Annotated in this window: 34 protein-coding genes and 1 tRNA gene; 15 read left to right on the forward strand and 20 right to left on the reverse strand. The window is 46.2% G+C overall.

What is annotated here, in order from left to right; genetic code table 11:
- Both MKMG_RS03425 and MKMG_RS03430 read left to right on the forward strand, forming a co-directional pair.
- The coding region (locus tag MKMG_RS03425; protein WP_165075618.1) for a triphosphoribosyl-dephospho-CoA synthase at nt 1-594 on the forward strand (594 nt) is incomplete at its 5' end.
- The gene (locus MKMG_RS03430; protein WP_371415195.1) at nt 564-1,205 is read left to right on the forward strand and encodes a DUF447 domain-containing protein; all 642 of its coding nucleotides are present in this window, start codon (nt 564-566) and stop codon (nt 1,203-1,205) included. The genes MKMG_RS03425 and MKMG_RS03430, both read left to right, overlap by 31 nt.
- Before the next feature lie 236 nt (nt 1,206-1,441).
- On the opposite strand, the gene MKMG_RS03435 is transcribed toward MKMG_RS03430, so the two are convergent.
- The 5 genes from MKMG_RS03435 to thiD form a co-directional block, all read right to left on the reverse strand.
- Nucleotides 1,442-1,840 (reverse strand): type IV pilin, encoded by a 399-nt coding sequence (locus tag MKMG_RS03435; RefSeq protein ID WP_165075624.1) that lies wholly within the window; start codon nt 1,838-1,840, stop codon nt 1,442-1,444.
- Between the two features lie 324 nt (nt 1,841-2,164).
- Nucleotides 2,165-2,596 carry a hypothetical protein gene (locus MKMG_RS03440; RefSeq protein WP_165075627.1) on the reverse strand — a complete coding sequence of 144 codons (432 nt, stop codon included), beginning with the start codon at nt 2,594-2,596 and terminating at the stop codon, nt 2,165-2,167.
- Between the two features lie 7 nt (nt 2,597-2,603).
- Nucleotides 2,604-2,891, reverse strand: a complete 288-nt coding sequence (locus tag MKMG_RS03445) for a hypothetical protein (RefSeq protein ID WP_165075630.1) — start codon at nt 2,889-2,891, stop codon at nt 2,604-2,606.
- Nucleotides 2,884-3,336, reverse strand: a complete 453-nt coding sequence (locus tag MKMG_RS03450; RefSeq protein WP_165075632.1) for an Lrp/AsnC family transcriptional regulator — start codon at nt 3,334-3,336, stop codon at nt 2,884-2,886. Before MKMG_RS03450 ends, MKMG_RS03445 begins: the two co-directional genes overlap by 8 nt.
- A gap of 122 nt (nt 3,337-3,458) precedes the next feature.
- Nucleotides 3,459-4,271: a bifunctional hydroxymethylpyrimidine kinase/phosphomethylpyrimidine kinase gene (gene thiD / locus MKMG_RS03455; RefSeq protein ID WP_165075634.1), complete on the reverse strand. Its 813-nt coding sequence runs from the start codon at nt 4,269-4,271 to the stop codon at nt 3,459-3,461.
- Nucleotides 4,272-4,345: 74 nt separating this feature from the next.
- Here thiD and MKMG_RS03460 point away from each other — a divergent pair, with 74 nt between their 5' ends.
- Nucleotides 4,346-5,674 (forward strand): AIR synthase-related protein, encoded by a 1,329-nt coding sequence (locus MKMG_RS03460; protein WP_165075636.1) that lies wholly within the window; start codon nt 4,346-4,348, stop codon nt 5,672-5,674.
- Between the two features lies 1 nt (nt 5,675).
- On the opposite strand, the gene MKMG_RS03465 is transcribed toward MKMG_RS03460, so the two are convergent.
- The 11 genes from MKMG_RS03465 to MKMG_RS03515 all read right to left on the reverse strand — a co-directional run bounded on the left by MKMG_RS03465 (nt 5,676) and on the right by MKMG_RS03515 (nt 16,017).
- Nucleotides 5,676-6,680, reverse strand: a complete 1,005-nt coding sequence (locus MKMG_RS03465) for an AAA family ATPase (RefSeq protein ID WP_165075638.1) — start codon at nt 6,678-6,680, stop codon at nt 5,676-5,678.
- Entirely contained in the window at nt 6,667-7,398 is a 732-nt protein-coding gene (locus tag MKMG_RS03470) for a 4-phosphopantoate--beta-alanine ligase (RefSeq protein ID WP_165075640.1), read from the reverse strand. Before MKMG_RS03470 ends, MKMG_RS03465 begins: the two co-directional genes overlap by 14 nt.
- A complete protein-coding gene (locus tag MKMG_RS03475) occupies nt 7,395-8,258 on the reverse strand; it encodes a pantoate kinase (RefSeq protein WP_165075642.1) in 864 nt (287 codons plus the stop codon). Before MKMG_RS03475 ends, MKMG_RS03470 begins: the two co-directional genes overlap by 4 nt.
- Complete coding sequence (gene coaBC, locus MKMG_RS03480) at nt 8,240-9,394, reverse strand: bifunctional phosphopantothenoylcysteine decarboxylase/phosphopantothenate--cysteine ligase CoaBC (RefSeq protein WP_165075644.1); 1,155 nt, start codon at nt 9,392-9,394, stop codon at nt 8,240-8,242. Before coaBC ends, MKMG_RS03475 begins: the two co-directional genes overlap by 19 nt.
- Nucleotides 9,391-10,275 carry a class I SAM-dependent methyltransferase family protein gene (locus MKMG_RS03485; RefSeq protein WP_165075647.1) on the reverse strand — a complete coding sequence of 295 codons (885 nt, stop codon included), beginning with the start codon at nt 10,273-10,275 and terminating at the stop codon, nt 9,391-9,393. Before MKMG_RS03485 ends, coaBC begins: the two co-directional genes overlap by 4 nt.
- A 2-nt stretch (nt 10,276-10,277) precedes the next feature.
- The gene (locus MKMG_RS03490; protein ID WP_165075649.1) at nt 10,278-11,327 is read right to left on the reverse strand and encodes a 60S ribosomal export protein NMD3; all 1,050 of its coding nucleotides are present in this window, start codon (nt 11,325-11,327) and stop codon (nt 10,278-10,280) included.
- Between the two features lie 18 nt (nt 11,328-11,345).
- Entirely contained in the window at nt 11,346-11,639 is a 294-nt protein-coding gene (locus MKMG_RS03495; protein ID WP_165075652.1) for a DUF424 domain-containing protein, read from the reverse strand.
- Between the two features lie 47 nt (nt 11,640-11,686).
- A complete protein-coding gene (locus tag MKMG_RS03500) occupies nt 11,687-12,517 on the reverse strand; it encodes a TatD family hydrolase (protein ID WP_165075655.1) in 831 nt (276 codons plus the stop codon).
- Nucleotides 12,514-12,843, reverse strand: a complete 330-nt coding sequence (locus tag MKMG_RS03505; protein ID WP_165075658.1) for a dihydroneopterin aldolase family protein — start codon at nt 12,841-12,843, stop codon at nt 12,514-12,516. Before MKMG_RS03505 ends, MKMG_RS03500 begins: the two co-directional genes overlap by 4 nt.
- Before the next feature lie 61 nt (nt 12,844-12,904).
- Complete coding sequence (locus tag MKMG_RS03510) at nt 12,905-15,034, reverse strand: minichromosome maintenance protein MCM (protein ID WP_216842869.1); 2,130 nt, start codon at nt 15,032-15,034, stop codon at nt 12,905-12,907.
- 14 nt (nt 15,035-15,048) lie between these two features.
- Complete coding sequence (locus MKMG_RS03515) at nt 15,049-16,017, reverse strand: replication factor C small subunit (protein WP_165075661.1); 969 nt, start codon at nt 16,015-16,017, stop codon at nt 15,049-15,051.
- Between the two features lie 181 nt (nt 16,018-16,198).
- Here MKMG_RS03515 and MKMG_RS03520 point away from each other — a divergent pair, with 181 nt between their 5' ends.
- The 11 genes from MKMG_RS03520 (at nt 16,199) to MKMG_RS03570 (ending at nt 37,529) form a co-directional block, all read left to right on the forward strand.
- Nucleotides 16,199-16,888, forward strand: coding sequence for a hypothetical protein (locus MKMG_RS03520; protein WP_165075664.1), 690 nt, complete (start codon nt 16,199-16,201; stop codon nt 16,886-16,888).
- 155 nt (nt 16,889-17,043) lie between these two features.
- A complete protein-coding gene (locus tag MKMG_RS03525) occupies nt 17,044-18,708 on the forward strand; it encodes an AMP-binding protein (protein WP_165075667.1) in 1,665 nt (554 codons plus the stop codon).
- A gap of 64 nt (nt 18,709-18,772) precedes the next feature.
- Nucleotides 18,773-20,638, forward strand: a complete 1,866-nt coding sequence (locus MKMG_RS03530) for an AMP-binding protein (protein WP_165075670.1) — start codon at nt 18,773-18,775, stop codon at nt 20,636-20,638.
- A 163-nt stretch (nt 20,639-20,801) separates the two neighbouring features.
- Nucleotides 20,802-20,886: transfer RNA gene (locus tag MKMG_RS03535), tRNA-Leu, on the forward strand.
- Nucleotides 20,887-20,980: 94 nt separating this feature from the next.
- The gene (locus MKMG_RS03540) at nt 20,981-22,660 is read left to right on the forward strand and encodes an AIPR family protein (RefSeq protein ID WP_254059073.1); all 1,680 of its coding nucleotides are present in this window, start codon (nt 20,981-20,983) and stop codon (nt 22,658-22,660) included.
- A gap of 832 nt (nt 22,661-23,492) precedes the next feature.
- Nucleotides 23,493-25,532 carry a hypothetical protein gene (locus tag MKMG_RS03545; protein ID WP_165075672.1) on the forward strand — a complete coding sequence of 680 codons (2,040 nt, stop codon included), beginning with the start codon at nt 23,493-23,495 and terminating at the stop codon, nt 25,530-25,532.
- Complete coding sequence (locus tag MKMG_RS03550; RefSeq protein ID WP_165075675.1) at nt 25,533-27,905, forward strand: phosphoadenosine phosphosulfate reductase family protein; 2,373 nt, start codon at nt 25,533-25,535, stop codon at nt 27,903-27,905. It abuts the gene before it with no gap.
- Nucleotides 27,905-32,095 (forward strand): hypothetical protein, encoded by a 4,191-nt coding sequence (locus MKMG_RS03555; protein WP_165075678.1) that lies wholly within the window; start codon nt 27,905-27,907, stop codon nt 32,093-32,095. The genes MKMG_RS03550 and MKMG_RS03555 overlap by 1 nt, the downstream gene beginning before the upstream one ends.
- Nucleotides 32,096-32,119: 24 nt before the next feature.
- Entirely contained in the window at nt 32,120-34,465 is a 2,346-nt protein-coding gene (gene pglZ / locus MKMG_RS03560; RefSeq protein ID WP_165075680.1) for a BREX-4 system phosphatase PglZ, read from the forward strand.
- A 13-nt stretch (nt 34,466-34,478) separates the two neighbouring features.
- Complete coding sequence (brxL, locus tag MKMG_RS03565) at nt 34,479-35,915, forward strand: BREX system Lon protease-like protein BrxL (protein WP_165075683.1); 1,437 nt, start codon at nt 34,479-34,481, stop codon at nt 35,913-35,915.
- 456 nt (nt 35,916-36,371) lie between these two features.
- Nucleotides 36,372-37,529: an HNH endonuclease domain-containing protein gene (locus MKMG_RS03570; RefSeq protein WP_165075685.1), complete on the forward strand. Its 1,158-nt coding sequence runs from the start codon at nt 36,372-36,374 to the stop codon at nt 37,527-37,529.
- A 49-nt stretch (nt 37,530-37,578) separates the two neighbouring features.
- Here the strand turns inward: MKMG_RS03570 and MKMG_RS03575 are convergent, their stop codons facing one another.
- Together MKMG_RS03575 and MKMG_RS03580 are read right to left on the reverse strand one after the other, a co-directional pair.
- Complete coding sequence (locus tag MKMG_RS03575) at nt 37,579-38,274, reverse strand: uracil-DNA glycosylase family protein (protein WP_165075687.1); 696 nt, start codon at nt 38,272-38,274, stop codon at nt 37,579-37,581.
- 628 nt (nt 38,275-38,902) lie between these two features.
- Entirely contained in the window at nt 38,903-39,148 is a 246-nt protein-coding gene (locus MKMG_RS03580; RefSeq protein ID WP_165075690.1) for a hypothetical protein, read from the reverse strand.
- Between the two features lie 158 nt (nt 39,149-39,306).
- On the opposite strand from MKMG_RS03580, the gene MKMG_RS03585 reads away from it, so the two are divergent.
- The gene (locus tag MKMG_RS03585) at nt 39,307-39,639 is read left to right on the forward strand and encodes a DUF6398 domain-containing protein (protein WP_165075692.1); all 333 of its coding nucleotides are present in this window, start codon (nt 39,307-39,309) and stop codon (nt 39,637-39,639) included.
- A 221-nt stretch (nt 39,640-39,860) separates the two neighbouring features.
- On the opposite strand, the gene MKMG_RS03590 is transcribed toward MKMG_RS03585, so the two are convergent.
- Complete coding sequence (locus tag MKMG_RS03590; protein ID WP_165075694.1) at nt 39,861-40,241, reverse strand: hypothetical protein; 381 nt, start codon at nt 40,239-40,241, stop codon at nt 39,861-39,863.
- Between the two features lie 133 nt (nt 40,242-40,374).
- The coding region (locus tag MKMG_RS11710) for a PKD domain-containing protein (RefSeq protein ID WP_165075697.1) at nt 40,375-43,951 on the reverse strand (3,577 nt) is incomplete at its 5' end.

The following is a 43,951-nucleotide window of genomic DNA, read 5'->3' on the forward strand; positions in this document are numbered from 1 at the left end:
GGCAATACCCATTTTGGCGCATATATTCTTCTTTTTCCGCTTATTATGGGGGACGGCATCGCCGGTGCACAGGGAGTCATTGCAGAGACTACGGTTGATGATGCCCTTAAATTTTATGAGGCCTTTGCTCTCACGGAAGTACGGATGAATGAGACCGATGATCTGGATGTCAATGATCCGGAATCTGCACAGCACATTCGTGACGAGGGGCTGACCCTCAGAGATATTATCGCCTACTCTGCACCGGGGGACATGGTCTGCCGGGAGTGGTCGAACGGGTTTCTTCTCAGCCGTCGGGTGGCAGATTACCTGCTGGCGGCACCGGACGGGAAACAGGCAGTTGTCCGGGCATTCTTCTCGCTTCTCGAAACAGAACCGGACACCTTCATCATCAAGAAGCTTGGCAGGGAAGCGGCCGAATGGACGATGGCCCGCGCAAAAGAGGTATGTCGCGGCACATACGCAGCAGATGACTTTGATGAGGAATGCCTCGCACGCGGTATCAATCCGGGATCGATTGCGGATATCACGATTGCAGGCATTTATCTTGCATTAAGAGAGGGATGGGATTGGGAATCCTGCAGGCAGGCATAAACGAAGTCATCGCGACGACAACAGATCCCGCGACAGGGAGGAGCAACGCCGCACCGATGGGTATCATCTGCCGCAACGGTCGTATCATGCTGCGGCTCTTTCACGGCACCCATACGGAAGCAAACATCCGGGAGTCCGGCTGGGTGGTGGCCAACCTCACGTATGACCCGATGGTGTATGTGGAGACTGCGTTTGGAGATCTTTCAGAAGACGCGTTCACTGAAATCACGGAGACCAAAGAGAGTGCGGAGTGCACAAAGACTGCGGCAGGCGGCAGCAACATATCGGTGCAGATGCCAACGTCGATGCAGCGGTTACGCAGCTGCGAGGCATGGGAGGCGTTCACCACCACCATTGTGAGCGACAATCCGGAGACGCTCGTCGTGGAACTGACACCGGTGGCGTCAGGGATTCTCAACCTCCGGCCCCACCCGCCCAGCCGGGCCTTTGCAAATATCATCGAGGCGACGGTGCATGCGACGCGGTATGTCGTGACCCGTGACCCGGCGTTATGGGCCCTGATTGAGCAGTCGGCAGAGCTCGTCAGGAAATGCGGCGGTAAAGAGCATGTTGACGCGCTTGATCTCTTGCTGACGTTTTGCCACAAATAAAAAAGAGACTCTCCCATTTTTCTGCTCTCTGAATTACACCTGTTTTGTTGCAATAACTGCAACCGGAGCAAGGGGGGATGCCTGCTCCTCCCTTGCTATTAATTGTATGATCGGATGTTGAAATACGGGTAACTTTACGACGATGATTGAGCACTCAGCAAAGCTTGTCAGAAAGTGCGGCAGAAAAGAGCATGCTGACGCACGTAATGTCGTAATTAAGTTTGGAAAAAAAAAGATTAGAGCAGTTTGTCAAGCAGCACCTGGGTGGCACCGTCATCAAACTTAGCAGTGATGACCACACGTTCCTGACCAGCAGTACCATTACCAACAAACAGTTTTGCATATCCTACAGCCGGATTTTGCTCACTATCATTGCCATCCTGTGAACCATCTACTTTGTATACAGTTGAATTTAAGAATGTAACCTTGGATGCATCCGGTCCGCCCTGGTATGTGATCAGGATATCTGAACCAGACTGCTTTGCAGTTGCGGCCACACTCTTTGTCGTCTCAATATCGCTTGCCATACCGAATACAAAGACAGCGATGACTGCTGCCAGAATCACGGTGATGGCGACCATAAGGATAACACCGATGACAGGTGATACCGCTTCTTCATCTTTATTAAATCTCATTTCAATTCACCTCTCCCAAGCAGGGCGATACTTCACCCCCCCCGTGGGTGAGTATACATAATATTCATCTATATAAATGATTTGCGGATGTGTCTCCAATGGAACGATTATCTAATGAAATTGCGACACATTTGGAAATATTTCCTGTATTTTTTACAAATAATGAAATGTTATTTCCCTGTTTTTGACCCTACTTGAGTCTATTGATTGTCGATAGTTACTTTTATTAAGGCAGACGAGGTGAATATTATTTCTTCTGGTAGAAATTCAACACGTTTTTATATCCGTAGCAAAAAATGGACTCATTTCCTGTTGTTTTCAGCGTCAAAAAAGGATCTGGAGATGGTTTCCTGCACGTGTTACTGCGGCACCTTCAGTCACAGCCCGGACAAATCCGGTCACATATGCTGCGGCAGGTTCTGCCATACTGAACGGATAGCCAAAGAGGCCGTGTGCATCCAGATTCACCGTGATCGTGAGTCCGTCCTCTCCGTCCTGCCGTTCAGTCTCCACACCGGCCACGAGAAGGGTGCTCTCAATAATCTCCGACGGCTGCATGAAAGGGGGCATCCGCTCCTTTGCCTTCTGCCCGTCTTCAAAACCGATATCACCGATGACGTGGAGGATACTCATCACCGCTTCCGGTCTGCCTTCCTGCATGACCCGTTCAATCACCTCACCGCCGATGTCACGCGGTTCCCAGGTGCGGGCGAGTTTCAGGAGGGACCAGTCACGTGAGAACTGCCCTTTCTTCATCCGGCAATCATCCCCGCAGCACAGCGAAATTCATCACGCCAATACCTATAATCTCGATAATTCTGGATGCCACTTCACCCCAGTATATGACAGATAATTCAGGCCCGAACAATTGTACAAGGTCAGGAAGGACGATGCCTATCACAAGAGTAAAGAGACCGAGGGTAAAGTAGAGCAGAGTCGGCTGTCTGATGACCTTGTATGCATCATAGACAAAGATAATCAGGGCGCCACCTAAAATCAGGGTGACGACAGCGAGAATCTGCTGAATGAGGATAAACTGTGACTCAATCATAGCGGCGGACACTCCAGTTCTGTTCTTTTATTCGTTTCACCGTAATAAAGGGTTTAATCTCTTTCACCCCCGCGTAGCGTGAAAGAGGGGTAAGAATATCTTTTTTCAGGTTCGTGATTGACGACACGACCACCTTTGCCATGAAATCACTCGGTTCCAGTGTCTCATACAGTTCAAGGACACAGTCATGGCCTGCAAGGAAGGACGCAACTTCTTCCTTGTCATCCGGTGAGACGGTGATTGTCAGAAATGAAATGAGGCTTTCTGCAAAGTAATCCGGGTTAATTGAAATGGTAAAGCCTTCGATAACCCCGGCACTTTTCAGTTTTTCAATCCGTTTGAATACGGTTGAAGGAGCAATATCAAGCTGCTTCCCCAGTTCTGCCATTGAAATTCTGCCGTCCCGGGCAAGTTCACGTAAAATGGCGTGGTCAATATTATCCATACAATCCCCAATCCCTCTCTGATGACTATTCATTCATAAAGCAGATATATGTGATGCATGTATTTCCGAAAAATGAAGAAAAAAGTGAATATTTTTCATTTATCTGAATATTTTCCGTTCATTTACCTGTTTTGATATGCCGTTGAAACCATACCACCGGGATTTACCATCCGTCTGCCGGAGAGGGCAGGCACCGCATCCCGGATGGCGTCGGAGACAAACATTTTTCCCTGCCGGCATGCCTCCGGCAGCGTCTCACCCCGCACCAGATACGCGGTGATTGCAGCAGCAAGAGAGCACCCGGAGCCGTGCACCTCATAGGGGTATCGGGGGCCGTCAAGGATGACGTGTTCATCCGGGCTGATATACACGTCCGGTGAACTGGCTGTTGTCAGGTGCCCGCCTTTGATGAGCACCGCCTCTGCCCCCATGTCAAGAATTTCTCTTCCCGCGGCGGCCATCTCATCAATCGTTGTGATTGCTTTCCTTTCGGTCAGGACACAGAGCTCCGGGATGTTCGGTGTGACCAGTGCGGCGCGTGGTATGAGCCGGTCACACAGGGCAGAGAGGCTTTCAGGAGAAGTGAGGCGCTTACCGGAGGTGGCAATCATCACCGGATCGAGAACCAGCGAGATGTCCCAGGGAAGATTGTCTGCAACTGCTGCGATCGTTGTTGCATCCGGCAGCATACCGGTTTTCACCGCAGTGATAGGAAAATCCTGAAACACCGCTTCCATCTGGCAGGTGAGCGTATGCGTATCCACAGTCCTGCTGGAGAGGACTGCACGGGTGTTCTGGGCGGTCACTGCGGTGACAACCGTACATCCCCACACACCAAGGGCTGAAAATGTCTTGAGATCTGCCTGAATCCCGGCTCCTCCGCCGGAATCAGATCCCGCAATCGTGCAGGCACAGGGTATCTGCGGTCGTTCCATCGCTGTAGTATTGAACCCTTATCCGATTGAAACGTTATGCCGGTTTTATGAGGCGTGGTGGACAACACTTATTTATGGATATTGAAGAGCTGACACGGCGGTGCCTGTCGGCAGGAACGGATGAAGAGACCTGTGCCGATCATCTCAAAGAACAGATCCTCACGATGAAGCCGGGCGTATCATCTGACTATGCCCTCTCAATGGCCCGTGCAGTTGTTAAAGAAGTGCAGAACAGCAACCTGGCCGCATCAGACCTGATTGCCTACACCAAAGCTGATGTGACCATGGGTGAATTTGGTGTCGGTTCCCGTGGTGCCGGAGATTTCTTTGCACACCGGCAGTTCCCGAAAATAATCGGCGGCACCGATGCTTCGGTGGGTGTCGATGAGATGGACGATGCGGGCGCCGTAGAGGCCGGCGGGAAATATATCATCACCACGGTGGACGGCATGCACTCACGCCTCTCGGATTATCCCTTCCTTGCAGGCTTTCATGTAACCCGGGCCACGCTGCGTGACGTATATGTCATGGGTGCCACACCGGTGGCCCTGCTCTCTGATATTCACGTCGGAGACGACGGCGATGTGGCAAAAATATTTGATTATACCGCAGGCATCGCGGTTGTCAGCGAAGCCATGGGCATCCCGCTCGTCACCGGCTCAACGCTGAGAATCGGCGGCGACATGGTTTTGGGCAGCAGGATGACCGGATGTGTGGGCGCTGTCGGCATTGCCGATCATCTCACGGCACGCACGGCGACACAGCCCGGTGACTGTATCCTGATGACGGAAGGGGCAGGTGGCGGCACCATTGCAACCGCGGCCATCTATTCCGGCTTTCCCGATGTGGTGGATAAGACCATCAACCTCCAGTTCCTGCGTGCATGTGAAGCACTGCTGAAAAGTGACGTGCTCACCCGTATTCACACCATGACCGATGTCACCAACGGCGGCCTGCGGGGAGACGCGTATGAGATGGCAGAGACTGCCGGGTGCCGGATTGTCATTGAAGAAGAGGATCTGCGTTCCCTTGTGGATTCCGATGTGCTCGGCATGCTTGACGCACTTGAAATTGATTATCTGGGCGTCTCTCTGGATGCCCTCCTCGTGGTGACACGGCCCGAGGATGCAGACGCGGTCATTGAGGTGGTGCAGTCCACCGGTGTGACCATGAAGAGGATCGGGTATGTCACCGAAGGGCCGGGAGATGCCAAACTGGTCACCGGCGGTGAGATGACAGACTTTATACCACGCTTCCGTGAATCAGCATATACACCGGTGAAGAAAGTCGTGGACACCGCACCCCATGACTTTGAAGAGATGAAAAAACGGGTGGCACAGGCAGCAGATGCCGCACTGGATAAAAAGAAGAGAGTGCTTGCAGCTCTCCGACAGGCAGAATAACTTATTCTGCCGAAAATATTTCTTTTACGATGCCTGAGAGAAAGGCATCCATCTGGATATATTCATTGCCCGCGTCCCGCATCATCAGATCCGCATCAGCAATAGCCACCGTAACGCGGGGGTCGTTGTACTCCTGTTTTCTGGCCCTTGAGAGTTCTTCAAGCACTTCAGGACCGGAGAGGCCATACTCCAGCATCAGAATTTCAATGACAGATTTGGCCTTTTCCATGTCACCGTTCCGGAGAATGCGGAAGACCGACCGTGCGATATTGCCGGTCTCTGATTCAAGATACTCTTCAAACCCGCCTTCAATCCTGTCGTCGCAGTTCATCTGGCAGAAGAGAATGGCCTTTCTGGCGTCTCCCCGTGATGCGGCGGCGATTAGCTCCATCTCTTCTTTTTCATACGCCGTCTTTGGCACCTCTTCTTTTGCGAGGATCTCTGTCATCAGTTCAAGTATGGTATCATCTGATAACGGCCGGAAGAAGAGGGGCAGGGCACGTGAGGTGATCGCAGGAATGATTGCACTCTGTGTTCTCGTGATGAAGATGAACCGGCATGTCCCTGAAAACCGTTCCATCATTCTGCGCAGTGCCTGCTGCGCCTCGAACGTCAGGGATTCGGCTTCGTCAAACACCATCAGCTTAAACTCTGCATCAAGCGGTTTCACCGAGGCAAACCAGCGCACGATATACTTGAAATTCGTGATGACGCTGGCCTCTTTTTTGTAGAGATGTGAGAATTTCTCCTCATGTTCCAGATAGGTCCTGCCGCCGCGGAAGAGCGCTCCCGTCTGGATGACCGTCGTATTCTCCTTCCAGAACTCCCCGTAGAGTGTTTTTGCGATGCATTCAACAGCCGCGCTCTTTCCGGTACCGTGACGGCCGCTTATCAGCAGGTGCGGCAGCATGGAATCTTTAGAAAAGGCCTTCACCATCGCAATGACCGCATCCTGTCCGCGGATGTCTTCAAACGTTTCGGGCCGGTACTTTTCAATCCATAGCATCGGTGAGCGTCTCCTGCATTCTCTGCAATGCGGCATAGAGAAGGCGCTGATTGTCATGGTCTGCCATCAGCTGTTCTCCTGTCTCATGGGTCATGTCCCCGCATGCCTGCGTAATGTTTGGCAGTGCCCGTGTGAGTTCATCGACAATGGTCAGTGTTGCAGTCTGTGCGGTGCGGGAGAGGGGATTTAAGTCAATGGTGATGACGGTCTTGCCCATGTTGACAAGGGCTTCACACCGGTCCCCGTCTTCCAGCGGCACGAGCACTACATCAGCCGCATAGATGCCGTCCCGCAGGCAGAGTGCCCGGTCGTGTGACAGGGGCAGGAGGCGTTCGGCGGTGCCTTCGAGAACAGGCACTCCCGCTGCTTTCAGGTGTGCGGTGATGGCCGTCATCCGCGCTTCGGTGCGGTGAAACAGGTTGACTTCCACCGCGGCGCCGGAAGCCTCTGCAAGTTCCCGGATCTCTGCTGCTGCAAGGGCTGCGGTGTTCCCGTTAACTGATATAACCGGGCGGGAGCCTGCCATAAGAAATGCTGCAGCGGTCTTTTCAGCACGTTTCGCAGATGCTGATGTATCTTCCCCCAGGAGATAGTCAAATGCCTCCCCTCTGCCATGCGCACTGGCTCCCTCGACAACTACAATGCCTGAACGAACGGCGTCTGCAATCCGTTCCCGTGCCACCAGCGACCGGTAGCGGGGATGATCTTTGGGTATCATGTGATCACTTCAATAAGCCTGAACCCCTCTGCTGCCACATGGAGTTCCAGTGGTATTCCGAATTCAGATAGTACAGAGAAGGCTTTGTTTCCAAGGGCAAAAACACCCTTCCCCAGCATGGTCATGGACGCAGGAATGCCGTTGTCATCACATGCCTGTAATACCGGCCGTATTTCATCCGGTACAAGGCCGCTTCTCTCTGCAAACAGTCTTGATATACGGAATAAATCCTCCGGGCTCCCGGCGCATTCTGCCGTGTATGCCTCTGTGACGCGGGCCATATCTGCCGGAGATGTGATGACGTCAGCGGTATGCAGTTCTCCAAAACTCAGTGCCGAGATGCAGACCCCGTCACCATTCATACGGGTGATGTCAGGGGTGATGCCGGGCTGCATCCGGCAGACGATGCCGCCCCCGGTGCATGCGGCCACATCGCCCAGTCCGGTCTGATACTGCAGCTCGGACAGATGGGCCAGCCGGGCAATGGCATCGTCGGTAAGATGGGTGTCAAAGAGTGCATTGGCAGCGGCGAGCGTTGCCAGCAGTGCTGCTGCTGACAGACCAAAACCGGCACCCGGCGGCAGGGACGTCACGGTCTTCACCGCTGCCGTCACTCCCAGTCTCTTCAGTGCATACTCGATGGGCGGGGACGTATGGGCAATACAGGTCTCATCACCCGGACTGCGCTCAAGACAGACGGAGACCGAGGTTCTGTCTGAGGGAGTGACCGTGGCATATACCCCTTTGTCGATGACAATGCCCCCGCCGCAGCTTCCGGTGGAATCCGGACTGTCCCCGTCAACTCTCCGGAAATACCCGGATATGTGGCCGGGTGAAAAGCCTATAGCAGATGCTGCCATAGATGTTCTGCCACCTCTGCCTTTGTCCCTTCCGCATGCACGCAACTGTCTCTTGTAATGAGTTCGTATGCACCACAATCCGCTCCCAGTGTATCCGGGGTGTTGGCCGCCACCATGTCAGCACCTGCATCAAGCAGGTGTTGGGCTTCTTCTCTGCTCTTCCAGCCCAGTTTAAACCCGACAATAATTTTAGGGCGGTTCTCTGCCTGCATCACTTCCTGAATGATTTTGGGCTGTGGTAAGAGGTCAACAGATATGTTCTGCCCGCTGGGAATCTTCCCCTCGTGTACTGCCGGTGCGAAATCGGAGATGGCAGCCGCACTGATATAATAGTCAAATGTATGTTCCGCACACAAGCGTAAGATACTGTTCAGCATGTCACCGGCAGACTCCGCATATACATTGCGTACATGAGGCACGGACAGAATGTCCCCGTGCACCACCCAGACCTCTGCACCGAGGCGGGAGGCCTCGCGTGCCAGTTCTCTGCCCATTTTGCCGGTGGAACGTGTGGTCACGACCCGCACGTCATCCAGACGTTCGCGGCAGGGCCCGCTGGTGATGAGCACCGTCTTTCCCAGAAGAGGCATGCCGGACAGGGCCCGTTCCGTTTCATGCACAATTTGGTCGGTATCGGCAATCTTTGCCTTCCCCTCTTCGATGCGAGGGTCAACGATGGTGATTCCCCATTCTTTGAGGGTCTCAAGGCAGGCGCGGACACCGGGGTGGCGGTACATACTCTCGTGCATCGCAGGCACCAGAATGACAGGCGTCGTGCTTCCGATGGCCGTGGTGGCAAAGGTGGTCACCGGTGTGTCGTCGATGCCGTGGGCAATCTTGCAGATGGTGTTCGCCGTTGCAGGTGCGATTAACAGCAGGTCGGCACTCCCGCCATCACCGCAGTATGTGACATGCTCGACCAGTCCCCCGCACCGGGTCAGTGTCTCATGGCCGGTGGCATAGGTGATGGCATCCGGGTGCAGTATGCCGCATGCCGCACTCGTCATCACACCCTGCACGTCAGCACCGCAGCGCCGGAGTGCATGTGCCAGTTTTACACCATCAACCGCTGCAATGCTGCCGGTGATGCCCAAAACAATCTCTTTTCCTGCGAGTGTTGTGCGTATCGTATTCATTGTATCACCACATCATGCACCATGTGCCAGACGCCTGGTGCATACTTTTTGACCCGGTATGGTATAATCTCTGTGGAATAGCCTGCTTCAGCGCATATACGGGATATTTCTTCTGACTGCTCCCCCAGCGTGTGGACATGCAGCACGGTCCCCGGCCGTACATGCGCACAGGCATCGGAAAGAAACACGGGTGCATCAAAATGGCCCATCAGGATGTGGTCATAGACGCCTCTCAGGCAGTCCCTGCAGTCTCCCCATTCCGGAGTGACTCCTGACGAAACGCCATTGGCAGCGGTATTTTTTTCAAGATAATAAAATGAATCGGGATTTATCTCCATCGCATGGACCGTTGCACCGTTCATTGCGGCAGGTATGGTGAAGTATCCGATGCCGGCAAACATATCCGCACAGCGTATCGCACGATTCTCTCCGGATTCCCTGATCAATCGGGAGATCCGTTGTTTTTCCTCACGGTTTCCCATGGCAAACATCACTTTGAGGGGATCTAAATAAAAAATAAAACCCGCTTCATGGTGGCAGACTTCACCGCATTCTCCGTAGACAAGCGTTGCCGCGGGGACTCGTTTCTCTCCGTGGTATCCGGATATATACACAATGCCGCGCGGATGCAGCCAGTCGCAGATATTGTTGATCTCCTGTTCTGTGGGGGGGATGCCATGCAGGATGACAACGTCACCGAGCATCTGGTATCCTCTCCCGGCATACGGTCTCTTCTCTGTGAGCACCTGATCTGCATCATACGTCTCTTTGACAGGAATGAATGCATCATTGCCTTTGACATACGGGCGGCGGGACGTATCCACCCATTCAGCATTCTTCAGGAGAGAAAGCATATCACGTGGATATTTCCGCACCCTCATTGTTATCCGACCAGAATGATCTCTTCTTCTTCGCGGTCACGAAGAAATTTTACCCGTTCATGTGGAGCAAGTCTCAGCCATGCATGTGCCTTTACTTCCTTTATATCGTACGAGACAGGATCAAGGATGCCTGCAATATCATTGTCGGTATAGGTGACATCAGCTCTTTCAGCATCCCCCACATTGCCAATCAGGCGGAATCCCTCATCATTTTCATGCAGGACATTTGATCTGCCTTCACTCAGATCAAATACCCTGAGAAGGCCGGAATCGGTGCCTTTGACCTCGTAGTGTCTTTTATTAAAGACAATGACATCGCCTTTCCGGAACTGTGGAAGACGGAGGAGAACGTTGATGCGGTATACTTTTTTACCATCCTGCTCACCGATAAGTTTGGGATGCCGGGTGGATTTCCCGCCCATCTCGGTGATAATCTGCCGTACAATGAGATCACTCATACTGTGGCTTGAGACAACGATGTCCACACCATCACGCGTATCATCAATCCGCGTGATAAACGAGAGACGCTCCCCTAATTGCTGCACACTCTCCTCAATATCATAGGCTATTTTTTCAGCCCGTTCCCGTTCAAAGGCATCAGGTCTCCGGCCGGTTGCGCGCACCTGAATGGTTGATGCATAATACCCGCCGGAGAACCGGCTGCACCTGTCGCAGTTCTCTTTCATCCAGACAATTAACGTCTCACAGGTTTTGTGCACCGGTTCGCCATACAGCATCCCTCTGACATAGATGGTGCATTGTGTGCGGTTGGGATTGGGGTCTCTGGTGCTGATAGCCAGTTCAATATCCTGCACATCAGCATGAACGGACACCGCCCCGAATGCAAGTTCTTCGGCGAGTTTTTGGCGGTCATATGGCACATCAGTCCAGGTATTTACCTTTTTAATCGAACCGCAGGTGGGGCAGATGACGCAGGGCAGCCGTTTTTCACAGGTAACCCATTCAACAGCTGTTCTCAGGCATTTATTGCAAAAGCCTTCATTTTCGGTTTTGCCCCCGCATTTCGGGCAGAAATTTTCCTGTATTGTCATATTTATCTGTATCTCTCTTTAGGTACGGTAGATTTGGGCATGTGGGACATCCCCTATTCTCATATATCCGTTGTTATCAAGAATGCCACATTTTATTGCTGTCCTGACTGCTCTTTCTCCGATCAGGTTGCAGTTCGCCGCATGCTCAATTGCAACTGTTACCTCATCTTCTGTGCGGGGAGTATTGCCGTAGAATGCCTCAGTTACGTGTATGGTAAGATCCCCGTCTGTAAGGGTGGTGTTCAGAAGTTCTCTGTCGCATACCGCAACAATGCCACTTACCCCTGAGTAGCGGTGTATCTTCATATACATGATGTATAGTATTTCGCAGGAATGATTAAAAATATGGGGAAAATAGCCTATGGGAGTGTTATCTCCACACCGTATACCCTGGCGGGAGTTTTTGCATGTATGTTCCATGCGTCATCCTCACTGAATATGCCCTGTTCAAGATATTTCCGGGTATATCGTGGTACTGATTTCGGGCCGATGACTGCTCCCGGACGGGAGTTGTCATCCATATAGTCACTCTCCATCGTGAACTCAATATGGCTCTCTACCGCTGATGGTATACTGTCAAGGCGGGCAAGAAGGGAGGGCATCAGGGGTGTATCCGGCATGCCAAAATGTTTGACCACGCGTTTTGGTGACATGCCAATACGTTTTGCCATATCAGCCACATCGCTGCATGGCCCGGTCTCCGCATGTATCTGAAGAGCGCAGTCTGTGTCATGCGCAAGAGAGAGGGCGTGCTGTAAAATACGGTTCGATGTCTCCCATACATCCGGTTCGACCGGGTAATGCGGGCGCCCGGATTTAAGTGCGACTGCCGTATGTTCCTCCACATATTCCGCTGCAATGTCAAGGCCGCGTTTCATCACCTCTTCTGCATCAGATACAGACATCCGTTCGGTCAGTCTGCCGATCTCCGCCGGGTGAACGCCGAATATGGGAAAGACCACCACGCCAATTTCCCGTATGGCTGCGGCTGTCTCAAGGGTGATATCATATACCTCCCTGAACTCGTCTCCGGTTACCGGGTGTATATTGTGAGACCAGGATGGTTTGGTGACGAGGAACATGTGGGTGCCGCCCGCCCTGAAAAAATCCTTGGCAGCCTCCGTTCCCCTACCATTCTCCCGGTCAATGTGAATATGGTCGTCAGTTACCGGGATGCCCAGTCCGGTCATCTGATATCAAGAATTTCCATGAGGGGATATTCACCGTCATATTTCAGGGCTGCGGTGCATGTCGCGTCCCCTGCGGTGGTCTGAATCTCAACCTCAAGCATCTTTCCTGCCAGTTCACTGTAGCCGAAGGGATTTATTTCCATCATTTCGGTATTGATGGTGACAGAAACAGCATCCACACAGGGCTGCAGGGCGACGGCATTGGCAATGGCCGTCTCAACTGATTTGGCGGTGTCGGGCGATATCGGTGTGCCCACCCACTGGTGGTAGAGGGCACCAAGTTTAATTCCTGCCTCAAAGGCAGCCTGAATATCATCTCTTGTCATTACAGATGGTTTCTCCGTTGAATCAATTAAATCAGTGGTTCCGGCTCATTGTGTTGTCTCTTTAATTGATGAGCCGTATGACCCCGTGACGGGGTTCAAGCGCTTCGCCCGATTTTGTCAGCTGGTCCACCATTTTTTCGATATCATCCTTTTTGTATCCGGACGAGATCAGATGGCTGGTGATATCGGATATCTGTGCGAAGCCTTTGTCATCCGCCAGTTCACGGATGGTCTCTTTGAGAATTCGCGCAATGTCACGGCGTTTCTTTGAGACACCGGTGACCAGTTTGTCAATATCGTAGGTGCCGGTTTCAGCGTCGTAGGCCACTTTCTTGAGGCACCGGTCGGCAATCTCTATGACCCTGTCCGCGTCAGAAAATTCAATCTCATTACTGAGGCGTATGCGTGCACTCGCCTCCGAGAGACGCACCAGTCCCTCCAGCTGCCGCGCGGTGACCGGCACCGGTTTGGTGTTATCATCCGCGAGACTTCTCAGGTTCAGATAATAACCGATGAGGTGTTCGCGGGCTTCATCAGAGAGTATTGGGAAACAATTCCGTTTTGCATAGGCAATGTATTTCCGGAAAATTGTAGGGTCTATCTCTGGTGTGACTGGTGCCAGCTGTCGTGTGATGTAATCTTCATCGATGCCTTCCATCGGGAATTTTTTATTGTGCTGGATCAGTTCACCGACACTGTGGGATTTCAGGATATGTTCACCAATGGCACGGTCCAGTTTCTCTTCCGGTTTGTCCTCCATGATAAAGATGAGGTCAAAACGTGACAGGAGCGATGGTGGCATATTGATCTGCTCTGCAATAGGTGCATACTCGTCAAACCGCCCCATCTTCGGGTTTGCCGCCCCCAGAAGAGAACACCGTGACCTGAGAGTGGCGGTGATGCCTGCCTTTGCGATGGATATGGTCTGTTGTTCCATCGCTTCGTGCAGTGCACTGCGGTCTTCTTTTGCCATCTTGTCCATTTCATCAACCGCAGCGATACCCATGTCCGCAAGGACCAGCGCACCTGCCTCAAGTGTCCACCTGCCGTCACCGAATTCATCCTTAACAGCAGTTGCGGTCAGCCCGGCGGAGGTGGATGATTTTCCACTGGTATAGATGCCGCGGGGAGATAACTTGATGACATACCTGAGCACCTGGGATTTTGCAATACCCGGGTCTCCGACAAGGAGCATATGGATGTCCCCGCGAAGACGACTGCCATCCGGCATCTCTTTGGAAATGCCCCCGAAGAGCACGAGTGAGATTGCAGTTTTTACATCCTGCATGCCAAAGATGGAGGGTGCAATGGAGCGGGATATTTTTTCATAAATTTCGGGGTCTTTGCTCAGATTCAGTATTATTTCTTCATCCTGTTCTGAGATGGCAACCTCTTCGAACTCTTTTTCACCGATCTCAATTGAATTGGCTTCGATGTATATGTCAAAGAGTGTGCTTTTGTTGCCGTGATTCATCCGCTGGACAGAGCGGAGAATGCCGTTGATGATGACCCGGTCGCCCGGAGCAACGGTTCCGGTCAGGTCGTCTGTTACGTCAACGTCAAGGGTCTGCGGCTGTTCACCGCCTCTCAGTCCTTCTGGTGATTCCTGTATGCGTAATTTCTGTGCATCGACAAAGGTGGACATGCCTGGCACGAGTTCCATTTTTGTTGCCCGTTCACACTGGGCGCACGGCCGGTAGGGTTCCTGAAACCGGGAATATTCCTGCCGGTAGGGTGCACTCATTGTACCGCACTGCAGGCACCGGAAGACTGCCTCGGTCAGTCGCGGACGCACTTCCGTTGTCTTCCTGAGAATTCCTTCAACCGAGATGAAGGAATTGATATGGTGGGCGCGTATGTCACGGACATCTATTTTCCGGGGGAGGCAACGAAAGCGGACATTAATATTGTCAGCTTTTTCACTCTCATCCTTGGTAAAGATCAGATTGTGGTTTCTGATGGCGTCCTTTACATCCCCGATGACCTTTCCTGGGTTGTGCAGGACTTCATCTGCAATTTCAAGGCCGGTTTTCCCCCACAGGGAGAGTTCGCGGTAATCAATCTCAAGGGATTTCAGATGCGGATACTGCGCACTGATCTCCCCCAGCTCTTTCCGGTAATGCTTCTTTAAAAAACTGTTCCAGTCGGCTGCACGGTCGGTAATCTCCAGATCATCAATATCTTCTTCCACCCGGATGTGCCTCCTCACTGTCTCGTGGCGTCAGCACTCAGTACAATATTTGCAATCAGTGCTTCCATCTGTATCTCGCTGTTTGCCCCTTCACTGAGACGAAAGTCTGTTTCGCCAAGATGTGATATTAATTGTGTTTTTAGCCGGCGTTCAAGTGGAATACTGATAATTGATCGGTACATCTGGTTGATCAGTTCGTTTGGCGCAATGCCCCGTGAATAGAGGAGTTCATGCACCAGCGCTTCCGCCCCTTCATAGTCACCGGCAACAGATGTCTGCATCAGCCCGACGATCTCTTCGGGACGTGCCGTCGATGTGATCTCATAGATCATATCTTCGTTTATCTGTTTGCTGACAATGGCAGCGCCCTGCAATGCATTGATGGCCTTTCTCATATCACCCTGTGCAACATAGACGATGGCATCCTCCGCTTCCGGGCTGCACACCAGTCCTTCCGTCTCTGTAATACGGGATATTTCCGTCTGTATTGCCTCTTTTGAGAGAGGTCTGAACCGGTATATGGCACATCTGCTCTGAATGGGATCGATTATTTTTGACGAATAATTACAGGAGAGAATGAATCTGCAGTTTGGTGCGTAATTTTCCATCGTACGGCGAAGTGCTGCCTGTGCATCAGGTGTCAGCGCGTCTGCCTCGTCAAGGAAAAGAATCTTAAATTCAGCTCCTCCAAGAGGTGCTGTACGCGCAAACTGTTTAATCTGGTTTCGTACGACATCGATGCCCCGTTCGTCAGATGCATTCAGTTCCCGGAAATTCATCTGCCAGGTATCCCCGAAAAATTCCCGTGCAAGAGCAATTGCCGATGTTGTCTTGCCGATACCGGCATTCCCGGTAAACATGAGATGCGGGAGGTTTCCTGATATAACATATGATTTCAGGCGGGAGACGATCTCGTCCTGCCCGACAACATCATCCAGCACCAACGGGCGGTATTTTTCAATCCAGATTGTATTTGCAGTCATTTGTTTTCCCCAACCCTGTAATCATATACCGGGAGACAGTGTGCACCTGTTGTTATCATATTCTGTACATAAAGAGTATTAGCTGATCGGTTGATGTCTGTGATCTGTAGTGGTGATCTATTATGCGCTTAACAGATAGAATATAGACTGTCCGGACAAAATGATACGATAAGGATAGTGTATGGAACCGTACCTGAAAATATTTGCCGATGACCTGAATTCCGGGAGAAATGATGCACAGAGTAATGGAATTCGGACTCTTTCCGAAAGAAAGATTTCAAAATGCCTTTTTTGCGGTGCACTCACTGAGATTCCGGATACCAATAAACCGGTTCTGAACCTTACTCTCTATGACCCGACGGGAATGCTGGTTGTGGGCTGCCATACCGGCAATCCGGATATATCCTCATTTCTGAACGAGACTGCCCTTCCGGTTTTTGTTCTCTGTGCGGCAGGGATTCGCTGCACTGCAGACGAGTGCATGCCGGTGCTGGAATCAATTGTTCCGGTCTCAAGAACGCTGCGTGACGGCTTTGTCGTCGCTGCGGCAGCAGACCTCATCGGACATCTTGAACATGCGGATACCTCTCCTGACAAAAAAGAGCGCATATGTGGTATGGCAGAGAAGGCACTGTCCACTCTTCTCACCAAAACGGAGGTCCCTGCGACACCGGACACCGCTGTATTTTTTCAGGTGAAAAAAGAGATTCGGGATATTTCTGATGATAAAAAGACCGTCGGTATTGAGGTATTGATTGAGGCAATGGGTTTGAAAGGGATTCCACGGGAGACAACCCTTGCCGTTCTGAAAACAATGATCGATGACGGCGACTGCTATCAGCCAAAACCGGATGTCGTCAGACTGTTGTAGAGAGATGACCCAATAATTTTTCGGTGGGCCCTGGGCCTCTTATGTGAGACACATGCAGGATACGGGTTATTGCTGATGTGCATTTTTCTGTAATGCGAGCCTGAGCTTAAAGAAGGAAATACTATACCCATCTACATCAAAGCATTATTGATTCTATGGCGGATGCAGAGTATAATATGGTGGATTACGATGAGACCTATCGTACATTCTCCATTGATGTACCTGAATTTTTCAATTTTGGGTATGATGTCATTGACGACTGGGCACAGCGTGACAGAAACAAACTGGCGATGATCTGGGCGAATCAGGACGGGGATGAGAAGAAATACACATTCCGGGACCTGAAGAACCTCTCCAATATGGCAGCAAATATTCTGCTAAAGTTTGGCATTAACAAAGGGGACCGGGTCATGATCATGCTGCCGCGGGTTCCGGAGTGGTGGATATTTGTCATCGCAATAATCAAACTGGGTGCAGTGGTCTGTCCTGTACCCTCGTTACTTACACCAAAAGATCTCCATTACAGAATTAACGCAGGAAATTTCCGGCTTGTCATAACTGATTTTGAAAATTCTGAAAAAATTGACGAGATATACGAGGAATGTCCGTCGCTGCAGACGAAACTCATTGTTGATGGTGAAAAGGACGGCTGGGTGAGTTATCAGGAGGAACTGGTATACCCTGCACCGGTATCGCACCGGAAGGTCAGTATGCCGTATACAAACCGAACCCGCTCAACAGATCCCATGCTTATATATTTCACATCCGGTACAACAGGTGAAGCAAAGATGGTGCTGCATAACAATGCATATCCGCTGGGCCATATTGTGACAGCGAAGTTATGGCAGGATGTCCGGGAAAATGACGTGCATTTTACCTATTCTGATACCGGATGGGCCAAATGTGGCTGGGGGAAGATCTTTGGACAGTGGATTCAGGGCACATGCCTGCTCATTTATGATGTCTGGGGAAAATTCAAGGCGACAGAACTGCTCCCGCTCATTGAAAAGTATGAAGTGACGACATTCTGCTGCCCGCCGACAGTCTTCCGGATGCTGATTATTGCGGACCTTGCAAAATACGATCTCACTGAACTGCGTCACTGCTGCAGTGCTGGTGAACCGCTCAACCCTGAAGTCATCAAAGTATGGGAAGAGGGGACAGGCCAAAAAATCTATGAAGGGTATGGGCAGACGGAGACCTGCTGTGCCATTGCATCTTTTGCATGCATTGAAAACAAACCTGGTTCAATGGGGAAACCATCGCCCGGGTGGCATATTGAACTTCATGACGAGGATGGACATCCTGTTGCCGATTATGAAGAAGGACGTATCTCCATTTCGTTAAATCCCCGTCCGGTTGGCCTTATTGTGGAATATCTGGATAATGAAGAGGCAAACAACGAGTCCTTTGTCGACGGGTATTATTATACCGGGGACAAGGCCTACCGTGATGAAGACGGGTATTTCTGGTTTGTCGGCCGGGATGATGATGTCATAAAGAGTTCAGGATACCGCATCGGCCCGTTTGAGGTTGAAAGTGCCCTGCTTGAACACCCTGCCGTTCAGGAATCTGCCGTTGTCGGTTCGCCGGACAGAATCCGTGGTCTGGTTGTAAAGGCATTTGTTATCCTTAATCAGGGATTTGAGGGTTCTGAACCATTAATAAAAGAACTGCAGAATCATGTGAAGCAGGTGACCGCCCCCTATAAATATCCGCGGGTAATTGAATTTGTTGACGTGCTTCCAAAGACCATATCCGGCAAAATTAAACGAAATGTGCTGCGGGAAGATGAACTGAAAAAATATTCAGACGACTGATCTGTTCTCTGGTGGTGCAGTGCACCACAATTTTTTATTATTATGTGCACCAACATATGTAGTAATGGTGCGTTATTCTGTTACAATGGACGATGAGCTCGTCCGGAAAATAGACCGTGACTCAAAGGATCGGGGAATATCCCGTTCTGACTGGATATCTGAGGTGTGCACCACACATTTTCCCGAACTTGACGGAAGTGGCATCTCTCAGATGAACCGTGAGGATTCAGTTCATTTTCGGCATAATATAACCGATTATGATGAGACCTACAATTCATTCTCCATTGATGTACCGGAATATTATAATTTCAGCTTTGATGTCGTTGATGCCTGGGCAAAGCGTGACCGGAACAAACTTGCCATGATATGGGCCAACCAGCAGGGCGAAGAGAGGAAATATACATTCCGCGATCTCTCACGGCTTTCAAACCAGGTGGCAAATATGCTCATCAAATATGGGCCGGGAAAGGGGGAACGTGTCCTTATTATGCTCCCGCGTGTCCCGGAATGGTGGTTCTTTGTGCTGGGCATGATCAAGATGGGTGTGGTCTACTGCCCGGCACCGACCATGCTCACAGAACAGGACCTGAAGTACCGGATTAATGTCGCTGACGTAAAGATGGTCATCACAAATGAAGAGAATGCCCATAAGGTGGATGCCATCTTTGATGAGTGCCCGTCTCTGGTGTCAAAGTTTATTGTTGACGGCGAACGTGAGGGCTGGATCAGTTATCCGGTTGAACTGGCGTATCCGGCCCCTGTCTCCAGTAAACTGGTGCCGTTCCATGGTCTGAAGGGTACAAAAGCAACGGACCCGATGCTTATCTTCTTTACCTCAGGGACAACCGGAGAGCCGAAGATGGTGCTCCATGACCATAGTTATGCACTCGGCCATATCGTAACCGGGCGGTTCTGGCACGATGTCAGAAGTACTGATCTTCATTTTACGGTAGCGGATACGGGATGGGGAAAGAGTACATGGGGAAAACTCTTTGGCCAGTGGAATGAGGGTGCGGCTATCATGGTCTATGACATCCGCGGTAAATTCAATGCGACCGGTCTTCTTCCGGTTATTGAGAAGTATGGTGTGACCACATTCTGCGTGCCCCCCACCATTTACCGGATGCTGATCCTTGCAGAACTGGAAAAGTATGATTTCAGTGAACTGCGCCATTGCTGCAGCGCGGGCGAGCCGCTCAACCCGGAGGTTATTAAGGTCTGGAAAAAAGCCACCGGCCTTACCATTTATGAGGGATATGGCCAGACAGAGACGGTATTGTGTATCGGGACGTTCCCATGTATGGAATCAAAACCCGGATCCATGGGCAAACCAGCACCGGGATGGCATATTGAAATCCATAATGATGAGGGGAAACCCGCTCCACCGCATGAAGAAGGGCATATTGCCATAAAAACAGATCCACGGCCTGTTGGCCTCTTTCAGGAATATATTGGTAATGCCGGGGAGAATGCCAAGTCCTTCAGTGACGGCTATTACTATACCGGTGATAAGGCGTACAAGGATGAGGACGGGTATTTCTGGTTTGTCGGCCGGGATGATGATGTGATAAAAGCATCAGGATATCGTATCGGGCCCTTTGAGGTGGAGAGTGCTCTGATTGAACATCCTGCCGTTCAGGAAGCAGCGGTGGTCGGAACACCGGATGTCATCCGGGGTCAGATTGTGAAGGCCTTTGTTGTGCTCTCTCCCGGATACACGCCGTCAGAAGCCCTGATACATGATATTCAGAACCATGTCAAACAGGTAACGGCTCCGTATAAGTATCCGCGTGCCATTGAGTTCGTTGAGGGTCTGCCGAAGACCATCTCGGGGAAGATCAGGAGAAAGGAGCTCAAGCAGAGGGAGATGGAAAAAGCCGAGAGAAAGAACAAGGATATTCAGGAGACAAATCCTGATAAAAAGCAGTGAACGTCGGCAGACCGATCGACAAACCGATCGGCAATACTAAATATTCGTAAATTAATCCATAAAATGTTCATCAAAAAGAACAACAAAAATCCGCAGACAGACCAACAAAAATCAAAAACCAAATACACATCTTTATTTTGTTTAAGCACGAATTGAGTTAGGCGCGAGGGTTGCCGAGCTTGGTCAAAGGCGCTAGGTTCAGGGCCTAGTCCTGTAGAGGTTCGAGGGTTCGAATCCCTTCCCTCGCATTGGTTCTTTTTTGGGTTCTTGTTTGTTTTTGAAAAAATACCTGAACGCGGACTGGTAGGGATTAAAGATGAATAAGGTTATACACTTACATTAGTGGCAGTTGTTATGGACATCAACGCAAGTATTATTGATCAAAGAATTACTGGTATCGTTGAGGACCACCCTGATTGGCTGCCCGATGGTGCTGACATCAATAAAAAGAAATCGGCTGCATTTGTAATTTTATGTATGGCCACCTGCCTTGATATCTCTATGGAGGAAGCGGCCGATCTTCTAACTGATGGAGGGAATGATGCCGGTGTTGATGGTCTCCATATTGGGGAGGTTGATGACGGAGAATTTTTGGTCACGATTTTTCAGGGAAAGTACAAGACCAAAAACCTGAATGGAGATGCAAATTTCCCGGAAAATGGTGTTGAAAAAACAGTCAACACTGTTCAGGTTCTTTTTGACCCTTATCGCAAAGTAACATTAAATGAGAAAATTGCTCCAAAAATCGAAGATATCCGCTCACTGATTCGGGATGCATACATTCCGAATGTGCGGGTGATTCTGTGCAACAATGGAGCAACCTGGACAAAGCAGGCAGACAACTGGATAAACGAAGCCAAAAAAGATTATGGTGACAGGGTTGATTTCGTCCATTTCAATCATGATTCAATCGTAAATATTCTCCAACGCAGTAAGAAGGTGGATGCCACCGTAACGATGAGTGGCCAGGCAATTGTAGAGGATATGAACTATATGCGTGTTCTTGTCGGACGTGTCTCGGTTCAGGAGATTCAGCGACTGTTCAATGACAACGGCGATAAATTGTTGGAGCGCAATATCCGCCGTTATCTCGGGCTTCACTCCAACCGTGTAAACACAGCTATTCATGAAACTCTTTGCAATGCAGATAAATCTGACAAATTTTATTTCTACAATAATGGTATTACAGTGGTTTGTGACAAATTTGATTACAATGCATTTCAGAAATCCGATTATAAGGTACAAATCAAAAACATGCAGGTGATTAATGGAGGACAAACCTGTAAAACCATTCAGGAAACACTGAATAATGCGTTACCGAATGGAATAAGTGAGTCCGCGTATGTAATGATCAGGGTTTACCAACTGGCAGAAACGCATAAAGAGTTTGTCCGGGATATCACCTACGCAACAAATAGTCAAAATCCAGTAGATCTTCGAGATTTGCATTCCAACGATGAAATGCAGAAACAGCTTGAGATCGGAATTTCCGACCTTGGATACGCATACAAACGACAGCGGGAAGAAGGCAGCGGCGGGTCCAATATTATTACCAGTTCAATTGTGGCAGAATCTGTATTGGCAATCTGGAGGAAAAGACCTCATCAAGCCAAATTCCGTCGGAAAGAACACTTTGGAAAACTCTATATTGATATTTTCAAAGATCTGAATGCTGCTCAGGCTTTGTTGGCAGTCCTGATTTTCAGAACCGTTGAAAATCAAAGAAAGCGGCCGGCAGATCCAAATCCTCCTGAATTTCTCCCATATGCATCGCATTACATATCAATGTTGATTGGTCGTGCCCTGTTAAACGATCAGGATACAAACTTTGGAGACGTTTCTCACCGCAATTTTAAATCCCTGGTTCAGGCATTTGAGGATGGGCAGGCCAAATATCAAAAGGAGGCTGTTGAACAAATAGCTGAAGCACTGAAAGATTGCTATGGTGACAGGGATATTTCCCTCCAGCAATTGTCTGCCACATTCCGCCGTGGCGATCTCCTGGAAATGTTGGGGGTTTAGAACCTGAAATTAAAATATATGTGCCGGAAATTCTCGTGCAGTCGAATAGAGAGAAGATGTTACCACGTCACCCTTATTCGAATATAGGGTAATTTTGGATTCTGTAGAAATACTACGAAGCAAAAGAAAACATCCGCACATGAGTAAATCATCGGATGAATATCGGAAACCGGATTAATGCTGCATCATCCCTGTTTCTCTCCCTTTTTGACCCCCTCCGTTTGGGAATCAAAGGGTAAAACGGGCGTATTTTTCCACTCATTTTTCCTGCGGGGAAAATACCGCTGTAATGTCTTTTATTTGCGAAAATCACGATTTACCGGAGACTATTAAGGAGTTCCTATTGTCAGATATTTTGGGGAGGACATATGGACTGTCTCAACTGAGATCTGCTCTCTCAGGGCTTCTGTGTGGACACAATATTTCCAGGAGCAAGCCTGTTTTGGGGTTATTTGATCGTTTCTTAATCAGATAATGGGATTTTTACCCAGAGTAATCGAATTGTACACCGTAGCTTGCAGGAGGGAACAAAGAACCCATCCGGGTGATTGCCTCCTGGAAAAAATCTGTATTCTGTGGTTTAGAACCTGCGATGAAATTCTGGTTTCTTAGAGGAATTTTCTGGGGGCGTTTTTTGTTATATTTTAGGAATCTAACAGAGTCAAAATATGGGCATATAAACAAACCAATATGACAGTGTTGTTGATTATAATATATGGGATGAACTTAAGGAGGAAATCTAATTACGTTTATCAATGAGCATGAGGAATTTGAGATTCGGGAGGCAGTTAATTCCTGGAACCGTTTATCGGAGACTCAGGTCAATAAACATGTGGATAAATCCGTCCTAAGCTACAACGGTTTGGGGCTGCCAGTTAGGATGCGTCCTTTTTTTAATGCAGAATTTTTGAATCCGGGTGAAAAAATGTGGATTACATTGATTCACAAGGATAATGGGATAAAATATAGTTCTTGTATCCGAATGGGGAATCATCTGGATGAAAATCGGCTCTCACCCACGCGCATATATTGGGATGAAACCCTTGGCGATCTGATTGATGATCTGATTTCTGATGCCAATGATGGGTTAATATTGATTTTTGTTAAATCTACGTTGGAAAAAAATAAGTATTACATTAAAATTGAAAAGAGTGAATCACAATCTGAAAATGAACAGTTAAAACGTCCAATTCCAAAGCCTGATAGTCCTGTGCTGCCAGAGATTATCTCTGAAAAATCTCCGGAAAATATTTTTGATGATTCATTCACAAAACTCAAAGAGGAGGAAGGAACTCATTTCAAGCAGACACATGTAAGAGGATGGGAACCTTTAAAAAATGAAAATTTGATGAAATCAGGGCATGGAATAATCTTTACGCGAAATAAATTATCTCGTGAACAGGAATTATATACAGAAGTTCTCACGAATCAATTTCCATCTGGAATTAATCTCAATAATCAGCTTCAGGTCTTCAGGTGCATGGTTGCATTCAAGAAGGCCTTTTCTGAAAATTATAACGAAGAATGGATTGGCGATTACGATCAATTTATCAAAGGGATTATAGAGATAACTGTTGCATGTGATGAAACGACACGGTTGTCGATCACATCATTGGATGCTTCAGATTCCTTACTGAATGAGATACTTGTTCAGGTAAATACTCTTTTTGAGTCAGGAGAAGTGATTGTTTCTTCTGATGAACTTTATATCAAGTTTAAGCAAAGGTTACTCCAAACAAATATTTACAACTCCACTACATTAGAGAATGTTGTTAGATACTATATGAGGGGTAAATACAATTTCACTGATGGTTATATCTGTTCCCAAAAATTGTCAAACCTGGATAGTTATATTTTTGACAGGGTATTAGCAACACTTCGGAAATTTTCCGGCCAAATGTCTCATAAGGAACTCATACATACACTCCCCCATTTTCCTGATGAAAAAATTAGAGACTGCCTTAATAGTTCCTCTAAAGTTATCCGAGGAAAAAAAGGATATTATACCCATATCGATTGCTTTGATATTACGTTGCAAGATAAGGAGTTACTCCTTACAACTATTACTGAAAATATGCAAGATAATGTGATAACCACTGCAGGTCTCTTCGATGCATATATGGCAATTAACCCTGATTTCTTTGATCGAAACCTCATAACAGATATTGTAACACTTGGTGACATTTTCAAGTATTGTTATCCATCAAAATATATCTATAAACGTGGCCAGATAATTTTTGGTGGTGGATCAATTCTCAGTTCAACCGAGAAGGTGATACGTCATCTCATGTCGATGAGATCTTTCACATACCGAGATATGGAGGAATTCGAAGATTCAAATCATTACAATGTTGCTTGTCGGGGAGTTCTCAAACCAATCTTAAAAAAATATTTCCGTCTTGATGAAAATCGGTTTATTTCAATCGATCAGCTAGATATTTCCGAAAACGTATTAAACGAAATTGAAAATTTGCTCATGGATGAACTGCAAACAGGGTATGTCTGTTCTGCGAATATCAAAAATTATCTATCATATCCGTATGTCGAATCCAATCCATGTACCCCATATCTTCTTGAGAGTATTATTAGGATTTACGGCAGCAAATTCAGATGCCCATTGAAGCTCATCGAATATTATACTGGCTGCAAAAAACCCAGAGGGATTATTGTTATTGCGGACTCGGATTTTAAAAATTATACGGATATCCTGATAGATGTTCTAAAAAAGCAGAACAACCGGGAACCATTCAAGAATCAAATGGAAGCAATAGAATATCTTAAAGAAATAAATTATATGCAAACTGCCCCACGAGATGGATTATCAGGGATCTACTCCAAAGCGATTGCTAAATACGAATATTTTGGTATATAAATGTACAAATATGAATGGGATCCAGAAACAGGTGGATATCTACTTACAACAACTTCTGAGAGTACTGTTGGAAAAGAACTCAGGCCGGTATATTCTTCTGAATTGGATTTACTTGGATTTGATGAATATTGGACTTATCCAAGAGATGATACAAAACCTTTGCTCTGGGCAGAAAATAACCTCTATTATTATTTAGGAAGAGTCGTTGGTAAAACGAGTGGTGGAAGCCTCTATAATCGACCCACACTAAAAATTATCGAGGATGGATTGGAATTAACCTTTGTAGATATACCGCTAATGGTGAAGAAAAATCGTGTCATAATGGATGCTCTTGTTCATGACACACTTCTCACGATTTATACTACATATCATCAGTTCAAAAATAGAATTGATATTTTTTACGTTGCATTCAGTGGAGGAAAAGATTCAATCGTCGCACTTGATTTAGTACATCGAACTCTTCCAAAAAATGAATTTCTGGCCTTGTTTGGAGATACAGACATGGAACTTCCAGATACCTATTTGTTTATGGAAGTTATCCGGAAGTATTACAGCGACATCTCATTTCATGTGGCTCGTGCTGAAATATCCTCTGTTGAGTCTTGGAAGATCTTTGGTCCACCAGCACGTGGAATCCGCTGGTGTTGCAGTGTGCATAAGACAGCTCCACAAATCCGGTATTTACGTAATTTATTCCAAAAACCAAACGTTAGAGGGATGGCTTTTACGGGAATTCGGGCAGAAGAAAGTAATGCCCGTTCCTCATATGATATGGTGAGTGTCAGTAAGAAGCACCCTGGACAGGCAAGTTGCCATCCAATTCTTCAATGGAATTCTGCAGAACTTTACCTATATATCTATGGAAATAATCTCCCTCTCAATGAAGCATATAAAAAAGGGAATTCGCGTGTAGGTTGTCTATTATGTCCAATGTCAGGAGGGAAACATGAGTTCATCAAAATGTCTTGTTATCCCGGCGTGATGACAAAGTACCTGGACATAATCAAGAATACCAGTTCAAAAACCTTTGATCGATTATCTGATATGGATCACTTCATAGAAGATGGAGGATGGAAAGTACGTCGTTCTGGACGTGAACTAAAAATTGGTACAAACCTCGTTGAAGTGGTAAATACTAAAAAAGAACTACGAATCACCACCAAAGGACCGGCAGATGACTGGAAGGAATGGATAAAAACACTTGGGGAGTTCTGTCAGATAGAAGAGAATTGCTATCTTGTAACATATAATGGTGCAACATATCGCTTTACTGTTACCGAAAATGAGAATCAGTCCCTGGAAGTGGTTTTACCACTAATTGGGGGAGGAAAAAGTGAGATATATTTTGTATCACTGTTCAAAAATGTCTTTCGCAAAGCTGCCTATTGCAGAAGATGCGGAGTATGTGTTGCAGAATGCAAGTTTGGGTGTATCACCATGGGCCCAGACTCAACAAAAATTGAAAGCAGTGAATGCAAGCACTGTTGTCAATGCCTTAAGATAGATTACGGATGCTTATTATGCTCCTCAATTAAATTACCTCTAAGCAAAGGAAATGAAAAAATGGCTGGAATGGATAGATACATGACATTTGGATTCCGGAAAGAATGGCTTGATTCATATTTCAAAGATCCTGATCAATTCTGGGATCATAATGATTTAGGAAGTAAGATGGTTCCGGTATTCAAAAAATTTTTACGGGATGCGGGTATTGTCTCTGAGAAAAGAGATCTTACAATTACCAGGACAGGACAACTGCTCAGGACTATTGGTTCTGATTCTGAGGCCACATGGGCAATTATTCTGATTAATCTCTCATATACTCCTCAAATAGGGTGGTATGTAAAAAATATTATTCCTGGTACCATTTATACAATGCAAGATCTCAAGGCGCTCCTTCCCGAAGATATCAAAGACACAGTGAAACGTAATATTGTGAGTGCTTACCGTAATATTATGGTACAGACACCGCTTGGAAGCCAGATTGGACTTGGTCACCCCCAAAAATCCGGTTCAAACGTAAAATCTGTGGAGAGAATAAAATGGGAACATCCAATTCCTGAAGTAATATTATATGCCTTCTACAGATATGCAGAAGAAAATATTCAGGAAGATAATAGTATTCATGACAATGATAACTACCGGTTTACGTTAACTGAGATCTTATCAGAAGATCCAGACATTTCCGGATTGAGTCCCTCACAGATTTTTGATATCGATAGAGATACATTCAGGCATATTCTGGAAGGATTGTCTATAGAGTATTCAGAGTATATTTCAACTTCGTTTACCCATGATTTAGACAATATTGTCCTTTCTCCAAATAAAACATCAGCAGAGGTACTTGAACTCGTAATGACGGAGATAATATAATGGGCAATGATATGACCAACATTTTATATGATAATTTTTTTGATATTGACCCAAATTATTTCCCCATGATGACAGAAGAGCTCATCAAATCTGAAGATGGGAAATGGAAAGGATTCTATCCACATGAAAAATTTGTCGAATTAATTAAACATACCGTAAATACACTCAATCGTCACGAAAAACAATCCCTCTGGGTCACAGGGTCATATGGGACAGGAAAATCACATGCAGTTTTAACGATAAAATGTATGCTTGAAGCGAAAAAAGAGGATGTAACCGAGTATTTTGAGAAGAATGATCTCGATATGGACCTCTGCAGTCGTCTTAACAACCTAAAAGGACAAGGGCATATTCTCACCGTGTACCGGAATGGATCGGAAAGTATTGACTCAACAGCAGCTCTTACTCTTGCAATTCAGAGCAGTATCAAAAAGGCACTGAAAGAGCAGGGTATTAAAAATAACTCAAATATTACATTAAAAGAAACAATTGTCAATAGATTAACTACAAAAGAAATTTATTCAAATTATATCGACAAATTGATGCAGGAAAAATACAATTATCTCTTTTCACCCTATTCTGATGTTACAAGTTTTCTTGAGGCAATTAAAAACCCTGATGATGAAAAATCAAATCAGCTCATCAATAAATATCTCGATATGCTCAATATGGAGGGGATAAGCGGACATCCAATCGAACCAAATGACTTAGTTCGGTGGATTGATGAAGTTATCAAGGCAAATAATTTAACTTCTATTTTCTTTATCTGGGATGAATTTACTGAATTTTTCAAGATTAATCAAAATAAACTCACAGGTCTTCAGGAAATTGCGGAATCTACACAACATATGCCATTTGTTCTGATGCTGGTTACCCATATTTCCGGAAAACAATTGCCATTAGGTGATTCCAAAAAAATTTCAGATCGCTTTGCTCCCCCAATTGAGATAAGTCTCCCAGATAATACCGCGTTTAAACTCATGGGGAAAGCACTTGCAGTAAAGGATAATCAGGAGGTCCGTTCACAGTGGCAAACCCTTAGAAGTGAACTTTGGAGTAACGTATGCAATTCTGGCAAGCTCGTTATCAGATCAACAAATAATAAAGTGACAGAAAATGATTTTAAGGAAATATTACCGTTCCACCCATATGCAGCTCTTATTCTTAAACATCTTTCCGCCCGTTTCAACTCCAATCAAAGAAGTATGTTCGAGTTCATAAAAGGAGGGGAAACAGAATCAGAATCCATAAGTTTCAAGTCATTTATTCACCAAACCGGACCTTTCTCCCCCATCCCGTATCTTACCTGTGACAAATTATGGGATTACTTCTACAGTAGTGACAAAGCCAGATTAGATACGGAACTTAAGGATTTATTGAACACATACAATATTCATAAGGACAACAAGGCATTTGATTCAGATACATTGTTGATCTTAAAAACAACCCTGCTTCTTCAGGGTCTTTCAAATCAAGCATGGAATGTCCCGATACTGAAGCCAACACTGAATAATTTGACATATGCCTTTGAAGGAACCGATCTCGCAAAAGTTCGAATAGAACAGATCCTTATGATTCTCATAGAAAAGGGTGTTTTATCTTCACATCCCGGCAAAAATGGAGAACTGGAATATGTCGCTCTTCGTGCTAACAGTGACACTGCGGTGATCAGTCAGTTAATACAGGAAATTTCAAAAAAATATACAACGCTGGAACTTATTCAAAAGAACAATGATATCGAAAAGGTATTTGAATTACCTGAGGAACTCTTTCTTCGGTATGAATCATCATATTTAACGACCACCAACATTGACGTTGCGTTAAAACGGAAAGTGAATATTCCTCCAAACAAAATCCGATTGTTTTTCACCTTTGCTAAAGATGATCAGGAAGCAAGCATCATTAATGAAAAAATCCAGAATTTCCTATCGACAGGTCTGGATTCAGGAATAATTATTGTAGACACGTCATTATCTTCGCTTAAATCCAAAAATTATGATGACATTGTTGAGTGTCTGGCAAATGTGCGTTACTGGAAAGATAAGAATATTTCAAAACAAGTTATTGCATTTGAAAGTCGGGTAAATGATATAATTACTCAATGGAATAATGAACTCATAAATGGAGTCTTCGTTCTCTATGATGCTTCCCATAATGGACAGAAATTCTATAGTTTTGATTTACTTACCAAGCAACTAAGGCAGATCAATGAAGAACGTTTCCCGAAAGGGATTGAACGTCTTTCCAACTCGAAGACATTGCGTTCTATACAGCAATCAAAGAATGGAGCAATTATGGCAGCATCTGGTGGTGAAAAACCATCAGGAAGGTTTAATGCTCTTGCCCAGCCTCTTTCTGAGATTTGGACTGATAATAATTATTGGGAGCACACACCAGATCATCTCTTATCACAGATTAAAAATGATCTTAATATTTTCATGGATAAGAGGTTTACCAAAGATGGAAAGGCAGATATATATGATATATGGAACTTCCTGACACGTCCGCCCTATGGATTTCTCCCATGCAGTTTGAGTGCTTTTGTTCTTGGTTTCCTTCTTCGGGAATATGCAAATGACCAGTATACCTGGTCTAACGGTTCAATAGCAGAGCCAATGTCAGCTGAAAAGCTTGGAGAACTCGTAGATGGTGCCATAAAATCTACGCATGGAACCCGGCCGTCTTCTCGATATATTGTACAAATGACTGAGGAAGAAAAAGAATTTATGAACTCTTCTGCGTTCGTATTCAATGTTTCTCACGTCCAGTGTACCTCAATTGAAAATACCCGTAACAAGATCATCAATGCAATAAAAGGACTTCAGTATCCACTTTGGGCATTAAATAACTATATCGATTCACAAAATACCACACAAAAAGATGTTCTCAAAAGTATCATTGATGATTACTGTTCTATTTCAAGTAGTTCTCCGGATGCTAAACAGATTGTTAAAACAAAAGTTAATTCAATTGGGAAAGCATTTCAGCAACATGCTGGTTTGAGCAATGCTGTCCGGGATCTAATCACGCCCAAAAACACAAGAGAAGGCATGGATCTCTATGTTCAGGTCACGTATCCGGACTTAATTACAATTGCACAATCACTGAATGATAACAATTATCTTGAGGCCATTAAGAAAAGATTCAGTGCGGATAGTGCCTGGTTGTGGTGCAGCGATGACATCGATAATGCAATCATGGAAGTTGTCAGTGATTACCGGATTTTTGATTCAAGTAATCATTTCATTGGCACGAAAACATCAATCCAGGATGTAATTAGGGAGTGGAGTAATAAATTAAATGAGATCCGTCTTCCTTTTGATATTATCTTGTCCTCCGAGGAACAGTTAACAAAACCACTCACCATGCTCTTTAACATGTGTAAGACAAAAGCACTCTCATCTTCCGATAAAAAGGAACTGAGTGATGCGTTACAGTCATACAAAATAGAGTTGGATGAATTTTTTTGTTCTGACACTCAAATCAGAATATTCAATGAGAAATTTTATGATAAATTCGCCAATCTAAGTATGGATCAAATTCAGGAGTTGTATTTATCTCTTCCAAGGGGGCAGATTTATCAGTCAAAAATAGAATATGAGCAGCGTGTTGCGACTAAAATTGAAGATCTTCGCTGTGTTCAGCTCTATCAGCATCTGGAAAGTGAATGGTATAGAATATCCGGAGAAGTGGATCCAAAAGTATGGTCTAACAAGTATGAACTGCCGATACTGTATCTTTTCGATGATGAACCAGGAAAAGCAAGAGACCTTTGTTCTATTCTATTAAATAAAGGGTCCAGCGATGAATCAAAAATAGAGGACGCAATGGAGTTCCTCAACACCTGTCCTGACTTTGCAAAGATTACAGATACGGAGTATATCCATAAGGTATTCCAGAAAAAAATACTCCGGGATTACGAGTATGTAATTGAATCAGAGAATATTCCTTCACTCATTTTAGAGTTAAAGTCTAAAGTCGATGAAAATATTTACTCATGGGCTGACAAAAGAGCTCGGGTAGATGAGGTGGTGAAGGACTTTGCAAAAGAATCATATCGTAATTCTGGATTTATGAAAGCATTCGCAAAGATTGATAATATGCCCCCGGATGATGCAAAAAATTATCTCAAAGATCTTATCAAAAACGATCTGCAGGTAGGTATTGCAATCATCAGGCGTTTGGAATAATCCTGAAAATGTTGGATTAATATCATGAATTATCAAACATACGAAGAAATCTTTGAAAGAATTACCCAATTGCCAGCAACAAGATCAGAAACGATCATTGTGAATGTTAATTCCTATGAGAATTACATGAATCTTGTTAATAATTTTTTAGATACAAAACAGGTTCAATTAAGTGATTATGTCAAAGGGGATCAGTATCCTGATCTATTGCGGTGCTATGCAGAACTGGAGGAAAGCAAGAATACTACTCTTGTATATGGCTTTTCACAACATATGATGATGATCTCCGAGAAAGAACGTCGGAAGATCTTGTCAAATATATTACATAATATCCAGTTATCTACAAATCAACTACATAGAGTCATTTTTCTGTTTTACCAAATGCAGAATGTTCTGGTGCAAAAGATTGATGATGATCTGCGGTTAAATGAGCGAATCTTTCTGTTAAACGATGTTCCATCCAATCCAACTGGAAAAGTAATCTTTGTTTCAAATACTGTAGAGATTGAATCATCAAATTATGAAAGGATCTTCCATGATTACAACCAATATTTGCGGGAAGTAGAAAGCAATCCAGCAAAGGATATTACCGTTGTCACACAATTTACGCATGACCCATACTCCGAGCGACGTATACAGGTTACGCTGATTCCATCAGCATATAAGTACCTTGTTGTCAAAAAACAGTTCCCTCAGAGTATCTCTGAGTCGGTTGGAACTGCAGATAATTGGCAAACTCTGGTAAAAGATACCAAGGGAGTTACATCTGTAACTACATATTTTTCATCCATTTTCAAAGACAAGATATCAATCTCCCTTTTGGGAGAATGGAATGATCTTGAAAGCCCTCAGAAAAAATGGTATGCCTGGCTTCATATGAAGCTGCTGTCCCTCAAAAATATCAATGATATCGATCAGACCAGTTGTTTTGAAGAATATCTCCCGTATGTGTTGAGTCTGAGTAATTCTGTTGATGCATTTATTCATGAATATTATTTTGGGATACTAAAGATATCTCCAAATGAACCCTGTTATCAAAAATATTATAGTGAGAGAAAAAAAGGATTGAAGTATCTAAATAATAACCTTACTCTCAGTGAATATTGTGAGGTAGTCAGTCATTATGGCGAGGAGATGATTTACTATCTCACCGATACCTCCGATTATGAGAAAAAACTTATTCTTGAATGGATTTCCGGAAAGTCTTCATTTGATCCAGAGACTTCGGGACTTATCGAGTTAATCTACCCTGATCTATGGATTTATCTTAAAGAATATTCCGTTCCTTTGGACATTCCGGATTCTGATCTTTATACAAAATATTTTCAGGCGTATAAAGAACAAAAAGTTCAAAACAGACTTGATCCACTGTTTTGTGAAAAAGTAAACACTATTGCAAATGGGGTGGAGAGGGAACGCCCATATTACCGTCTCTCAACCCGTGAGGCAGCCTTTGAAAAACTTGATATTCAGAATACACCTGTTTATTTTATCGATTGTCTCGGGGCAGAGTATCTGAGTTTTATTGAAGCCTTTTGCGATAAAAATGGATTATCTTGCTCTGTACAGCTTGTAATTGCCAGAGTTCCAACAGAAACAGAGTATAATACCGAATTCAGGAATAAAAATGGAGTAGACTTGACAGAAATGCGTGAGTTAGATCAACTCAAGCATAAAGGAATTGAAACATGTTCTGGTGATAATCCAAATCTCCCCTATTATTTGATTAAGGAATTGGATATCCTCCAAAAATACCTTTACTCAATCCTTCAAACTCTTCAAAGAAATCAAAAAGTAGTGATTGTGACAGATCACGGTTCCTCACGGTTGTGTGTCCTGAGTAAACAATCCTGCAATAGTGATTTTTCATATGACGGGGATGCGAATAATGCTAAAAGAAGATACTGTGAAAATATGGTTGGTGACATATCTAACCCCTATTTACTCAGAGATGGGAAGTACAGTGTTTGGGCAAATTATAACCAGTTTACTGTCCGTGGGGCCCCTCCAAAATGGGAACTGCATGGAGGGGCGACTATTGAAGAAGTTGTCATTCCGCTCATTGAAATCTCTAAAGACATTACAAAAATCAAACTTATCTGCAAGACCCATGAGATCAAGCTCAAAGTTGATCAGAGTCCAATAATAGAGTTTGTCACAATTCCAAAATGTCAGAGTGTCGTCCTTATTGTTGAGAAAGAAACATATCCATGTAATACATCTGATAACGGATCCGAATGGGCATGCACCTTACCTAAAGATATCAAGACGGGAACATACACTGCAATCGTGAGAACAAATGAGAAAAATGTGGGTGAGCTTTCCTTCTCAATCACAAAAGGACTCAAAAAGAAATCATTTGATTTGTAAGGAGAATTAAGCCATGGAAAATAAGTTGCGGACAGTTTTTTCAGATATGGTCGTATATAAGAATCTCAAGGAGAGCAATTACTTCTCTGACCTCAGTATACCTTCCTTTTTACGGGATTGGATCATGCAGGAATACTCCGATGATGAGGGAAAGATTGACTATGAGGTTGTTGGAAGACAGATAAAACGGTTATATCCCCAAAAAGATGAATGGCTTTCGATCAAAGATCGAATTATTCAGGGAAATGAGTCTGTAAAAATTCTTACGAGAATCAGTGTGGATATTGACATCTCTACCAATGATATTACATTCTCTCTTCCAATTTACGATCTACATAATAAATTAACATTGATTGAACCATGGATATGGGATACCTATAAGGATGAACTATTGGTTTCTAAAGAGATATGGGGTATTGTTGAACTGGGATATTTACCGCCCGGAGACAATAAAAAAGATGGGAAAATCATCTTAAAGAGTTTCCAGAACTTCTGTCCTTATGAAATTGATTTGGAATATTATAAGGAGGCGCGGAAAAACTTTACGATAGATGAGTGGATTGACGTTCTTCTTGGAGCAATTGATTACAATCCCTCAGGATATAAAGACAGTATTGAAAAAAGGACAATGCTTTCCCGCCTTCTGCCTTTTACAGAGAAACGTGTCAATATTGTGGAGTTGGCACCAAAAGGTACGGGGAAATCTTACCTCTTTGGAAGATTAAGTAAGTATGGCTGGCTAGCATCCGGTGGGAAGATGAGCCGGGCAAAAATGTTTTATGATCTTCAGAAAAAAACGACCGGCCTGGTTGGTTCATATGATTATATTGCATTTGATGAGGTGCAGACAATTTCTTTTTCTGATCCTTCTGAAATGAAGGGTGCACTCAAGGGATATCTTGAAAGTGGTGAGTGTTCTGTTGGCGATAAAAAAATTGTAGGCAAAACTGGAGTTATCCTTCTTGGAAACATCGATATGAATGACATGGATGTAAATTGTGATATGTTTCGCTCTCTTCCAGGGGTTTTCTATGAGAGTGCACTTATTGATAGATTCCATGGTTTTATTGCCGGGTGGAAAATTCCTCGAATGAATGAGGATCTTAAAGCACAAGGATGGGCACTAAACTCTGAGTATTTCACAGATATTCTTCATCAGTTGCGTGATGACCTGAGTTATCGTGCGATTGTAAATGATCTAGTTATTGTCCCCCCCCAGTCTGATACCCGGGATGTAGAGGCAATTAAACGTTTGTGTACTGCTTACATCAAGCTCTTCTTCCCTCATATCCATCAGGCATCAGATATTAGTATGTTCGATTTTATGACCTATTGTCTTAAGCCTGCCATAGATATGAGAACGATTATTAAGAGACAGTTAGCTATAATTGACCCAATTGAATTTGGTAAAAAAGGAGTTCCATATCTTTCTGTGAAGGATTGTGCATGAAAAAAATAATTCGGTGTTGTTATTGCGATGCGATCCTGTCTAAGGACGAAATTGGAGCCACACAGAAATTTATTCATCGAGAAATTAAGCAGTTCATGTGTTATAGTTGTCTTGCTGAGTTTGTTGATTGTACTGTTGATGAATTAAAATGTCAAATCGAGCGCTTTAAAGAGGAAGATTGTGGTTTGTTTAAGTGATCTATGTCAACGCCGGGTCAATTTTCTACAATATTACTTCAACGTTACTATGAGTTCACCAGTAACCCCATCACATTTTTTCGCGAGATCGAATCTGATTTTTGAACGGTGTTCCTGACATCAGATCCGGACGTAAGCATAGATGCATCACATTGGATCATGGAGGAGACGATACGGGGTGTGTCAGCATAAATCTGAGCATTCAAATCCATATCTTCATCGTAAACAGCCCACAACATCTTCACCTGGACGAAACCCCATGGAAATATCATCCCTACGCACAATCAACGCAATTCTCGAACATGATGCAAAGGACGCGTCATACAAGTATGCTCTTATCCGGGGGACAATTGATGTCTGTCAGAAATATTCCCATCGAAAAGAGGAGGCCGATGGAAGGGTTTTCTACCCTCTGGGTTCTCTGGTCGAAAGCTGGGTGCTCTACTATTACCCGATCATTGCCTCTCCTGAGTTTATTCCCCAGCGAAGTGGTGAATCGGAAGAGAGCGCCGGAGGCCGACAGATTGTATTCCGGCCCGCATTTAAGACCGTGACCGATTACTATCAGGACAAGGGAGGGTTCTCTGCCTTTTGGAATGAATACCGCAGAGGGGAGCTGCCGGAGGAGATATCGGCTGATGTAATGGCTCTCTTCAAAAAAATTCGGGAGACTATCGTTGCCTTGCCCATGAAATACATTGGACGTTCGCTGTCTGATGCGTATTATTCAATATATGGATATGACAAGCAGGGTATCCGGATTCAGAATGATGCATATCCTGACCCGGTATGTATTCAGGAGAATTTCGGTGTCTTTGATATTCCCTCAGATATGTGCCTGGCGTTTGAGTACTTTGGGAGTTTTATCAGCGGGGAGGAATCCATTCTCAAAGACTGGACGGATTTTTCTCATGATAAAAGCACAAAATCTGTTCAAAAGGCACAGATTTTCGCTCTACTCACAAAAGTTCCGGAAACTGAACGGGCAGTTGGTTTTGCACGGATGGTCTACCAGAATGCCTTCAGGGAAGGCCCTCTGGAATGTGTCTGGTCCGGAAAGAGGATCCCGGATAGCACCCGGATGCATGTTGATCATATGCTCCCCTTTGCCCGGTGGAAGAATAACGATCTCTGGAATCTGCTCCCTGCCCTGGACACGGTGAATGGAAATAAAAGTGATCAAATTCCGTCCCGGAGTCTCCTTGAGAAAAGAGAAGACGTCATCACATACTACTGGAATCAGCTCCATCAGGAATATCCTGCACAGTTTGAAAGGGAGGTTACCCTCTCGCTCTTAGGGAAAAAGCCTGAAGGACGGGAAAACTGGAAGGAAGAAGCGTTTGCAAACCTCCTGCAAAAAGCAGATTATCTTATTGACGTCCGGGGCTATGAATCGTGGGAGTGTACTGAAGTCTGAAACGGTATGACAAGGCAGTCCGGAAAAAAGCGTCTGTTAAATGATCAGATCACAGAATTTCCTGACACTCCCGAACGAGGTGGTATATATTCTCTTCAAGTCTTTTTTGTGCCTGCTTGTCTTTTGGATGCCATGATGCCATATTGGCACCAGATGGATGGGGAAGGTGGTACAGGCGAATGGTTTGATCCACAAGATCGTCACCCTTCCTCTCAAACCATCGCTCCACATCTTTTCCCAGTGTGACAATGAACCGGATATTTTCGCGGCTAGCTGATTCAATTTCAGAACACAACCACCGGTCTGCACAGGAGTATGCGTTTCTCGGTCTGAACTTCAATGAAGCCTCCCCCCGTTTGTCTGTGCAGCATTTGTGGAGGTGCGTCCAATAGACAGAATGATAAAGCGTATCCCTGAATGTATTCAGCTCTTCATCGGAGAGTGCGCCCTGCATGTACCTCTGGTTGAATGATTTGATGCGAGTGAATGTCCACCGGGGGATGGCATTGGTGTCAAAGAGAAGCTCCCGCCACAAAGAAAGGCTCCTTGATTTCGCATCGGTATAGTAGGGAATAAATGCAGTTGTTGGGTCCCTTGATATGATGATTCCGGCAAATGGATGGTTTTGCGGGGGAGGGACCCATACTGCGGGGATATCAGAGAGTCCTTTGAGTTCACACTCATCCGGGCATGCATCGGATTTGTTCATTGTCATGCATATTTTAACATGCTCATCGAAACTCATCGTATCAGAGATTGGTATTGCAGGGCATGTAATTACCTGTCACGATAACCGATCTCCGATTCTCCAGCACCTTTATCCCTCCACTCCCCGACTTTCCTTTAGGACACTGCCATGCCCCTCCCACAATCCCAGCACGATACCATCAACAGATTCCTTCAGGAACACGATATGCCTGATCTCTATCGGCCATATACCTGGAAAGGGGATATCCAGGTAAATCCCGACTATCACTTAAAGTAACGCTTAAATAGCACCCAAAACACGCCCACATTCCGGAAAAACGCATCCCCACAGACGCCCGGAGCGGGCCGATCTCACCCTCAGACAATCCATAGTACCTCCCCAAAAAACACGACAACAGCACCCCGAATATAGTCCTCAAATATCCGCCTATTCCACAAATGCTGCATGTAACAGGCGTGAAATCATGTCATCAAAAAAGCGGCCAAAAAACGTTCATTCCGGGCTTATTTGCCAAAAAACAGGGAGGATAATGATTGTACTATTGTCTTATCTCAGCAAACCTCATCCCCCCAATTCTTCTCCCTCAAGAGCCTCGCATAACACTCCTCACACATCCCCAACTTTCCTTCCTCAGACAAACAGGTAATCCTGCCATCACCGCAGACTAAACCCCAATACCCTTCGCCGTCCGGGAAAATTCCTTTGGCGTAAGCATCCCCGGCAGGGGAATGATGTCCGGGCGGACGTTCCGCGTCACATACACCGGGTGCACCATCGTTGGCGGCATGTACAGCAGGGTGTAGTAGCATGGCGACAGGTGCCCGCCATCATACCGGGCGAGGATATTGCTTTGTTCGCCCTCTTCGGCCGGAATTATGCCGGAAGCAATATGGCTGGCGGAATCTGCCAAAGAGCATGCACCCGAACACCCGTCCCTGCACGGGAGATGCCTTGGTGCTGTGGGGTCTCATTCTTCCGCAATATCCTCTTCTCTTGAAGAAGCGTCTCTCTATTCTCTCTTAGATCAGTACCATTCGGTTGGAATGCCCGGTTTTATCCTGGCGGAAAGTGCCGCCATGCTACAGCAAAGCTGCCGCCATTCCGCCAACGTCGCAGCCGTGCACCGGGGGGAGTATCAATTACCTCTTTGACAAATCGACAAAACCGCATGCATCCCCCGCTGACATCTGCAATTACTTTGGGACAAAGAAGAGCACCACGTCACAGAAGGCCAAAGGAATACGTGACATGTTCGACCTGTATTTTTTTGATGAAGAGTTCTCGACCACCCGGGAGGGCGAGGAAGATCCGTACGAAGGTCTGGTTCTGATTGACGGGATTTTCGTGCCTAAGGATATGCTTCCCCCGGAAATACTGAAAAAACCTGAATCAGGCAGATGACGAAGAAGTAATCGGTAATATGTGTCAGCACCGGATTAATTTCCCCCTCCCTGTGACGGCGTCTGTCTATATGCATATCCGAAAATATTCCACATACGCAGGTGATGTCAGAACCCTCCAGTCCGGGGGCAGGTGAATATGATTCCCTTTAATGATCGCATCAGCCGGATGTACGAATGTGACCAATAAGAACTCTTTCCAGTAAAATCATCGGGAATGATTCAGTTCTCCTTTTCAAGCCAGAAATGAACTTCCTCTGTGTTTATTTCACTATTGAGAATTACCTGAACCTTGGCAGGATATGTCACATTTTCTGTCAGTAACAATTCTTCATTTTTTTCATAGTATTCATTATAGTTCAGCCGGAACTGTTCCGTATGGACTAATTCATTATTTAAAAATATCTGACTATCATAATCTGTGCCACCCTCTTCAGAACAGATCACCCCATATGTAAAAGAGATTCTGTCGTCAAAAGTCTGGTTTTGGTATGATTCCGGAATAATGTAGAGCGATGAATACTGTTCTTTGGTGAAAATAAACAGATATCCTGTTATTATAATTGCAATAATTATTGCAATGATCGCTGCAGTTTTAAACACCGAATAGAATTCATTGCGCTCACACCCGTCATTCATATGTACTCAATGATATGATAGCACAATATGGTTTAAATATCTGTTTGGTGTGATCAGGGAAAAATGCTGAAAAATAATGTATGTTCGGATATACCCATTAAATAATATGTATATATCCTGTTTTGGACTCAAAGTCTATTCCCTCTGCATTGATCACCCTCAGGGTTACTGAGTATGTGCCTGGTTTTGTATAGGTATGTGTCGGGTTCTGTTCGTATGAGCTTGCCCCGCCTCCGAAGTACCATGTCCATGAAGTGGGAACGCCCTGGCTTTGATCGGTAAATGTCACCTGCATCGGTGCCGGTCCTGTGACACTGTCTGCACTGAACGCGGCTACCGGTTTAGCGGGTTCTGCCGGTTCATCCGCAGCTGTTACGGATATGTAGCCTGTCTTTGTCTCGGTATCCGTTCCGTCAGCATTCGTGACTTCCAGGCTGACGGCGTATGTGCCCGGTTCTGTATAGACATGCCGGGGATTTTCTTCTGCTGCTGTTGTTCCGTCACCAAAGTTCCACGACCATGAATCCGGGCTGTCTGAACTTTCATCCGTGAATGTAACTTCCAGCGGCACAGTGCCTGATACCACATCTGCACTGAAGGCTGCCACCGGCGGGTTTGTAACCGGGGCGGTGCTGCCTTCATCGGTTACAGTAATGAATCCTGTTTTGGACTCAAAGTCTATCCCCTCTGCATTGATCACCCTCAGGGTTACTGAGTATGTGCCTGGTTCTGTATAGGTATGTGTCGGGTTCTGTTCGTATGAGCTTGCCCCGCCTCCGAAGTACCATGTCCATGAAGTGGGAACGCCCTGGCTTTGATCGGTAAATGTCACCTGCATCGGTGCCGGTCCTGTGACACTGTCTGCACTGAACGCGGCTACCGGTTTAGCGGGTTCTGCCGGTTCATCCGCAGCTGTTACGGATATGTAGCCTGTCTTTGTCTCGGTATCCGTTCCGTCAGCATTCGTGACTTCCAGGCTGACGGCGTATGTGCCCGGTTCTGTATAGACATGCCGGGGATTTTCTTCTGCTGCTGTTGTTCCGTCACCAAAGTTCCACGACCATGAATCCGGGCTGTCTGAACTTTCATCCGTGAATGTAACTTCCAGCGGCAGAGTGCCTGATACCACATCTGCACTGAAGGCTGCCACCGGCGGGTTCGTAACCGGAGCGGTGCTGCCTTCATCAGTTACAGTAATTAATCCTGTTTTGGACTCAAAGTCTATCCCCTCTGCATTGATCACCCTCAGGGTTACCGAGTATGTGCCTGGTTCTGTATAGGTATGTGTCGGGTTCTGTTCGCGTGAGCTTGCCCCGCCTCCGAAGTACCATGTCCATGAAGTGGGAACGCCCTGGCTTTGATCGGTAAATGTCACCTGCATCGGTGCCGGTCCTGTGACGCTGTCTGCACTGAACGCGGCTACCGGTTTAGTGGTTTCTGCCGGCTCATCCGCAGCCGTTACGGATATGTAGCCTGTCTTTGTCTCGGTATCTGCCCCGTCAGCATTCGTGACTTCCAGGCTGACAGCGTATATGCCCGGTTCTGTGTAGGTGTGTGTCGGGTTCTGCACATTTGCCTGCCATCCGTCACCAAAGTTCCATGAGTATGATTCCGGGCTGTTACTACTTTCATCCGTGAATGTAACTTCCAGCGGCACAGTGCCTGATACCACATCTGCACTGAAGGCTGCCACCGGCGGGTTCGTAACCGGAGCGGTGCTGCCTTCATCAGTTACAGTAATGAATCCTGATTTGGACTCAAAGTCTATCCCCTCTGCATTGATCACCCTCAGGGTTACCGAGTATGTGCCCGGTTCTGTATAGGTATGTGTCGGGTTCTGTTCGTATGAGCTTGCCCCGCCCCCGAAGTACCATGTCCATGAAGTGGGAATGCCCTGGCTTTGATCGGTAAATGTCACCTGCATCGGTGCCGGTCCTGTGACACTGTCTGCACTGAACGCGGCTACCGGTTTAGCGGGTTCTGCCGGTTCATCCGCAGCTGTTACGGATATGTAGCCTGTCTTTGTCTCTGTATCTGCCCCGTCAGCATTCGTGACTTCCAGGGTAACGGCGTAAGTGCCCGGTTCTGTGTAGACATGCCGGGGATTTTCTTCTGCTGCTGTTGTTCCGTCACCAAAGCTCCATGAGTATGATTCCGGGCTGTTTGTAGTGGTATCGGTGAACTGCACGGTAAGGGGTGCCTGACCAGCAGTTACATCCGCCCAAAAGGCTGCAACCGGCGCTGATGGGTCGGTTGCAGCCTCAGCAGTTACGGTGATGTAGTTGGTTTTCTCTTCGGTATCGGAACCGTCTTCACCAGTTGCTGTCAGAATCACGCTATAGATTCCCGGCTCTGCATAGGTGTGTGACGGGTTCTTTACTCCGGACCGGGTTCCGTCTCCAAAGGCCCATGACCAGGAGACTGCATTTGTACTGGTATCAGTAAACTGAACAGACAATGGTGCCTGGCCCTCTGCCGGATTTGCTGTGAATCCCGCTTCAGTAACTGGTGGTGTCGGCATCACTTCTCCGGAAGTGAGGAATGAATATTCATGGCTTCCGGCTGCTGTTGTGATGATGATGGCTGATTTATCTGCTGACAGGTGCCATCCGGTGTATGGCACGCCATCCTTCAGGACCTGCCCAATATCGGTGTTTAACTGGGATAGCGAGACCTGACCTGCTGAAGCTCCGTCAACCACAAGGGCGACTGAGTTCCCTTCTTTATTCAGTGAAACGCTCTCGGTTCCGGTGCTCTTGATGAGAGCTGCACCATTTTTGTTAAGATATGTCCCTTTGGTGAGTGTGTAGCTGTAGTCCTGGGCTGATGCAGGAGTTCTGATGAATGCTGTCTCAGCATCTGTTGAGAATGCTCCAAAGCTGCTGCTGCCATCTCCCGAATAGATGACATCGGTATTGTCTGTTGCGCTGACTCGTATGGCATTCCCGTTTCCGCTGACAGGTATTTCCTCAGTATTTTTCTTATCTTCGTTCAGGTAGTTCGATGTGAGAACGGTAATGCGGTACAGATCTTTTTCCGGGCCGTCCTTCAGGTATACAATGGGTGAATAGACTTCGGATTCAGTGCCATAGCCGGCGATTCTCCCCGCATGTTTCGTTACGATAACTTCCGATGCCGGTGCGGAATAGATGTTTAAACTGACCCTGTCTCCATATGGATTTGTGGTGTCCCATGTCAGAGAGTTTGTTGTAATGCCGGTCCTGGTTTCGCTCTTATACGGGAGTGATAACCAGTCGTATGCCGTTGTGTCAATCCTGAGATCTCCTTTTACATGGCCGATCACGCCTGACCCGGTTGGTGTGATGCTGAGACTGGTCGGGCGGAAAACGTTCCGGTATGTCCATTCCTCTGTTCCATCAAAACGGTCGAAGATTACGAAATAATCATCCTCGGGATACATAATCGTCCGGCTGTAGTCTATCGGTGATGAGAGACTGTCGGAGTCTGACCATGAACTGCCAATCACATCAGTGATCGTTTCTGACGCAGTAATTCCATCCATCCACGGAGACTGAATCACCGTATCCACGGTAACAGGCGTATCAAGGCCGGCAGCATCCCCTTTGTATACCCCTCTTGCCTGGCTGTCCGCCCAAAACGATGTTGCAAACGGTGTCTGCGGGTCTTCGATTTCAATAGTGTTGTGGTGGACG

Source organism: Methanogenium sp. MK-MG, assembly GCF_009914725.1.
Taxonomy (GTDB): Archaea; Halobacteriota; Methanomicrobia; order Methanomicrobiales; family Methanomicrobiaceae; genus Methanogenium.

Excerpts from the sequence above, each read along its gene's own strand:
- MKMG_RS03430 (WP_371415195.1), top strand. The coding sequence starts at position 564 with ATGGGATTGGGAATCCTGCAGGCAGGCATAAACGAAGTCATCGCGACG.
- MKMG_RS03495 (WP_165075652.1), bottom strand. The coding sequence starts at position 11,639 with ATGTATATGAAGATACACCGCTACTCAGGGGTAAGTGGCATTGTTGCG.
- MKMG_RS03475 (WP_165075642.1), bottom strand. The coding sequence starts at position 8,258 with ATGGCAGCATCTGCTATAGGCTTTTCACCCGGCCACATATCCGGGTAT.
- MKMG_RS03445 (WP_165075630.1), bottom strand. The coding sequence starts at position 2,891 with ATGATTGAGTCACAGTTTATCCTCATTCAGCAGATTCTCGCTGTCGTC.
- MKMG_RS03550 (WP_165075675.1), top strand. The coding sequence starts at position 25,533 with ATGTACAAATATGAATGGGATCCAGAAACAGGTGGATATCTACTTACA.
- coaBC (WP_165075644.1), bottom strand. The coding sequence starts at position 9,394 with ATGAATACGATACGCACAACACTCGCAGGAAAAGAGATTGTTTTGGGC.
- pglZ (WP_165075680.1), top strand. The coding sequence starts at position 32,120 with ATGAATTATCAAACATACGAAGAAATCTTTGAAAGAATTACCCAATTG.
- MKMG_RS03520 (WP_165075664.1), top strand. The coding sequence starts at position 16,199 with ATGGAACCGTACCTGAAAATATTTGCCGATGACCTGAATTCCGGGAGA.
- MKMG_RS03505 (WP_165075658.1), bottom strand. The coding sequence starts at position 12,843 with ATGACAAGAGATGATATTCAGGCTGCCTTTGAGGCAGGAATTAAACTT.
- MKMG_RS03440 (WP_165075627.1), bottom strand. The coding sequence starts at position 2,596 with ATGAAGAAAGGGCAGTTCTCACGTGACTGGTCCCTCCTGAAACTCGCC.
- MKMG_RS03500 (WP_165075655.1), bottom strand. The coding sequence starts at position 12,517 with ATGACCGGACTGGGCATCCCGGTAACTGACGACCATATTCACATTGAC.
- MKMG_RS03570 (WP_165075685.1), top strand. The coding sequence starts at position 36,372 with ATGGAAATATCATCCCTACGCACAATCAACGCAATTCTCGAACATGAT.
- brxL (WP_165075683.1), top strand. The coding sequence starts at position 34,479 with ATGGAAAATAAGTTGCGGACAGTTTTTTCAGATATGGTCGTATATAAG.
- MKMG_RS03490 (WP_165075649.1), bottom strand. The coding sequence starts at position 11,327 with ATGACAATACAGGAAAATTTCTGCCCGAAATGCGGGGGCAAAACCGAA.
- MKMG_RS03555 (WP_165075678.1), top strand. The coding sequence starts at position 27,905 with ATGGGCAATGATATGACCAACATTTTATATGATAATTTTTTTGATATT.
- MKMG_RS03450 (WP_165075632.1), bottom strand. The coding sequence starts at position 3,336 with ATGGATAATATTGACCACGCCATTTTACGTGAACTTGCCCGGGACGGC.
- MKMG_RS03485 (WP_165075647.1), bottom strand. The coding sequence starts at position 10,275 with ATGAGGGTGCGGAAATATCCACGTGATATGCTTTCTCTCCTGAAGAAT.
- thiD (WP_165075634.1), bottom strand. The coding sequence starts at position 4,271 with ATGGAACGACCGCAGATACCCTGTGCCTGCACGATTGCGGGATCTGAT.
- MKMG_RS03435 (WP_165075624.1), bottom strand. The coding sequence starts at position 1,840 with ATGAGATTTAATAAAGATGAAGAAGCGGTATCACCTGTCATCGGTGTT.
- MKMG_RS03465 (WP_165075638.1), bottom strand. The coding sequence starts at position 6,680 with ATGCTATGGATTGAAAAGTACCGGCCCGAAACGTTTGAAGACATCCGC.
- MKMG_RS03470 (WP_165075640.1), bottom strand. The coding sequence starts at position 7,398 with ATGATACCCAAAGATCATCCCCGCTACCGGTCGCTGGTGGCACGGGAA.
- MKMG_RS03575 (WP_165075687.1), bottom strand. The coding sequence starts at position 38,274 with ATGAGTTTCGATGAGCATGTTAAAATATGCATGACAATGAACAAATCC.
- MKMG_RS03515 (WP_165075661.1), bottom strand. The coding sequence starts at position 16,017 with ATGACTGCAAATACAATCTGGATTGAAAAATACCGCCCGTTGGTGCTG.
- MKMG_RS03525 (WP_165075667.1), top strand. The coding sequence starts at position 17,044 with ATGGCGGATGCAGAGTATAATATGGTGGATTACGATGAGACCTATCGT.
- MKMG_RS03460 (WP_165075636.1), top strand. The coding sequence starts at position 4,346 with ATGGATATTGAAGAGCTGACACGGCGGTGCCTGTCGGCAGGAACGGAT.
- MKMG_RS03530 (WP_165075670.1), top strand. The coding sequence starts at position 18,773 with ATGGTGCGTTATTCTGTTACAATGGACGATGAGCTCGTCCGGAAAATA.